This is a genomic window from Metapseudomonas cellulosilytica (assembly GCF_049334135.1).
Taxonomy (GTDB): Bacteria; Pseudomonadota; Gammaproteobacteria; order Pseudomonadales; family Pseudomonadaceae; genus Metapseudomonas.
Map to the genome: position 1 here is coordinate 1 of NZ_JBHZGN010000009.1, position 57,671 is coordinate 57,671.

At 64.1% G+C, this 57,671-nt stretch carries 46 protein-coding genes and 1 tRNA gene (1 of these 47 running past the window's edge); 23 read left to right on the forward strand and 24 right to left on the reverse strand.

The genetic code is table 11. From position 1 onward, the window contains the following. The 4 genes from ACFW0H_RS13090 to mhpB all read right to left on the reverse strand — a co-directional run. The coding region (locus ACFW0H_RS13090) for an acetaldehyde dehydrogenase (acetylating) (protein ID WP_422914335.1) at window positions 1–733 on the reverse strand (733 nt) is incomplete at its 3' end. A gap of 19 nt (window positions 734–752) precedes the next feature. Continuing rightward, window positions 753–1,547, reverse strand: coding sequence for a 2-keto-4-pentenoate hydratase (gene mhpD / locus ACFW0H_RS13095; RefSeq protein ID WP_422914336.1), 795 nt, complete (start codon window positions 1,545–1,547; stop codon window positions 753–755). A gap of 15 nt (window positions 1,548–1,562) precedes the next feature. Continuing rightward, window positions 1,563–2,420 carry an alpha/beta fold hydrolase gene (locus ACFW0H_RS13100; RefSeq protein WP_422914337.1) on the reverse strand — a complete coding sequence of 286 codons (858 nt, stop codon included), beginning with the start codon at window positions 2,418–2,420 and terminating at the stop codon, window positions 1,563–1,565. A gap of 1 nt (window position 2,421) precedes the next feature. Then, window positions 2,422–3,381 (reverse strand): 3-carboxyethylcatechol 2,3-dioxygenase, encoded by a 960-nt coding sequence (mhpB, locus tag ACFW0H_RS13105; RefSeq protein ID WP_422914338.1) that lies wholly within the window; start codon window positions 3,379–3,381, stop codon window positions 2,422–2,424. Between the two features lie 533 nt (window positions 3,382–3,914). On the opposite strand from mhpB, the gene ACFW0H_RS13110 reads away from it, so the two are divergent. The 10 genes from ACFW0H_RS13110 to ACFW0H_RS13155 all read left to right on the forward strand — a co-directional run bounded on the left by ACFW0H_RS13110 (window position 3,915) and on the right by ACFW0H_RS13155 (window position 16,243). After that, the gene (locus tag ACFW0H_RS13110) at window positions 3,915–4,922 is read left to right on the forward strand and encodes an MBL fold metallo-hydrolase (protein ID WP_422914339.1); all 1,008 of its coding nucleotides are present in this window, start codon (window positions 3,915–3,917) and stop codon (window positions 4,920–4,922) included. A 335-nt stretch (window positions 4,923–5,257) separates the two neighbouring features. Continuing rightward, on the forward strand, window positions 5,258–5,968 hold the full coding sequence (locus ACFW0H_RS13115) for a TetR/AcrR family transcriptional regulator (protein WP_422914340.1): 711 nt from the start codon (window positions 5,258–5,260) through the stop codon (window positions 5,966–5,968). A 204-nt stretch (window positions 5,969–6,172) separates the two neighbouring features. Then, the gene (locus ACFW0H_RS13120; RefSeq protein WP_422914341.1) at window positions 6,173–7,306 is read left to right on the forward strand and encodes an extracellular solute-binding protein; all 1,134 of its coding nucleotides are present in this window, start codon (window positions 6,173–6,175) and stop codon (window positions 7,304–7,306) included. A 424-nt stretch (window positions 7,307–7,730) separates the two neighbouring features. Next, window positions 7,731–9,218: a flavin monoamine oxidase family protein gene (locus tag ACFW0H_RS13125; protein ID WP_422914342.1), complete on the forward strand. Its 1,488-nt coding sequence runs from the start codon at window positions 7,731–7,733 to the stop codon at window positions 9,216–9,218. After that, window positions 9,218–9,895, forward strand: a complete 678-nt coding sequence (locus ACFW0H_RS13130; RefSeq protein WP_422914343.1) for a c-type cytochrome — start codon at window positions 9,218–9,220, stop codon at window positions 9,893–9,895. The genes ACFW0H_RS13125 and ACFW0H_RS13130 overlap by 1 nt, the downstream gene beginning before the upstream one ends. 186 nt (window positions 9,896–10,081) lie before the next feature. After that, complete coding sequence (locus tag ACFW0H_RS13135; RefSeq protein ID WP_422914344.1) at window positions 10,082–10,378, forward strand: hypothetical protein; 297 nt, start codon at window positions 10,082–10,084, stop codon at window positions 10,376–10,378. Between the two features lie 17 nt (window positions 10,379–10,395). Then, the gene (locus ACFW0H_RS13140; protein WP_422914345.1) at window positions 10,396–11,895 is read left to right on the forward strand and encodes a flavin-containing monooxygenase; all 1,500 of its coding nucleotides are present in this window, start codon (window positions 10,396–10,398) and stop codon (window positions 11,893–11,895) included. Window positions 11,896–12,000: 105 nt separating this feature from the next. Beyond that, entirely contained in the window at window positions 12,001–13,638 is a 1,638-nt protein-coding gene (locus ACFW0H_RS13145; RefSeq protein ID WP_422914346.1) for a 3-(methylthio)propionyl-CoA ligase, read from the forward strand. Window positions 13,639–13,647: 9 nt separating this feature from the next. Continuing rightward, window positions 13,648–14,601: an alpha/beta hydrolase gene (locus ACFW0H_RS13150; RefSeq protein WP_422914347.1), complete on the forward strand. Its 954-nt coding sequence runs from the start codon at window positions 13,648–13,650 to the stop codon at window positions 14,599–14,601. Between the two features lie 61 nt (window positions 14,602–14,662). Beyond that, a complete protein-coding gene (locus ACFW0H_RS13155; RefSeq protein WP_422914348.1) occupies window positions 14,663–16,243 on the forward strand; it encodes a GMC family oxidoreductase in 1,581 nt (526 codons plus the stop codon). A 451-nt stretch (window positions 16,244–16,694) separates the two neighbouring features. On the opposite strand, the gene ACFW0H_RS13160 is transcribed toward ACFW0H_RS13155, so the two are convergent. From ACFW0H_RS13160 to ACFW0H_RS13205, 10 genes are all read right to left on the reverse strand, one after another. Further along, window positions 16,695–18,119 (reverse strand): coniferyl aldehyde dehydrogenase, encoded by a 1,425-nt coding sequence (locus ACFW0H_RS13160; protein WP_422914349.1) that lies wholly within the window; start codon window positions 18,117–18,119, stop codon window positions 16,695–16,697. Between the two features lie 31 nt (window positions 18,120–18,150). Continuing rightward, window positions 18,151–18,801, reverse strand: a complete 651-nt coding sequence (locus ACFW0H_RS13165) for a hypothetical protein (protein ID WP_422914350.1) — start codon at window positions 18,799–18,801, stop codon at window positions 18,151–18,153. Between the two features lie 36 nt (window positions 18,802–18,837). Continuing rightward, window positions 18,838–19,491, reverse strand: coding sequence for a c-type cytochrome (locus tag ACFW0H_RS13170; protein ID WP_422914351.1), 654 nt, complete (start codon window positions 19,489–19,491; stop codon window positions 18,838–18,840). A 9-nt stretch (window positions 19,492–19,500) separates the two neighbouring features. Further along, window positions 19,501–20,994, reverse strand: a complete 1,494-nt coding sequence (locus ACFW0H_RS13175; protein WP_422914352.1) for a flavin monoamine oxidase family protein — start codon at window positions 20,992–20,994, stop codon at window positions 19,501–19,503. Between the two features lie 87 nt (window positions 20,995–21,081). After that, entirely contained in the window at window positions 21,082–21,798 is a 717-nt protein-coding gene (locus ACFW0H_RS13180; RefSeq protein ID WP_422914353.1) for a hypothetical protein, read from the reverse strand. A gap of 74 nt (window positions 21,799–21,872) precedes the next feature. Further along, window positions 21,873–23,240: an NAD(P)/FAD-dependent oxidoreductase gene (locus tag ACFW0H_RS13185; protein WP_422914354.1), complete on the reverse strand. Its 1,368-nt coding sequence runs from the start codon at window positions 23,238–23,240 to the stop codon at window positions 21,873–21,875. A 354-nt stretch (window positions 23,241–23,594) separates the two neighbouring features. Then, the gene (locus tag ACFW0H_RS13190) at window positions 23,595–24,560 is read right to left on the reverse strand and encodes a WD40/YVTN/BNR-like repeat-containing protein (RefSeq protein WP_422914355.1); all 966 of its coding nucleotides are present in this window, start codon (window positions 24,558–24,560) and stop codon (window positions 23,595–23,597) included. Window positions 24,561–24,570: 10 nt separating this feature from the next. Further along, window positions 24,571–26,985 carry an efflux RND transporter permease subunit gene (locus tag ACFW0H_RS13195; protein WP_422914356.1) on the reverse strand — a complete coding sequence of 805 codons (2,415 nt, stop codon included), beginning with the start codon at window positions 26,983–26,985 and terminating at the stop codon, window positions 24,571–24,573. A gap of 8 nt (window positions 26,986–26,993) precedes the next feature. Next, window positions 26,994–28,640, reverse strand: a complete 1,647-nt coding sequence (locus ACFW0H_RS13200; RefSeq protein WP_422914357.1) for a DUF1302 domain-containing protein — start codon at window positions 28,638–28,640, stop codon at window positions 26,994–26,996. 23 nt (window positions 28,641–28,663) lie between these two features. Beyond that, a complete protein-coding gene (locus ACFW0H_RS13205) occupies window positions 28,664–30,088 on the reverse strand; it encodes a DUF1329 domain-containing protein (protein ID WP_422914358.1) in 1,425 nt (474 codons plus the stop codon). 463 nt (window positions 30,089–30,551) lie between these two features. On the opposite strand from ACFW0H_RS13205, the gene ACFW0H_RS13210 reads away from it, so the two are divergent. Continuing rightward, window positions 30,552–31,151: a TetR/AcrR family transcriptional regulator gene (locus ACFW0H_RS13210; protein ID WP_422914359.1), complete on the forward strand. Its 600-nt coding sequence runs from the start codon at window positions 30,552–30,554 to the stop codon at window positions 31,149–31,151. A gap of 199 nt (window positions 31,152–31,350) precedes the next feature. Further along, window positions 31,351–33,531: a putative bifunctional diguanylate cyclase/phosphodiesterase gene (locus tag ACFW0H_RS13215; protein WP_422914360.1), complete on the forward strand. Its 2,181-nt coding sequence runs from the start codon at window positions 31,351–31,353 to the stop codon at window positions 33,529–33,531. Between the two features lie 96 nt (window positions 33,532–33,627). Here the strand turns inward: ACFW0H_RS13215 and ACFW0H_RS13220 are convergent, their stop codons facing one another. From ACFW0H_RS13220 to ACFW0H_RS13230, 3 genes are read right to left on the reverse strand one after another with little or no spacing between them, the layout of a single operon-like run. Then, a complete protein-coding gene (locus ACFW0H_RS13220; protein ID WP_422914361.1) occupies window positions 33,628–35,040 on the reverse strand; it encodes an efflux transporter outer membrane subunit in 1,413 nt (470 codons plus the stop codon). 5 nt (window positions 35,041–35,045) lie between these two features. Further along, on the reverse strand, window positions 35,046–38,177 hold the full coding sequence (locus ACFW0H_RS13225; RefSeq protein ID WP_422914362.1) for a multidrug efflux RND transporter permease subunit: 3,132 nt from the start codon (window positions 38,175–38,177) through the stop codon (window positions 35,046–35,048). 27 nt (window positions 38,178–38,204) lie between these two features. Further along, the gene (locus ACFW0H_RS13230; RefSeq protein WP_422914363.1) at window positions 38,205–39,353 is read right to left on the reverse strand and encodes a MexC family multidrug efflux RND transporter periplasmic adaptor subunit; all 1,149 of its coding nucleotides are present in this window, start codon (window positions 39,351–39,353) and stop codon (window positions 38,205–38,207) included. A 167-nt stretch (window positions 39,354–39,520) separates the two neighbouring features. Between ACFW0H_RS13230 and ACFW0H_RS13235 the strand changes: the two genes are divergently transcribed. After that, window positions 39,521–40,072: a TetR/AcrR family transcriptional regulator gene (locus tag ACFW0H_RS13235; RefSeq protein WP_422914509.1), complete on the forward strand. Its 552-nt coding sequence runs from the start codon at window positions 39,521–39,523 to the stop codon at window positions 40,070–40,072. A 189-nt stretch (window positions 40,073–40,261) separates the two neighbouring features. Here ACFW0H_RS13235 and ACFW0H_RS13240 read toward each other — a convergent pair whose 3' ends face one another. Continuing rightward, the gene (locus ACFW0H_RS13240) at window positions 40,262–42,373 is read right to left on the reverse strand and encodes a 3-hydroxyacyl-CoA dehydrogenase NAD-binding domain-containing protein (protein WP_422914364.1); all 2,112 of its coding nucleotides are present in this window, start codon (window positions 42,371–42,373) and stop codon (window positions 40,262–40,264) included. 64 nt (window positions 42,374–42,437) lie between these two features. Next, window positions 42,438–42,584 carry a hypothetical protein gene (locus ACFW0H_RS13245; RefSeq protein ID WP_422914365.1) on the reverse strand — a complete coding sequence of 49 codons (147 nt, stop codon included), beginning with the start codon at window positions 42,582–42,584 and terminating at the stop codon, window positions 42,438–42,440. 237 nt (window positions 42,585–42,821) lie between these two features. Between ACFW0H_RS13245 and qhpR the strand changes: the two genes are divergently transcribed. Both qhpR and ACFW0H_RS13255 read left to right on the forward strand, forming a co-directional pair. Then, window positions 42,822–43,880 carry an AraC-like transcriptional regulator QhpR gene (gene qhpR, locus ACFW0H_RS13250; RefSeq protein WP_422914366.1) on the forward strand — a complete coding sequence of 353 codons (1,059 nt, stop codon included), beginning with the start codon at window positions 42,822–42,824 and terminating at the stop codon, window positions 43,878–43,880. Window positions 43,881–43,886: 6 nt separating this feature from the next. Then, on the forward strand, window positions 43,887–44,942 hold the full coding sequence (locus ACFW0H_RS13255; protein WP_422914367.1) for an AraC family transcriptional regulator: 1,056 nt from the start codon (window positions 43,887–43,889) through the stop codon (window positions 44,940–44,942). 380 nt (window positions 44,943–45,322) lie between these two features. On the opposite strand, the gene ACFW0H_RS13260 is transcribed toward ACFW0H_RS13255, so the two are convergent. Beyond that, entirely contained in the window at window positions 45,323–46,183 is an 861-nt protein-coding gene (locus ACFW0H_RS13260) for a LysR family transcriptional regulator (protein WP_422914368.1), read from the reverse strand. A gap of 582 nt (window positions 46,184–46,765) precedes the next feature. Between ACFW0H_RS13260 and ACFW0H_RS13265 the strand changes: the two genes are divergently transcribed. Together ACFW0H_RS13265 and ACFW0H_RS13270 are read left to right on the forward strand one after the other, a co-directional pair. Beyond that, entirely contained in the window at window positions 46,766–48,280 is a 1,515-nt protein-coding gene (locus tag ACFW0H_RS13265) for an FAD-dependent oxidoreductase (protein WP_422914369.1), read from the forward strand. A 40-nt stretch (window positions 48,281–48,320) separates the two neighbouring features. Then, on the forward strand, window positions 48,321–49,202 hold the full coding sequence (locus ACFW0H_RS13270; protein WP_422914370.1) for a patatin-like phospholipase family protein: 882 nt from the start codon (window positions 48,321–48,323) through the stop codon (window positions 49,200–49,202). Window positions 49,203–49,517: 315 nt separating this feature from the next. Here ACFW0H_RS13270 and ACFW0H_RS13280 read toward each other — a convergent pair. Beyond that, a tRNA-Ser gene (locus ACFW0H_RS13280) sits at window positions 49,518–49,607 on the reverse strand. Between the two features lie 279 nt (window positions 49,608–49,886). On the opposite strand from ACFW0H_RS13280, the gene ACFW0H_RS13285 reads away from it, so the two are divergent. The 3 genes from ACFW0H_RS13285 (at window position 49,887) to ACFW0H_RS13295 (ending at window position 52,524) form a co-directional block, all read left to right on the forward strand. Beyond that, the gene (locus tag ACFW0H_RS13285; protein WP_422914371.1) at window positions 49,887–50,576 is read left to right on the forward strand and encodes a crotonase/enoyl-CoA hydratase family protein; all 690 of its coding nucleotides are present in this window, start codon (window positions 49,887–49,889) and stop codon (window positions 50,574–50,576) included. Window positions 50,577–50,616: 40 nt separating this feature from the next. Beyond that, on the forward strand, window positions 50,617–51,216 hold the full coding sequence (locus ACFW0H_RS13290; RefSeq protein ID WP_422914372.1) for a hypothetical protein: 600 nt from the start codon (window positions 50,617–50,619) through the stop codon (window positions 51,214–51,216). A gap of 336 nt (window positions 51,217–51,552) precedes the next feature. Beyond that, window positions 51,553–52,524: a magnesium and cobalt transport protein CorA gene (locus tag ACFW0H_RS13295; RefSeq protein WP_422914373.1), complete on the forward strand. Its 972-nt coding sequence runs from the start codon at window positions 51,553–51,555 to the stop codon at window positions 52,522–52,524. A gap of 99 nt (window positions 52,525–52,623) precedes the next feature. Here the strand turns inward: ACFW0H_RS13295 and ACFW0H_RS13300 are convergent, their stop codons facing one another. Then, complete coding sequence (locus tag ACFW0H_RS13300) at window positions 52,624–53,343, reverse strand: amidotransferase (RefSeq protein WP_422914374.1); 720 nt, start codon at window positions 53,341–53,343, stop codon at window positions 52,624–52,626. 338 nt (window positions 53,344–53,681) lie between these two features. Between ACFW0H_RS13300 and ACFW0H_RS13305 the strand changes: the two genes are divergently transcribed. The 3 genes from ACFW0H_RS13305 (at window position 53,682) to ACFW0H_RS13315 (ending at window position 54,626) form a co-directional block, all read left to right on the forward strand. After that, window positions 53,682–53,903: a hypothetical protein gene (locus ACFW0H_RS13305; RefSeq protein ID WP_422914375.1), complete on the forward strand. Its 222-nt coding sequence runs from the start codon at window positions 53,682–53,684 to the stop codon at window positions 53,901–53,903. A 23-nt stretch (window positions 53,904–53,926) separates the two neighbouring features. Further along, window positions 53,927–54,187 carry a hypothetical protein gene (locus tag ACFW0H_RS13310; protein ID WP_422914376.1) on the forward strand — a complete coding sequence of 87 codons (261 nt, stop codon included), beginning with the start codon at window positions 53,927–53,929 and terminating at the stop codon, window positions 54,185–54,187. A 67-nt stretch (window positions 54,188–54,254) separates the two neighbouring features. Further along, the gene (locus ACFW0H_RS13315; protein ID WP_422914377.1) at window positions 54,255–54,626 is read left to right on the forward strand and encodes a glutathione S-transferase N-terminal domain-containing protein; all 372 of its coding nucleotides are present in this window, start codon (window positions 54,255–54,257) and stop codon (window positions 54,624–54,626) included. Between the two features lie 67 nt (window positions 54,627–54,693). Here ACFW0H_RS13315 and ACFW0H_RS13320 read toward each other — a convergent pair whose 3' ends face one another. Further along, window positions 54,694–56,838 carry a 3-hydroxyacyl-CoA dehydrogenase NAD-binding domain-containing protein gene (locus tag ACFW0H_RS13320; protein WP_422914378.1) on the reverse strand — a complete coding sequence of 715 codons (2,145 nt, stop codon included), beginning with the start codon at window positions 56,836–56,838 and terminating at the stop codon, window positions 54,694–54,696. Between the two features lie 14 nt (window positions 56,839–56,852). Further along, window positions 56,853–57,671, reverse strand: the 3' portion of a protein-coding gene (locus ACFW0H_RS13325; protein ID WP_422914379.1) for an acetyl-CoA C-acetyltransferase. The gene runs 387 nt beyond the window's last position; the window shows 819 of its 1,206 coding nt (coding positions 388–1,206); its start codon lies off the right edge, out of view; it ends in the stop codon at window positions 56,853–56,855.

Consider the following 57,671-nt stretch of genomic DNA (forward strand, 5'->3'; position numbering starts at 1 on the left):
GCTTGAGGCGGTAGCCGGGCACATAGGCCTGCACGGCAGCGGCCATCTCGACGATCGAGGCTTCGACCTGGGCCGGGTCGGCGGCCTCGCTGAGCACGAACACGCTGTCACGCATCATCAGCGGCGGTTCGGCCGGGTTCATGATGATGATCGCCTTGCCTTTGGCCGCCCCACCGATCACCTCAATGGCTTTCGAGGTGGTTTCGGTGAACTCGTCGATATTGGCACGGGTGCCGGGGCCGGCGGATTTGCTGGCGATGGAGGCGATGATCTCGGCGTAGTGCACCTTGGCCACGCGGGACACGGCGGCGACCATCGGGATGGTGGCCTGGCCGCCGCAGGTGACCATGTTGACGTTGGTCGCACTGAGGTGCTGCTCCAGATTGACCACCGGCACGCAATACGGGCCGATGGCGGCCGGGGTCAGGTCGATCACACGCAGACCGGGCTTGTGGCCCCGCAGCAAGGCGTCATTCTTCACGTGCGCCGACGCACTGGTGGCATCGAAGACGAAGTCGATCTCGTTAAAGACCGGCAGGCGGGTCAGGCCCTCGACGCCTTCATGGGTAGTGGCCACGCCCAGTCGTGCGGCGCGAGCCAGACCGTCGGACGCCGGATCGATACCGACCATGGCGCCCATTTCCAGATGCTGCGCGTTGCGCAGCACCTTGATCATCAGGTCGGTGCCGATGTTGCCGGAACCGATGATGGCGACTTTACGTTTCTTGCTCATGGAAAAGTTCTCTCTGCTATCACTCGGCACTGAACTGCACGGCCACCTGGCCGATGCCGTCGATCACCGCTTCGAAGCGGTCCCCCGCCGCCACCGGCGCCATGGGGCCGAGGGCACCGGTGAGGATCAGGTCGCCGGCCTTGAGCGGCTCGCCCAGGCGCGCCATGGTGCGGGCCAGCCAGACGGCGGCATTCAGCGGGTGGCCGAGGCATTCGGCGCCGCTGCCGCTGGACACCAGCTCGCCATTGCGGGTCATGCGCATGGCCGCCTGGCGCAGGTCCAGGCCGTCCAGGCGGCGGGCCGGGCCGCCGAGCACGAAGCAGCCGCTGGAGGCGTTGTCGGCCACGGTGTCGACGAAGCGGATATTCCAGCCGGCGATGCGGCTGCCGACGATCTCCAGCGCCGGCAGCACGTAGGCTACGGCGCTCATCAGCTCGGCCAGGGTGGTGTCGGCGCGCGGCAGGTCGCGGTCGAGGATCAGGGCGATCTCCGCCTCGATCTTCGGTTGCAGCACGCGGTTCACCGGCACTACCTCGTTGTCGCCGTAGCTCATGTCGGCAAACAGGGTGCCGAAGTCCGGCTGGTCGACGCCGAGCTGCGCCTGCACCTTGGGGTTGGTCAGGCCGATCTTGCGGCCCACTACCCGGCGCCCCGCCGCCACACCGTGGGCGACGTTCAGGCGCTGGATGGCGTAGGCGGCCTCATCGCTGCCTTCGCCGATGCGCTCACGCAGCGGGGCAATGGCCGCGCCACTCGCCTCGGCGCCGCGCAAGGCCGCGGCCAGTTGTTCCAGGGAATCTCGGGAAAGGGTCATCGCACACCTCGGGACTCAGTGGGTGAGGAAATCCAGCACCAGGCGGTTGAACGTGTCGGCGTGCTCCCACTGCGCCCAGTGGCCGCAGTTGTTGAACACGTGGAGTTGGGAGTTGGGAATGCCCGCCACCAGGCGCAGGCCGGTGTCCATGGGCACGAAGCGGTCATTGCGGCCCCAGATCACCAGCGTCTCGGCCCTGATCTCGGCCAGGCGCGGGCCGAAGTCGGGGAACTGTTTGGGGTTGGCGGCCAGGCTCGCGACAAAGTTTTCCAGGTGGTCGCGGCGCGCCAGCATGTTGTCCAGGCGGGCCTGGAACAGCTCCTCGGTGAGGTCGCGGGGGTCGAAGACGAAGATGTTCATCATCGCCTTCAGGTTCTCGAGGGTCGGCGCGCGGTACAGGCCCTGGAGCAGCTTGATGCCCTCGGTGGGCATCGGCACGAAGGGGCTGGCGCCGCCGGTGCCGCCGCCCATCAGCACCAGCTTGCCGACCCGCTCCGGCCAGGAGAGGGCGAAGGCCACCGCGCTGTGACCACCCATGGAGTTGCCGAGGATATGCACCCGGCCGAGGTCGAGCTGGTCGACGAGCCCCTTGAGGATGCGCGCGTTGAGGTCGGAGCGCGAACCGGCGCAGACGATGGAGTCGCTTTTGCTCCAGCCCGGACAGTCCAGCAGGATCACGCGCAAACCGGCGTCCACCAAGGGTTGGATGTTGCGGTTGAAGTTGGCCCAGCCGCTGGCGCCGGGGCCGGAGCCGTGGAGCATGACCACGGTCTCGCTGCCCTGCCCGCAGTCGTTGTAGTGGATGTTCAGCTCCAGCTCGCCTTCACGGATACGGGCAAAACAGCTGGTGGCGGCGTCGGTCAGTGCGGTCATCTCAGGACTCCTGCGCAATGGATTGGGGCTTGGCGCTGAGCGCGCCGAAGCCGGCGATCCACTCGGGGATCGGCCGGTAATAGCGGCCTTGGGCCGCATAGGGGCCGAAGGCGGACAGCGCAGCGAAGGCCGCCACCCAGGTTTTCACCTCGTGGGTGGACTTGCCGGCGATGGCCGAGAGTTCGGCGTTGCCGAGGCCATCCAGCTCGGCCAGGCGGCCGCTGGCGAGGATGTCGAGAAACTGCTGATCCCACTCGGGATTCAGCGGGTGGAGGCTGTGCGGGTCCTCGACGAAGCAGCGCGCTGCATTGATCACCCGCTGCTGGCGTGCTTCGCGCTCATCGGCCGGCAGATGGCGACCACTGCCCTTCAGGCGATCGGCCATCAGGCCCTCGACCCGAGCCAGTTCCGGCACCGGCGGCTGGTGCGACAGGCCACCGGAACCGAGGAACAGCAAGCGCTTGCCGGTCGAGCGGGCGAAGCGGCCGATGGCCTCGCCGAGCAGGCGGGCACGCTGGAAGCCAGGCAGCGGAGTCGCCACCGAGTTGATGAAGACCGGAATCACGGGGTAGCACTGCAAACCGCCGAGCAGCTCCTGCATCGGCTGGGCAAATCCGTGGTCGACCTGCATGCGGTAGGACACCGCCGCATCCACGCCGTCGGCCAACACCGCCTCGGCGCATTGCTCGGCCAGCCCCTGCGGCACGCTGATCACTCCGGCCGCGGTGCCGAAGTCACCGATGGCGTGCGCCGCCATGCCGATGCAGAAGGACGGCATCACGTCGTAGAAAAAGCCGTTGTAATGGTCCGGCGAAAACAGGATCACCAACTCCGGCGCAAAGCGTTCGATCCGCTCACGCGCCGCGGCAATTACCGCATCGACTTCGGCGAGCACCTCCGGTGCTGGGTCGACATAACCGACCAGGGGGGTGTGCGACAGGCACTGCAGCAAGGCGCTCATCGCTGTGCTACCCACATCGATTGCGCGGTCGGGCGCAGAAAAGCTGAATGGAGTGAAGGGTTCATGCGGGACGGGCTCCGTAACTGCGTCGGCAGCGCCAGCTACGCCCTCCATTGAGAAGGCGCCGGGGTATGGGTGCCCCCTCGAAAACCGAGGCTGACCGGACGAAGGATATGGAGCGAAATTTCGGCAGGCGCTCCCGCGACTTACGCCGTTATCCCGAAAACGCACGAATGTGTGAGGCGGCCGTCTGCTCTGTCATTGCCGGGCGATCCCCCCGTAATGCCTGCCCCTGGGATGGACCAGGACGAGAGACGGAAACCACTCAATCCGCCCATCACCCACCTTTCCGGGGGAGAAGGCACCCGGGGAACAGGCCCATGCGACGCAGTGCCGAGCCATCTGTCAATGACGGCTCATCATTTAAAATAACAATCGTTGCGCATAAAAAGAGGCATTGCTAGGCTCGCCTCTATCTAGTGATCATTCCCCGGCGATCCCACCTGACAGGTCCGCAGCGCCAATGAATGTTCATGCGAATCGCCACAGGATTCCTGATCGGCCAGCAGCAACGACCAGGCGTCGAATCGACAAGAAGGATTCTCGATATGTCCCCCAGTGCAAGCGACTCCCGCCCAGACGTGCGTATCCAGCGGGCCGATTTCGGCCGCGTCTCGGTATTCTTCGGCGAGAAGAGCGGGAAATACCCTGATGGCAACCAGGTCCTCATCCGGGGCTCGGACACGCGCGCAGCATTCGACACACCCATCGTCTCGAACTTCATCGGAGCCGAGTTCGACTCCACCGAACTCGTGGTCATGGGCCATGTGCACGAAGATCACATGGCAGGCCTGCACCGTATTCCCAGCGCCAGTGTGTACGTACACGATGCTGATCTGCAGGCCGCTCGCAGCTGGAGCGGCATGCTCTCAGCCTTCGGCATGGCGGACAAGGAGCGCGCCGCTGAGATGCTGGACAAGCTTCAGCGTGAGTTCTTCTACGCCCCCCGCCCCGATGCCCAGGGCTATCAGGATGGCATGTCCTGGGACCTTGGCCGCTCAAAGATCCGCGCGTTCCACATGCCCGGCCACACCGCCGGCCACTCGGTGCTGCTCGTCGAACCCGAAGGCCTGCTCTTCATTGGTGACATCGATCTGACCAGCTTCGGGCCCTACTACGGGGATGCCTGTTCAAGCCTTCAGGATTTCCGTCAGAGCCTGAGAAGATTGCCGGATATCCCGGCAAAGGTATGGGTCACGTCCCACCATCGGGGCATCTATACCGACCGCGAGCGATTCCTCACCGACCTTGCCGCGTTCACGGCCAAGATCGACGACCGCGAGCGCAGACTGCTGGCGTTGCTGCGCGAATCGCCGAAAACGCTGGAGCAGTTGGTCGAGCAACGGCTGCTGTATCCCCAAGGCGTTGCGGGCCCATGGGTGGACGATGCCGAGGCCCGGACGATTCTGCAGCACCTGGCCGAACTCCTGGCCGATGGGCGAGTGCGGATGGACGAGGACGGCGTCTATAGGCCCCTGTGACCGGTGCCGCTTCCACGATGCCCCCCTGGCTTGCCGGGAAGACAGGGCCGGACCGGCGGCGAGCGCTGGACTAATTAACACAACATAAGTTGTTTTAATTAGTCTCGATTGCTAGGCTCCTGCCTAGCCGACTGCAAGCACCCCGCGTGCCACGCCATCAGTGATGCACTGGGGCGGAAATCATCTTCCCGGCTGCGGTCCCGAAACAGCTCGCCAACCGATGGCACACGGGATGCTTTATCAGAACATTTTCCCTATGCTGGGCCGCGCCTCGGCCGTCGCGACCAAGGGGCAACCATTTTTTTCAACTGACCTGACGATCTTCTCGAGCACCTATGCCTGACTCCAAAGCCCGCCGTACCACCGGCCCCCAGCACGCGCGCGATAGCGAGTCCGAACCCGTCGCACGTCGAGGCCGACCTGTCGGTGATCACAATGCCAAGCGAGCCGAGCTGCTGGCGGCGGCGATCGCGGTGATCGCTCAGGAAGGTTATGCCGGCGCCTCGATGCGCAAGGTAGCGCAGCACGCCGGGTGCACCACGGGCGCGGTAACCTATTACTTCGCCAACAAGGAAGAAATGGTCAGCGAGGTCGCCCAGAACCTGTTCGACAGGGTCGACGCGCTCCTGGAAATCAATCGCGAGCAGCTCGACTTCAAGTCACTCATCCAACAGTGGCTGGAATGGATCAGTTCCGATGCGCCGGACAACTGGCTGGCGTGGCTCCAATTGCTCACCCACGCTCGTCACGAGCCGGCGTTCGCCAGCGTCATCAAGCAACGCTACGCCCGGTTTCGCGAGGTCTTCACCTCGGTCCTGGAGGATGGGCAGCGCCAGGGCAAGATCCGCGACGATATCGCCGCCGACCTGCTGGCCGACCAGGTGAGCGCCATCAGCGATGGCTGGCTGATGATGCTGCCGATCGAACCCGAGCGTTTCAGCGCGGAACGTGGGCTGGCCCTGCTCGATGCGCTGATCACCCTGATTTCCCCACCGAAGGCATCCAAGCGCTCGTCCAAGGCCAAGGCCAAGGCCACCGCACAGTAACCTGCCCACCGACGGGCTCCGCGCGGGGCCCGACTTTCCCCCTCCTCTCCTGCGGCCCCTTCCCCCTCCATTCGCCTCGCGACCGAGCGTCTTACGCTGCCTGCGCATGCCCGCAGCTTTTTCCTTTGCACGAAATCGAAACTCATGTATTTTGCGTAACGCATGAAATAATAAATAAAACACAACCATGTAGTGAGGGCGAGGATGGACCTGGGAACCAAGGCGCTATCGCTGTCCATGGGGACACGACTGCTTCGTCGCGAACGTCGAGGGACGCCGACCTGCATCACGTTCCTGATGGGTATCTGGCTGACGGTCATGGCGACTCAAGCCGCCGCGGAGAACGTCGTGAAAGTGCACAACTGGGCGGATTACATCGACCCGGACGTGCTGCGTGATTTCGAGCGCGATACCGGTATCAGGGTCGAGTACAGCCAGTTCGCGACTGCGGCAGAACTGGAGGCGGACCTGGCCTCCGGCAAGCGCTTCGACGTCATCGTCCCCACTGATTTCCAGCTTGAGCGCCTGATCAAGGAGCAGCAGCTTCTCGAGCTTGACGTGGCTGATCTGCCGAACCGAGCCGAGGTGAGCGACGAGTTGCTGGCCAAGCTGTCCTCCAAGAGCCGGGCCGACCAGTACGTCACGCCCTACATGTGGGGCACCGTGGGCCTTGTCATCCACGAGCGTGCAGCGTCTCAGGCACTACAGGGGCCAGTCGCCAACAGTTGGAGCATCCTCTTCGACCCGTCCAGTGCAGGCAAGCTGAAAGCCTGTGGCGCGGTCTTGCACAACGAGCCGGAACAGACCCTTTCCCTGTACCTGAACTACCGCGGCAGGAACCTCCGCACCCAGAGCGCCCGTGGCATCGAGCAGGCGACTCGCGAAATCGGCGATCTGGGGATGCCCCTTGGCCCGAAGAACTTCACCGACCTCGTTACCCAGCTTTCCGAAGGCCGGATATGCGCGGCCATAACCTGGAACGGCATCGCTGCCATGGCCAACGACAAGGGCGAGCTCCGTTACAGCATTCCCCTTGAGGGCGGGCTGATGTTCATCGACAGCCTGGCGATTCCCCGCAATGCCCCGAACCGCGAAGCGGCCTACCGCTTCATCGACTACATGCTGCAACCCGGCATTGCTGCGCGAAACGCCAGGGCTACCCACTTCATCCCCAGCTTCGACCTGGATCTCGAACGCAATCGGCGACTGCTTCCCGACCTGGCCATCCCGAGCCAGGAGGAACGCAGGCGGCTGTTCTTCCTGGAGCGGCAGTCCGATTCCCAGAAGCGCGCGATAGACGCCGCCTGGTCCCGACTGAACGCGGACAAGCCGGAGTAAACATCCACGTTCGTAGAGCGTGGACTTGCGCTAGCCCCCCCCTTGAAGGGGGCGAATCCTCCCCCATGCACAAGGCCGCCCCCTTTCGCCTGGCCTGGACCGTAGGGTGCGCTGCGCGCACCGATTCCGGGATCGGCTTCGGCACCACCTCAAACCACCGGTGCGCACGGCACACCCTACCGGATCGGCTTCATCCTGCTAGCTCGGGCATTCGAATCGTCACAGGCAGAGCCCGTGAGGAAAGACTCCCCGCGCTGGTCGGCCGTAACCACTGCCTATTCAAGCAACGCGGCTGCGGACCACCGCAGCCGCGAAGGCCTCTTCCCTCTTCCCGCCATTCTTCGCTTTGCATCGCCTCCGTTGTGGAGTACTTTACGTAACGTCAGTTATTTTAATTAAAACAATAGAGTTGACCGAGGCGAAGATGGATTCAGATAGCAATGAGTTGTCGTGTTCTGCGCGCCAGCGCCGCCGGCTTCTGCAGGCGATTGGAAGCGCGACCCTGGTGGGAGGAATAGCGCTCAGCGGACGAGCCACGGCCCAGGTACTTCGGGCGGGACAGGAAGACGTCCTGGACGTGGTCATCATCGGCGCAGGGCTGGCCGGCCTCACGGCGGCGCGGGACCTGCAACGAGCGGGCTGCGAGTCCTTCGTGGTACTCGAGGCCCGAGACCGCGTGGGTGGACGCACCTACAACCACGACCTGGGCAACGGCGTCGTCTCGGAAGCCGGCGGCCAATGGATAGGCCCTGGCCAGACGGCTATCTTCGACCTGGCCCGCGAGCTTGAGGTCGACACCTTCCCCACCTACTACCAGGGCAAGAACGTGTATCTGGTGGGTGGCGCCACGTATGAGGAAGACCTCACCAGCGGCCAGGGCGCCAGCAACCCGATCACAGAAAAGCTCAATGAGTTGGCGCGGGGCGTCCCCAGCAAGGAGCCCTGGACGGCGGCGGATGCAGCGGCCATCGACAAACTCTCGGTGGGCCAGTGGCTGGTGCAGCAGGGGGTCGACAATCAGGCCAGGCTGAGCTTCGATGCGTCCATCGGACTGACCACCGGCACGCCGCCTTCGAACCTGGCGTTGCTGCACTACCTCTCCCTCATTAACTCCGCTGACTGCAGCATGGAGAGGCTCGAGGGGTTCAAGGGCGGCGCCCAGGAAACCCGCTTTGTCGGCGGCTCCCAGATTCTCAGTATCAGGATGGCGAAGGCCCTGGACGACAGGCTCAGGCTGTCGTGCCCGGTGCGCAGGATTGTCGGCTGGGACCACGACGTCGTCGAACTCCATACCGACCAGGGCATCATCCGCGCCCGCCAGGTCATCGCCGCGCTGCACCCGGCGCTGTGCAACCAGATCGTTTTCGACCCGCCGCTTCCCGATGGACGTGCGCAGCTGCAACGCCTCTGGCCTTCCCACGCCCCCATGCGCAAGACCGTGCATGTCTTCCCGCGTCCGTTCTGGCGGGAACAGGGCCTGAACGGCCAGATCACGCAAGCCGACGGGCCGCTGATCCTCTCCTACGACAACTCGCCCCCGGATGGCAGCGTCGGCGTCCTCAGCGCCTTCGTCAGAAGCGGCCAGCTGCCCCACGACCCCAAGCGCGCCGAGAGCACCCTGTCGGCCATCTACGCGCAGGCACTGGGCGACGAAGCGCTGCACCCTACCCAGTTCCACGACCATGACTGGGGCAAGGTCGATCCCTGGACCCTGACCTGCGTCGGCTCCATCCCGCCGGGCTTCCTGACCAAATGGGGCCAGTACCTGAAGTCTCCGGTCGGTCGCCTGATCTGGTCCGGCACTGAAACGGCCGATCTCTGGGCCAGTAGCATGGACGGCGCCGTGCGCTCCGGCCACCGGGCAGCACTCGAGGCGCTCCAGGCGCTGGTAAAAGCCGGGAGGAGCGCATGATGAAACGAGCCCTTCTTATCGGTGCCGCTGTCATCGCGGCGGGACTGACGACAGCAGCAGCCATTGTCGGTCCGGAGTTGCTGGCTGGATATCGGTTCATGGACGCCCTGGACCGGTACTACGTCGGCTACGAGGCCAATGGTGGTGCCTGGCCGCAGATCCAGGACTCCTGTGCGCTCTGCCATGGCGTCAACGGCCAGCCCCGGGATGCGCAGTACGCAGCCCTTGCCGGTCAGCCGACGTCCTATATCGAAGCCCAGTTACACGCCTTCGCCGAAGGCCGTCGTCACAGCGCGCAGATGGGGCCACTGGCGGCGAACCTGAGCGACGCCCGGATCAAGTCCCTGGCGGACTACTTCTCCCGCCAGACACCAGATACGACTGAGGCACCCGAGCGGGACGACGCCCTGGCAAAGCGTGGGCAGGCAGTCGTCGCGGCCAAGGGATGTATTGCGTGCCATGGCGAGAATCTATCCGGCGGCCCCCTCGGCCCCCGCATCGCCGGACAGGGCGCGGGCTACCTGGCGGACCAGTTGCAGGCCTTCAAACAAGGCCAGCGCCAGGACCCCAGCCAGGCCATGAACGCCATGGCCAGCTCGCTATCGGATGAGGAGCTCAAGGCCACGGTCCACTACCTCTCCGGCCTGGCCCCAGCGCAGTCCCGCAGCGCCCACTGACCCACTGGCGAGCAGGGACGCTCGCCATCGCCCACCCGACCAACACCCTCTGAAAACCACCCACGCCCCTGCGACCGCAGGTCGGCTGAATTTTGCGTAACGATCTTTTTCCATAACAACTGTTGCGCAAATGTTTTCAGCGGATTACAGTCCTGCAAAACAACAAAAGCTTCAGGAGCTCAGCTCATGAAAGACTCCACAAGCCGCCCCGGTCCCAGCGACGGTTTCGCCGTCTTTACGGACGTTCCCGGTGGCTCACCCTCCCCCCTTGCTTGCCGCCGAACCATCCGGTTTCGACACACCGATGAGCAGCACAGTCAGCGCCTGAACTCGGCAGGGAGCAGAACCAACCTGAACCTGGTTGTGTCCGCTCGCGACTTGCCCCTGCCAGGCATTCCCCATTCGGCTCTTCAGGAGTCGTCATTGATGGGGCTCATCGCTTCTGAAGCCGATTCCATCAATCAATTGCCCTGCTTGTTCTGACAGGCACTGAGATATTCATGAGCAATCATCATTACGACACTTTGATTATTGGCGCAGGCCTGTCCGGAATTGGCACTGCCTGCCATATAACCGAAGAGTTTCCGGGAAGAAGCCTTGCCATCCTGGAGCGCCGCAATTGCATCGGTGGGACGTGGGATCTTTTCCGTTACCCGGGAATCCGCTCTGACTCGGACATGCTCAGCTACGGCTACAAGTTCCGCCTCTGGGACAGTTCCAAGATTCTCGCCGATGGCGCATCACTCCGCCGTTATATCCAGGACACAGCGGCAGAATATGGAATCGCCGATAAAGTCCATTACGGCCTCAAGACCACCAGCGCAAACTGGTCAAGCCAACAGCGCCTATGGCAAGTGACTGCCCTGCATGAACCCAGCGGCAAAATAAAACACTACAGTTGCAATTACCTTGTGTGCTGCACCGGCTATTACAACCACGATGAGGGTTTCCTCCCCAAGTTCCCGGGCGAAGAGAACTTCAAAGGCATCAGGATTCACCCGCAACACTGGCCTGAAGACCTGTACTACAAGGGCAAGAAAGTTGTAGTGATCGGTAGCGGTGCCACCGCAGCCACGCTGATTCCGGCCATGGCGGACACCGCCGGGCATATCACCATGCTGCAACGCTCCCCTTCCTATGTTTACTCATTGCCATCGGTCGACAAGCTGACCACCGCATTGGCCCGCATCATGCCGGCAAGCTGGGCGAAAGGGTTGGCACGCAAGCGCAATATCCTGATGTACCGCGCCGCCTACATTGCGTGCCGGCAATGGCCGAGGCTGATGCGCACAATCATCCTCTCCCATGTCCGCAAGCAAGTCGGCCCGAATGTCGACATGCGTCATTTCACCCCCAAGTACATGCCCTGGGACGAGCGTCTTTGCGCCGTACCCGATGGCGACCTGTTCAAGTCTCTGCGCAGCGGGAAAGCGTCCGTTGAGACCGACCACATCGAGCGTTTCACGGATAAGGGAATTCTCTTGAAGTCCGGCAAGGAACTGGAGGCCGACATCATTATCGCGGCGACCGGACTCAAGCTGCAGATACTGGGTGGAATGACGCTGTCGATCGATGGCACCCCGTATCCGGTAGGCGAACAAATGACCTACAAGGGTGTATTGCTGGAAAACCTGCCTAACCTGGCGTGGATATTCGGCTACACGAACATCTCCTGGACACTGAAAGTCGGCCTCGCAGCCAAGTATCTTTGCCGGTTGTTCAGGCATATGGAGAAGAACAACTTCGAAGTCGTCACGCCATACGATCACGAACACAATGCACTGAATGACGGAATCATGAATTCCATGAAGTCCGGATACATTCAACGCGATCAACACTTCCTCCCGCGCCAGGGTAAATCCTACCCCTGGCATGTGTTCATGCATTACGGCCGAGACAAGAAGATGCTGTTGAAAGACGCAGTCGAAGACAGCCGCCTGAAGTTTCTGCCTGCCAGGCAGGATGCATACAAAGCACAACCCTCGCGAGTTGCCGGTTGAATAACCGGCTTTCGCGAAAGCGCACGCCACCACGCCATTAACTGCCGGCCCGAGACAGGGCAAGTCTGGCAATAAGTACCCATGAAAATAAAAGGCGAAAACACCATGCACGGCCAAATGATGACGCTGCCGCTGATCGTCTCTTCCCTGCTGGAACATGCAGAGCGCTATCACGGCGACACCGAGATCGTCTCCCGCACGGTCGAAGGTACGCTTCACCGTTATACCTATGCCCAAGCGCATCTGCGTGCCAGGAAAGCGGCCAATGCCCTGAAGAAGCTCGGCGTTCAACAGGGCGACCGCGTCGGCACCCTGGCGTGGAACGGCTATCGCCATTTCGAGTTGTACTACGCAATCTCCGGCATGGGGGCGATCACCCACACCATCAATCCGCGCCTGTTCCCGGAACAGATCAGCTGGATCGTGAACGACGCCGAAAACTGCGTCGTGTTCTTCGACCTGAGCTTTGCATCGCTGGTCGAGTCCATCGCCGCGCACTGCCCGAGCCTGAAGTACTGGGTCGCCATGACCAGCCGTGTGCACATGCCGGCCCTGAGTATCCCGAACCTGCTCTGCTATGAAGATCTGCTGGCTGAAGAGTCAGACGACTTCGCCTGGCCGCAACTCGATGAGAATTCAGCCGCCGCCCTTTGCTACACCTCGGGGACCACGGGCAACCCCAAAGGCGTGCTCTACTCCCACCGCTCCACCCTGCTGCACGCCCTGTCCAGTTCGCTTCCGGACGCCCTGGCCCTCTCCGGCCGAGACGTGGTCGCACCCGTGGTGCCCATGTTCCATGTCAATGCCTGGGGGCTTCCGTACTCGGCGCCGCTAGTGGGCGCCAAGCTGGTGTTTCCGGGCGCCGCCCTGGATGGCGAAAGCGTCTTCGAGCTGTTCGAGAGCGAGGGCGTCACCTTCTCTGCCGGTGTACCGACCGTATGGCTGGCCGTACTGCAGTACATGCAGAAGAACGGCACGAAGCTTTCGAGCGTCAAGCGCATGGTTGTCGGTGGCGCGGCCTGCCCGCCGGCCCTGATGAAGAGCTTCGAAAAGGAATTCGGCATCAAGATCCAACATGCCTGGGGCATGACGGAAATGTCGCCAATGGGCACCGTCAGTACACTCAAGGCATCGCACCTCAAGCTGAGCGACGAAGCGCGCTTCGCCATCGACGTCAAGCAGGGCCGTCCACCTTTCGGTATCGACTTGAAGATCGTCGACGACGACGGCAATCCCCTGCCCCGCGATGGCAAGACCTCAGGCGCGCTGCTGGTTCGTGGCCACTGGGTGATCAACCAGTACTTCCGCAAGGGCGACAGCGCACTGGTGGACGGCTGGTTCCCCACTGGCGATGTGGCCACCCTGGACCAGGACGGTTTCATGCAAATCACCGACCGCGCCAAGGACGTGATCAAGTCCGGCGGCGAGTGGATCAGCTCCATCGAACTGGAAAACATCGCCATGGCTCATCCGGCGGTCGCCGAAGCCGCTGCGCTGGGCATCGCCCATCCGAAATGGGATGAGCGGCCATTGCTGGTGGTCGTGAAGAAAACGGACCAGGGCGTCAGCCGCGAGGAAATCCTGGCCCAGTATCCAGGCAAGGTCGCCAGATTCTGCATTCCCGATGACGTGGTGTTCGTCAACGAAATTCCACACACCGCTACCGGCAAGATCAGCAAGGTGCAATTGCGTGAACAGCTGCGCGAGTACCGCTGGCCGACCGCCAACCCGGCCCAGGCCTGAGGTGGCACCATGACGACCCACGCGCAAGCCTTCACTCGCGTCATCCATCCCACTCGGGGCCGTTGGGCAAGCGAACTGCTCAACCTGCTGCTGCGCATCTCGGTGAAGTCGCGGCATGGATTGCACATCGACATTCCGAAACTGCGTGAAAAATTCCGCCAGCTGAATCGCCAGGCCCCTCGTGCCCTGGCTGACGTGCAACGCGAAAGCGTGGATTGCAACGGCGTTGCTGCCCAGTGGCTGTCGCCCAAGGGTTGCCGCCAGAACCGGGTACTGCTCTATATCCATGGCGGCGCATTTGTGGCTTACACGCCCGATGTGTACGCCGCCATGGTGGCGTCCTGGTGCCGCCCTCTGAAGACCCGGGCGCTCCTGCTGGATTACCGCCTGGCCCCCGAACACCCCTATCCCACTGCGCTGCAAGAGTGCCTCGCCGCCTACCAGTGGTTGCTGGATCAGGGCATCAAGGCCAAGGACATCGTCATCGCTGGCGATTCCGCTGGTGGCAACCTGGTCATGGCCACGCTGCAGCACCTCAAGGCTGGCGACCAGCCGCTGCCTAGCTGCGCGGTGCTGCTCTCGCCTTTCCTAGACTTCACCCTCAGTGGCGCAAGCGCGCTGGGAAATGCGCCGCACGACCCGATCTTCAACCTGGCCTTCGCAGTTGGGATACGTGGTTTCTACGCACCCGCCGAAACCTATTCGCAACCGTCGGTATCGCCCCTGTTCGGGGACTTCAGTGGCCTTCCACCGTTGCTGTTCCAGGTGGGCAGCACGGAGATGCTGCTGGATGACTCCGTGCGGGCCGCAGCCTTGGCCGACGCCGCCGGCGTGCCAGTGCGGCTGGAGATCTGGAAGCGGCTTCCCCATGTCTTCCAGATGATCGCTGCCCTGCCCCAGGCCCGTGCAGCCGCCAAGCGCATCCTGAGCTTCGTCAACGACCACACGGACTGGGATGGCTAACGGGTCGGCAATCAAGCTGCCCACCTCCTTCCTGGCCCCCCCCTATTCGAGACCCGCAAAGATGGAATTCGACTACATCATCGTTGGCGCCGGCTCTGCCGGCTGCGTCCTGGCCAACCGGCTGAGCGCCAATCCCGAAACCCGCGTCTGCCTGCTGGAAGCCGGCCCGGAGGACAGCTCGCCACTGATCCACATCCCGGTCGGCATGGCGGCGATCCTGCCGACGCGCCACGTCAACTGGGCTTTCCACACCGTCGCGCAACCGGGGCTGGGCGGGCGCATCGGCTACCAGCCGCGCGGCAAGGTGCTGGGCGGCAGCAGCTCGATCAACGGCATGATCTATATCCGTGGTCACCAGAGTGACTTCGATGATTGGCAGGCGCTGGGCAACGAAGGTTGGTCCTTCGCCGATGTACTGCCCTACTTCCGCAAGAGCGAGATGCACCACAGCGGCAATAGCGAATTCCATGGCGGAGATGGCGAGCTGTACGTCAGCCGCGCCCATCGCCACGCCGCTACCGAGGCTTTTGTCGAAGCCGCGATCAACGCTGGCCACCGCTTCAACCCCGACTTCAATGGCGTGCAACAGGAGGGGGTCGGTTACTACGATGTGACTATCCGCGACGGCCGCCGCTGGAGCACCGCCACGGCCTTCCTCAAACCGATCCGTGAGCGCAGCAACCTCACCGTGCTCACCGGCGCCCACGCCGAGCGCGTCCTGCTCAACGGCAAGCAGGCCGTCGGCGTGCAGGTCCTGGTCAAGGGCGTGCACATGCAACTGAAGGCGCGCAAGGAGGTCCTGCTGGCCGCTGGTGCCTTCGGCAGCCCGCACCTGCTGATGCTCTCCGGCATAGGTCCGGAGTCGGAACTCAAGCCCCAGGGCATTGCCGTGCAGCATGAACTGCCGGGCGTCGGCCAGAACCTGCAGGATCACCCGGACGTCGTGCTTTGCTACAAGAGCAGCGACACCTCGCTGCTGGGCTTTTCCGTCACTGGCAGTCCGAAAATGAGCAAGGCCCTGTTCGAGTACCTGCGCCGTCGGCGTGGCCCGCTGGCGAGCAACTGCGCCGAAGGTGGCGGCTTCCTCAGGACCGATGCGAACCTGGCGCGCCCGGATATCCAGTTGCACTCGGTGATCGGCACGGTCGACGACCACAACCGCAAGCTGCATTGGGGCCATGGGTTCAGCTGCCACGTCTGCGTGCTGCGGCCCAAGAGCATCGGCAGCGTCGGCCTGGCCTCCGCCGATCCGAGCGCGGCACCGCGTATCGACCCGAACTTCCTGAGCCACGACGATGATGTGCAAACCCTGCTCAAGGGCTATCGGATGGCCCGCGAGATCGTCAACCAGGCCCCCATGGCACGCTTCGGCCTCAAGGACTTCTACAGCGAGGACCTGCACAGCGACGAGCAGCTGATCGAGCTGCTGCGCCAGCGTACCGACTCCATCTACCACCCGGTCGGTACCTGCAAGATGGGCCAGGACGAAATGGCTGTTGTCGACAGTCAACTGCGCGTGCGGGGTATCGAAGGGCTACGGGTGATCGACGCCTCGATCATGCCGACCCTGGTCGGCGGCAACACCAACGCAGCGTCCATCATGATCGCCGAACGCGGCGCCGAGTGGGTTGCCTCGGCTTGAGGCGAGTGAGCATCCACGCTCCCGGAGCGTGGATGTTCCACATTGGCTCGCGACACATCCCACCGTAGGGTGGACATCGCTCTTCATGTCCACCATCGAGCCCGATCCCAGCTCCGCTGGTGCGCGCGGCGCACCCTACCGAAAACGCCCATCCTCCTTGCGCCCCCTCCATATCTCCGAAGGTCGTCACAGCCCGTTGTAGGAAGGCATCACGTCGGGGCACGCACGCCCCGCCGTAGTGACAAGGATGGGTCGGGCGGCGTTCCGCGAGCGGAGCGAAACCCATGCTGGCGTGCACGGGATTCGATGGGTTTCGTACCTCAACCCATCCTACGGTCAGAGGCACACCCAGGTAACGCCCATTCTCCTTGAGCACACGTCGCTCAGCCTCAAAAAAAAAGCGCCCCGAAGGGCGCCAAAAGCGGAATCGTGAGCGGATACAGACGGAGAATCAGCGCAGCAGCAGACGCAGCAGGCCCTGGGTCAACCGGCCGTAGGGCGGCTTGAGCAGGAAGCTGCCATTGAAGCGGGCCTGATAGAAGATCGGCCGCATCTTGCTGAAGGTCTGGAAGCCCTCTTCGGCGTGGTAATGCCCCAGCCCCGAGTTGCCTACCCCACCGAACGGCAGGTTTTCCTGCAGCACGTGCAGCATCACGCTGTTGACCGATACACCGCCGGAAAGCGTCTGCCTCAGCACCTGCTGGACACGCCCCGAATCCTCATCGAAGAGGTACAGCGCCAACGGCCGCTCATGGGCGTTGATGTAGTCCACGGTCTCTTCCAGCTGGCGATAGCTGAGCACCGGCAGCAAGGGGCCGAAGATCTCTTCCTGCATGATCTGCATGTCGTCGCGCACGTTGAACACCAGGTGCGGGGCCAGCTTGCCGGCGCGGCGCGCTTCCTCCGCATCAGCCAGCGCCACCACCCGCGCGCCCTTCTCGCGGGCATCGGCCAGCAGGGCCTCGACGCGCGTCAGTTGGCGGGCGTTGATCATGCAGCTGTAGTCGGGGTTGGCCCCCAGCGGCTTCGGGTAGTAGCGGGCGACGGCAGCCTTGGCGTGCTCGATGAAACCGGCCTCACTGCCTTCGGGCAGGAACAGGTAGTCCGGCGCCACGCAGGTCTGCCCGGAGTTCAGGCACTTGCCCCAGAGAATGGTCTCGGCGGCGCGCTGCAAGGAATACCCCGGCGCCACCAGGGTCGGCGACTTGCCGCCCAGCTCCAGGGTCACCGGCGTAAGGTTCTCGCTGCAGTTGCGCATGATCTGCCGGCCAACTTCCGGAGACCCGGTGAAGATCAGATGATCGAACGGCAGGCGGGAGAACTGGTCGTTGATGCCGGGCCACGGCTGAATCACCGCCACCAGGTCCTGGCTGAAACGCTGGCCGAGCAGGCGCGCCAACAGCGCCCCATAACGGCTGGAGTCGCTGGCGATCTTGATCATGGCGCGGTTGCCGGCGGCCAGCGCCCCGCAAAGCGGCCCCAGGGTCAGGTACAGCGGATAGTTCCAGGGCGCGGCGATACCGATCACCCCGAGCGGCTGCGCGAGGAGCGCGGCACGTCCGGGCTGGAACCAGATCCCGACGCCGCGCCGTTGCGGCTTCATCCATCGCTTCAGGCACTTGAGCGCATGGTTGATTTCGCTGACCAGGCCAAAGATGTCCAGCAGCTTGCTCTCATGCACGGAGCGGTGACCGAAGTCGGCGGCAATGGCCGCGGCGATCTCATCGGCGTTGTCCAGCACCAGTGCCTTGAGGGCCTGCAGGTTGGCGCGGCGATCCTGATACGACGGATAACGTTCACGGGCGAAGGCCGCACGCTGACGGGTGAAGAGCTGGCGCATCTGTTCGACGGCCGGCCCGACTTGTTCGATCGACATGGGAATATCTCCGGGGGCTCGGGCCAGGGCGTCAGCGCGCGCGAACGACTTGCGCCTTCGCGCGTTCGAAGGCGAGGTAGGAGTAGTACATCTGCATCATCATGAAGGCCCAGGTTGACAGCGCGAGCGTCAGGAACACCATTTTCGTATCGTCACCGGGAATCGGGAAAAAGTCGTAGATGCAGGCGACGGCCAGCCCGAGCACCGCGGCCACGGTCAGACCCAGCGCGTGCAGCTTCTCGCCCATGCTCGCCAGTTTGCAGATGAAATAGGCGAGGTATACCGAGTAGGCCGTCCACATGATCACGTAGAAGTAAGGCAGCGGCTTGACCATGAAGTCGGCCTTGATCAGAACGAAGGTTCCCGCAAAGGTGACCGCGAAGATGGCAGCGTCCTTGAACACCGATGGCTTGAAGTCATGGGTGACGGCCATCAGGCCGAGGACCGCGACGATGGGAATACCGAAGCCCCGGGAAAACGCATCGCAAAAGAAGGAGATGCTGTAGGAAACCTTCGACTCCGTCAGGAGATAGATCAGGAAGTTGGTTGCGGAGAACCCCACGATCAGGCACTCGAGGCCCAGTAAGAAGTTGCGTCTGCGGAGAAATTTGACCCCGAAAGTCGCTCCCGAGATCACCAGCAGGACGCACGTCAGCAACGCAAGAATATCTCTGAGTTCCATGGCAATAGTCTCAATCAGGTCGTGAAATCCGCTACGTCACTTCGCCGACGGGGCGAGTGCAGCGAGGTAGTGGGAGAGCGCCTTGCGATCGTCCGGAGACAGGCTCCCGGTAACCGCTTTCATCGCACCGGTGGGGTCGACTCGCCGGCCCTCGGCAAAGGCATCCAGCTGCGCCCGGAGGTAGTCAGCCCCCTGCCCGGCCAGGCGCGGGAACTGCGCTTGCCCCATCAGTGCCGCGCCATGACAGGCCGTGCATCCCCCGGCTGCCACCAGCTTCTCGCCTTTCGCCCGCAAGCCGGGATCGGGCTGGAACCCGTGGTTCTCGCTGGCCGGCTGCCGGGCAAAGTAGTCCGCCAGACGTTTGATCTCGTCTTCGCTCAGGCTCTTTGCCAACGGTCCCATGTTCGGGTAGGTCCGCTGCCCATGGGCGAAGCTGTGGAGCTGCGCCGTCAGGTAGGCCGCTGGCTGCCCCGCCAGGCTCGGATAACGCTGGTGCTGCGAGCTGCCCTTGGCGCCGTGGCAGCCCGTGCAGGCATCGGCCACCTGCGGCCAGGGTCCTTCGGCCTCATAGGCCTTGGTGGTGGTTTCGATATGGTCCTGCAGGTAGTAGAGGCCGACGAGGTCGCGCCCGAACAGGGCCGCCAGAATGGCGAGCAGAACGCCTGTGCCCAGCAGTAGTTTCTTCTTCATTGCCGCCCCCTATGCCCGACGCAAGGAACTGAGCGCATGCAGGGCGCTCTGGTGACCCGAGCGCACGGCGCCGTCCATATAGCCCGCCCAGATCTCGGCGGTCTCCGTACCCGACCAGAAGAGGTTGCCGCAGGGCGGTCGCAGGGACTCGCCATGGGTGGTCCAGAAACCCGGCGGAATCGCGGAGACGCAGGTGATGCTCCAGGGATCGGCCTGCCCCCAGTCGTGGTCGTAATAGGCAATGGGGCTCAATGCCTCCTCGCCCAGGGATCGCGCGTAGATTTCCGTCAGGACACGCTGCGCGGCCTGGTGGTCGGAGGGCACCTGGGCGTTGACGATGAAGGCGTTGATGACGCCGATTTCCCCACCCGGCGGCGAGTTGTCCCAAGCCCAGAGCACGGGCCCCTTGACCTGGATGGTGTGTCCGTTCAAGCCGTGCTCGCGCCAGAACGGCCGCTTGTAGACCATCGCGGTCTTGCGGGCCGGACTGTGGGCCGGCCAGGCGCGCTGCAGGGCCGCGCGGCCCTCGGGCAGCGGCGGATCGAAACGGACCTGGTTGCACAGGGCCGGGTGGATGGCCACGATCACGCGGCGAGCGCGGATTTCACCCTCGTCTGTGTGCAGCGTGACGACTTTGCGGTCCCAGCCGGAAATCTCGCGGACCGGGCACGACAGGCGCACCTTGTCGCCGAGCTGCGCTGCCATCTTGGTGCACAGGATCTGCGAACCACCGACCAGGCGGGTGCCCTGGGCACTGTCCTTGATCGAGTCGAGCTTCATGTAGTCGCAGCTCGCCGAATTGACCATCGACAGGAAATGCAGAAACCCCATCTTGGCCGGCGGCACGCCGCAGGTGAGCGTGAAGCTGGTATCCCAGCCCGAACGGTCCTCGGGCTTGATGTTCTGCTGCGCCAGCCAGTCGCCTGCCGAGAGCTTGTCCAGTTCGGCGGCCCTCGGGGATTTCCAGGGCGCGCCGGAGGGCACGTCGCGGGACAGCTCGCTGAGCTTGGCGGCGACAGTCTCATCGGTGCCGAAGGTGCCCTTCAGGTCGATCGCCAGGCGCCCTCTCTCGCCACCCAGGATCACGGTCTTGCCCTCGCAGTAGGTCGGGAAGGTCCCCACCTCCAGCTCGCGGGCGAGATCCGCCACGGCCGTCTGGCCGGGCCCGATCCACTGGCCGCCCACTTCGGAGATGTAGCCCGAACCCAGGTCGTGATTGAGCACCCTGCCCCCGACCCGGTCCCGCGCCTCCAGCACCACGAAGGATTCGCAGCCCGCCTGTTGCAAGTCGCGAGCCGCGGTCAGCCCGGCGATCCCCGCGCCAATGATGGCGAGGTCGAGGATGCCATCCTCCTGACCACGAGCGGTTTCCGGGCTTTCGCTGGCGCTCGCCAGTCCCACGCGCAGGCCGAGGCCGCCCACGGCCGCCGAGGCGCCGGCAAGCTTCAGCAGTAGCCGCCGATTCAGTTCGAACGTTGAAGTTGAGGTGGGCTTGTCAGCCATACAGGGAGCCTCACGCAATTGTTGTTTGTATTCGTCACTCACCGGTGGACGGCAGTGCGGCATCGGGAAAACAGCAAGCGGGCTGGCTCAGGCGCCGAGCGGGCTGAGGGCCAACCTGCGCCGCAATTGCACGCCGAACATGACCATCCACAGGGGGAAGATCAGCACGACGACAACCAGCAGGGCGGCAGTGAACGCCTCCAGCTCCTGGAACAACCCAGCGATGAAGTAGAGCCCGAAGCACCAGCCGACGAGCTTCAGCGGCAACAGGATCGACGCCCCCCAGCCCGCGTTCTTCAGGTGGCCACCAACCACCAGGCCCCAGAACAGGACAACGGGGCCTTCGCACCACCACAGGCCGCGCTGACTGCCGACCGCGATGGTCGTCCAGGCGGTCTCGGCGGCGGCCTTCGCGGCCTCCCCGCCTACCGCGTGGAGTGCCGCGAGCGGATTCAGCACGGACAATTGCAGCCCCGCACCGACCACCCCCAGCACGACATAGGTGGTGATGGCCAGCGCGGCCATATCACCCAGGGCGCCCGCTTCTTTGCGAAAGCGGCTCCAGAGGTAGCCACCGATCGCCAGCAACGGCAGGTAGAAGCCCAGGACGTCGGCGAACATCGACAGTCGAAAGTATTCCCTCGCCTCGGCAGGCAAGGTCAGCATCGACGCCCCTTGCAGCGTCACCGCCATGTCGCCGTGGGTCACCATGAGCATGAAGCCCACGTTCAGGTAGGCGAAGATGCCGCCGAGGATCGCGGCCCAGGCCGTTACGCGTACGGCCTCGTTCGAGCAGGTATTCATAGGATCTCCAGGGATTGGAAACAGAGGGTCGAAGCCGAGGCCATGGCCACGGCGGTGACCATCGGCGTTAGCGGTCAGTCAATGGCGGCGCTACGCACCTTGCGGTTCACATAACGGTCCAAACCGTTCGCCCCCATCAGCGCAGCCTTGATGGCGCACCACTGCAGCGGCTCGGGGAGCGTGGAAGGCGTCTTGTGGCGCAACGCCGCCAGCAGCGGGTGTTCGATGCCGCCGATCCGCTCGGCCAACAGGTGGCCGACGAGGGACTGAGTGCCGACCCCGTGCCCCGAGCAGCCGGCGGTATAGAGGATGTTCTGCTGGGCCCCGGTTGCCCCCACCACCGGCAAGGCGTCGTAGGCCAGGCTGATGTAGCCGCTCCAGCACGCGCGGATGGCAATGCCCCGCAAGGTTGGGAAACGGTCGTTCAGGGCCTGCACCAATGCGCCATAGGCCGCCGTGTCCGGCTGGTTCGGCGTGCGCGAGCCATAGGCATAGCCAAGCTGCTTGGTCGTGACCAGGAGCGTGTCGCGCGCCGTCAGGCGGTGGCTTTCCATGGTCCAGTGCGGCGTCACGATGCCCTCTCGGCTCGACCAGCCGAGGGAGGCCAGTTGCGCCCTGGACAGCGGTTCGGTTTCGATCGCGGAGACCCGCAACGGCGCCACCTTGTCCCGCAGCAGGCCGAGCTGCGGCGTATAGGCATTGGTGGCGAGCACCATGAACGGCGCGCTGGCCGTGCCCCGCGCGGTCTTGCAGGTGATGGTCGGGCCTTCGCTGTAGGACTGCAGGGCGGTCTGCTCGTACAGCCTCACACCGGCCTGGAGTGCCGCGCGCCGCAACCCCATCACGTACTTGCCGGGGTCCAGCGTGCCGCCATGCTGCAGGCAGCCAAACAGGAAGGCCGGCGGAATGCCCCGCGCCCGCAACTCTGCGGAATCCAGGAAGCGCGTGATGGAGCCCAGCTTCGCGCCCAGCTCCATGTCGTGCCGCAGCTTCTTCTCCTGGGAGGGATGCACCGCCGCACGGATGATCCCGCTCGGATTGTAGTCACAGTCGATGGCGAGTTCGCGGAGCCTTCTTTCGACATAGGCAACGCCCTGGTCGTAGAAGGAGACGATCTTCTTCGCCTGCTCGAGACCTATGCGCTTGAGGAAGAACTCGAACTCGACGCCCATGCTGCCGGCGAGATAGCCCGCATTGCGGCCACTGGCACCAAAGCCGGCGAACTCCTGTTCGAGGACGATGACTTCCGCCCCCAAGGATCTGAGTTCCAGTGCGGTGGACAGACCGGCGAAGCCGGCACCGATCACGATCACGTCGGCGCTGACATCACCCTCCAGCTCCGGCTGCAGATCGTCCGGACGCTCCACCCACCCACCGAGGAGGCGAAACCGAGCCGCTCCAGGGGTGCCCTTGATTGTTTCGCTGAGATTAGTCGCAGACATGGACGTCTCTCCTCTCAACCCGGAATCCGGCCGGTGGCGGTTGTGCCACGCAACTGGGCCATCAACTCGCCGCACTGGGCGGTCCCCGCACAGCCGCCACTGGAGCGGTCGCGTCTCTTGGAGCCATTCATGGACAACCTCCTGGGATTCTTTTGTTGTTTTGTCGAACTCTACTGCCGCACTCTATTTTACGCAACATCTGTTATGTAATTAATCCGCACGTTCTGAATACGGCCTGGTCCGCTGATTCACGGAGAAAAAAGAAGGGGTCGGTTGACCCCTTAAAAAGTCGCAGCAACAACGCTGTGCCAGCGGGCGGAGCGACGCCGATCCGTCAGTCCTCCCGCCGAGGCGTCATGGCGCCAGCAGCGGGACCACGCCCCGCCGGGAAAACAGCAGCGGAGCATCCTGGTCAACGAACAGCGCAGCCGTAAGCGAAACACCTTCGGCGGTGCGCTGCTCCTCGAACGTGCGGCCGCCGTCCCGGCTGCTCACCATCAGGCCATCCAGTCCGACCGCGACCACCTGCTGGCCCGACACGGCGATCGACGTGATCGAGCTCTTGCTCTCAAGGGCGACACGCTGCCACGTCGTGCCGTCTGCCGAGCCGTGCAGCAGGGTGCCGCGTTGGCCGCCCACCAGCAGGCTGCCGTCGGCCAGCACCGCCCCGCTCCACAGCGTGCCCTCGTAGCCGGTGGCCAGGTAACGCCAGGTCTTGCCACGATCATCGGAGCGCAGCAGCTGGCCCCGCTCGGCGGTCGCATAAACGCTGCCGTGACCATCGGCAAACAGGCCCATCAGATTGAGGTCGGCCCGGCTGTACCCTGGCGGGGCCTGCAAGGTCCGCTCATTCCAGGTCTTGCCACCGTCCTCGGTGGTCAGCACCAGGGACCAGAGCCCCACCGCGACGCCACGCCGCGCATCGAAGAAATGCACGGCGAACAGCGGCCGGTCTTCCTCGCTGGACAGGCGTTGGATGTCCCAGGTTTCGCCGCCATCGCCCGTGGCCAGGATCGCGCCCCACTGGCCGACCGCCCAGCCATGGCTGGCGTCGGCGAAGCTCACCCCGGTGAGTGGTGTGGACAGCGGCATGGAGCGCGCCTGGCGGAAGCTCCGCCCCTGGTCGTCCGACAGCAGGACCATGCCGTGGTCACCGACGGCCACCACCCGGTCCATCGCCCGGCTGGCGTCCAGCAGCATGGCCTGGGCGGCGTTGCTCGCGGAGGGCGCCGCTACCGGCTGCAACGCGGCGGCCTGTACGGAAGCCAGGGGCATCAGGGCGGCCAGCGCGGCGCCCAGGAGTGTGTTCAGGTATCCCATGCTTCTCTCCTCAGTGCGCCAGCGCGCCGATCATGCGCACCGGGCGCTTGCGCGGGAACGCGCGCTCCAGCCACACGGCGAAGGCCGGCAGCACCGTCATGGCCATGACCATGTTGACCATGAACATGAAGGCCAGCAGCTTGCCCATGTCGGCCTGGAACTTGAGGTCGGAGAAGGCCCAGGTGGCCACGCCGACTGCCAGGGTGATGGCGGTGAAGATGGTCGCCACGCCCACTTCCAGCAGCGAATGCTCCACCGCCTTGACGATGGGCTGGCCGTGGGCCTGGTGCAGCTGGATGCGGTTGTAGATGTAGAAGGCGTAATCGACGCCAATCCCCACGGCCAGGACCATCACCGGCAAGGTCGCGATGGTCAGGCCGATCTGCAGCTCCTTCATGAACCAGTAGCCGATGAAGGTACCGATGGTCAGCGGCAGGCAGCACACCAGTACCGCCCGCAGGTCGCGATAGACGACGAACACCAGCAGCGCGATGGCGGCATAGACGTAGAGCAGCATCGGTGTTTCGCTCTTCTCCACTTCCTCGTTGATGGCCGCGATAACCCCGGCGTTGCCCGAGGCCAGCCGCACGGCGATACCCGGCATGGGGTACTCGCTGCGGAACGCCTTGGCGGCCTCGATCACCCGGTTGATGGTGGTGGCCTTGTGGTCCGCCAGGTACAGGTGCACGGCGGTCATGCTGCAATCGCCGCGCATCAGCCCCGGGATGCGCGCCACTTCGGCCGCCAGCGAGGAGTAGTTCATCGGATCGATGGGCACCGCGCTCATCTTCGGGTTGCCCTCGTTGTAGCCCTCGTTGAACTGGCGCATCGCGGTGGAGAAAGAAGCGACCGACAGCACGCCGGGCACACTCTCCATCGCCCAGACGAAGCGATCCTGGTACTGCCCCAGGGCGATGTCCTCACAGGCCGCTGCAGCCCCCTCGCCCGCCGCCTCTGGCCGGACGTCGAAGACCACGCTGAGCCAGTCCAGGCCGATGTCGTAGTTGCCGGCGATGGCCACCGCATCACGATTGAAGCGCGAATCCTCGCGCAACTCCGGCGCCCCTGCCTGCAGCGTGCCGACGACCCGGTCATGGCTTTGCCAGACCGCCGCGGCGAACACCAGCCCGGCCGCAATCAGTACCAAGCGGGCATTGCGCCACTCGGCAAGACAGGCCAGGCCGTGCAGCCAGCGGGTGCGGCGCTCACGGGACTTCTCCTCGGCGGCGGCGTAGCGGCCGTCGACCTTCAGCATCGAGGCCACCAGCGGCAGCATCACCAGGTTGGTGATGATCTTGTAGGCCACGCCGAGGGACGCAGTGATGGCCAGTTCGCGCACCATGGGAATGGGGATCAGCACCAGGGTCACGAAGGAAACGAAGGCCGTCACCAACGCCAGGGTGCCGGGAATCAGCAGGCCGATGAAACTTGAGCGTGCCGCCGCCTCGACGCTCTTGCCGATGGCGATTTCGCGGACGATGAAGTTGATCTGCTGCACGCCGTGGGATACGCCGATGGCGAACACCAGGAAGGGCACCAGCACGGCGAGGGGATCGAGGCCGTAACCCAGCAGGCGCAAACTGCCGAACTGCCAGACCAGCGAACTCAGTGAACAACCCAGGGCCAGCAGGGTGAAGCGCAGCGAGTGGCAGTACCAGTAGACCGCCGCCGCCGTCAGCAGCAAGGCCAGCAGGCAGAACTCCAGCACCGCCGAGGCGCCATCGGCGATATCGCCGATCTGCTTGGCGAAACCGATGATCTGGATTTCGAACCCGGCGTCCTCGAACTGCTGGCGAATCTGCTTTTCCAGCACCCTGTTGTAGGCCACGTAGTCCAGGCGCTCGCCCTTGGCGTCGTACTCGTTGAGCTCGGCGGTGATCATCGCGCTGCTCTGGTCGCGGGACACCAGGGTACCGATGAAACCGCCCTGGGCGGTGGAGTCGGCGATGCGCGCGATGATGCCGTCATCCAGGCGTTCGGGCGTCACCGTGCCCGGCACCAGCGGATCGGCGCGGAAGCCTTCCTCGGTGATCTCGTTGACGAAGGCGTTGGGCGTCCACAGGGAACGCACGCTGCTGCGCGAGATGCTGGGCAGGAAGATGACCGCCTGCGTGACGTCGTACAGACGCTTGAGCCCCGCCTCGGTCCAGATGTTGCCCTGGCGGGCCTTGACCACGATGGTCAGGCGATTCGCCCCGAGGAGGTCGTTGCGGTACTGCTCGAAGGTTTCCACATACTCGTGGCCGATGGGCAACTGCTTCTCGAAGCCGGCATCCATGTGCAGTTGGACGGCGAACCAGGCCATGGCCAGGGTGAAGAGCGCAAGGACCGCCAGCACCAGCCGGCGATGCCCGAACAACAGTTCCTCGATGCGTGGCAGGACGCCACGCACCGGGGTTTCCGACAGCTTTACAGAACTGTTCACGACAGGCCTCACAGAGTGCGCGAAATCACGACGCCAACGTAGTCACGGTCACGCAGCAGCTGGTCGTAGGGCGTGTCGCCGCCCATGAACTTCGCGTAGTTGAAGTTGACCTGCCAACTCGCGGGGTTACGCACGAAGTTGAGGTACAGGTTCATGCTGCTGGCGTCCTCGGTGAAGGTGGCGGACAGGTTCGGCGTCCTTCCGCCCAGGGAGCGCGAATAGAAGATTCCCGGCGTGACCTGCCAGCCCGGAAGCAGCGTGCCGTCGTAGGTGAGGCTGAAATCGAGATTGATGCCCGAGGAGGTCTTGTCGCCGTGGGCGGTCGGCGGGGTGGCCGGGTCCAACTGCCAGGTGTTCCCGCCCGCCGCGATCGGCTCACCGTTGAATTCGTCATGCAGGCCCGGGTAATGGATCACCACCAGCTCACTCAGCAAGGTACCCGTGCTGGCGCCGGTGAAGTCGAGCAGATCAGGCGAATTGGACGGCGTCAGGCTGTAGAGGCCGGTCAGGTGCCACTGGAATTTCTTCTCGTCCTTCCAGCATTTGCCACCGTTGTTCGCACAGAGATCGATCACGGGGTTGAGGGGGACCGCATCTTCAGGCCGGTAGGACAGCTCGGTGCCGACGGCCCAGTCGCCGATCGGCATGTTGGCGCTGACGCCGTAGAGCATGCGGTCTTCCGGATAGACCCACTCCTGCGCCAGGGCGAAGGTGTTGGGATCGAGCAGTTGCAGGGTCAGCGACGGCAGCTTGTCGTGATAACGCATCACGTAGAGGCCGTAGTTGATGTCGCTGTCCTCCGGTTGCCAGCGCAGCGAGACACCCCACTGGCCGCTGTCGCGGGCGTCCTTGTCGTTGAACCCGTAGGCCTCCATGCCCTCGCCCAGCGCGTGGGTGAACGACCAGTAGCTGCCCACCGGCGGCAGCTCGCTCTTGTTCCAGCCCCACTGGTAGTAAGCTTCGACGTTCAGGCCGGAACCCAGGCCCGACGCCACGCTGAGCATCGGCGCCGGCAGCACGGCTTCCTTGAGCTGGACGCCGGGGCGCGAGAGGGCCTGGATGTCGTAGGCATTGGTGTTATTGATGCCGCCCAGCACGAACAGGCTCTCGCCCCAGTTGATGACCTGGTTGCCGAGCCGTGCGCGGACCCGCTGGTCGCCGACATCGAAGCCCTTGCTCACCCACAGGTCGAGCAGGCGCGCCTTGAATTCGAGGTCGTCGTGGGCATCATCGGTCAGCCCGTCGCTGCCAACGCCCGGTGGCGTGTTGAACGACAGCGTGCCGGTGGTCTCGGTCGCGGCGAAGTCGCGAATCCAGTTGCCACGGGCCATGAAGGTGAAGTCCTCGGGCAGCTTCAGCAACAGCTCGTGAGTGCCCTTGATGTAATTGGTGAAAAGGTCTCCCCTGTCGTAGTTCAAGTCGCCCTGGTCACCAATGCCTGAGGTTTGCGCCAGACAGCCACTGGGCACGTTGTGCCCGGTGGCGCCGGCGTTGATCAGGTTGCAGGCACGCGACTCGGTGCGCAGTCCCATGCCCACGGCGATGGTGGAGTCGAACGAACCGCGGATGTTTTCGGTTTCGAAGGTGAACCCCATCGCCAGGGGGGTCACGCACGCAATAGCAAGGCCTGAAGCTTTTGTGATTGTTGTTTTCATGTTGGCTCTCGAGTAGCGGAGGTTCAGCGTTCGCTGATGGCACGCAGGTTGTCGGAGGTGTAGAAGTCACGCTTCAGGCGGGGATTGCCGGCATTCTCGGTGAGCCAACGGTGATCGTTCTTGCCCACACCGACGGAGGTCATGTCGTAGAGGTAGCGACCGTCCACCAGGTTGTACTGTGCCTGGGCCTCCATATCGCAGGTGCCGGTCTCGTACACGGGGATGGTGTAGCCCTCGCGGACCTTCCAGATCTGACCCTGCTTGTCGTAGTCCACCGCCATCAGGCCGTTCCAGCTGTCCTCATCGATGTAGAACAGGCGCTTCGGTGCCTGGTGACGCATGCCCTGGCGAACGTTGGCCTCGACGACCCAGACACGGTGCAACTCGTAACGGCGATATTCCGGTGCCATGGAATCCGGCTTGGCCACGTCCTCGATCTTGGCGGAAGCGTCGTAGGCGCCGAAGGCGTTGTAGGGAACCAGCAGCTCCTGCTTGCCCACCAGTTTCCAGTCGAAGCGGTCCATGGGCCCGAAGAACACGTTCGATTCGTCGATGGTGTACTGGTTGTCGAGGCCGATCTGCGGGGCATCGTAGGAGTAGGACGGCATCCGCCGCACGCGACGCTGGCCGGGGAAGTAGTAGAAGGTGGTCGCCTGTTCGCCGGCCTTGGTGGTGATGACGCCGGACTGACCAGCCAGGGCGGCGGGCTCCTGGTAGGCGAAGTAGGTCGAGCTTTCCAGGCGATCGAAGGAAGAGAACAGCGCGCTGCCCTTCTCGCCCCAGGGCGTGTAAATAAACCAGTCGGTGGAAGTCCGCAGCCAGTCCCCGCCGCCCTTGCGCGGCGAAAGCCCGGATACCGTCTTGGACATGTCGAAGCCCACACCGCGGTAGCGCATCTTCATGTTCCACATCACCTCGGCGCCGGTAGTCGGCATGGGGAACGGCACCCCGGGAACATGGGCCTCCTGCAGGGCCAGGCCATCGCCATCGAGGCTGGCGAAGCCGACGTTCTTCTTGGTGTTCTCGGCCACGAAGTCCGGCGCAGCACAGCTACGACGGGTCGGATAGACATCCATGCGATAGCCCGGGATCTTCTTGAACAGTTCCAGCTGGCCGGGGGACAGCTTGCTCGCGTACTGCGCGACGTTGTTCGCATCGATGCTGTACAGCGGCTTGTCGTCCTTGAACTTCCAGTGCTGGCCACGCACCTGGCCGTAGCTCCAGCCGTTGTCCTGCGGACCGGGCGGTGCCCAGGCCGGGATCGTCCCATCGGCGCTGGCAGCGACCTCCCCTCCCAACGGCGTCAGTGTGGTGCCCAGCCGGGAAGCGTCTCTCTCCGCAGCCTGAGCCGAACAGATTGCAGCCGATACCGCCAGCGCCACCATCAGTTGCCTGACTCCACCAGCGGCGGAATTGCCGATATCCGAGCGCTCAATCACGTCTTTCATTGGAAGGTCCTCATGGGGCTTTGACCGGCCACCCGGGCTTCCTGGAAGGGAGCATCGGGCTGTGCCAGACTTCTGATCATTCGACTTGGTCATTTGACCAAGTCATTCGATCAACAGCAAACCATATGCCAACCCTTAAATATTACTTTTTATCCTTTACTATCAATCACTTAGTATTTTCATAACAATTGATACGTGATACCTGAACACCCACCGACGCACCATTCTGCTCCTACCATCCGCACCAATATGGGAATTTACGAAACGATTGTTACTTTATTTCTTCCAACTGTGGGAACACCGGTGCTAATGGGGTCCTGGGCGGATGGTCCCGCCGTGAAAAGGCGCCATTTGCGGATACATATCGCACCATGACGCCCCGACGGGGCATCGGGTAGCATCCGCCGGCGCTGAACCCCAGCCAGGACAAAAAGCGGCATAGCGACAGGAACGGAGAGTTTTTATGGCCAGAGTGGGCGCTGATCTGCGCAGACAGGATTTCGTGAAGGCGACGGTCAAGGTGATTGCCGAACATGGCGTGGCCAATGCCACCACACGGCGCATCGCCGCCGCCGCAGATTGTCCCCTCGCCTCGCTTCACTACGTGTTTCGCACCAAGGACGAGCTCTTCTACGCCGTCTACGAATCGCTCTTCACCTTGCCCCAGCAGTCCCTCGACCAGGTACCGGCAGGCCTCACCCCGTCAGAGACGGCGGCCGAAATGCTGCGTCAAGTGGTCAACTGGTTCTCAACCAATCCGGACCTGGCCCGGGCGCAATCCGAGCTCTTCTTCTGGACCATTCGCAACCAGCCGGAGATGGCGACCAAGATCTATTCGGTAGGCGTCGAGGCAACTGAACAGGCCCTTGGGCGCACCATCGGTAACCGCCTCGACCCGGCGGCGCTCAAGGCCACCAGCCGCACGCTCATCCTGCTGTTCGACGGCCTGCTGGTGGCCTGGACCGCCCACGGCGACCTCGAGCGCCTGAAGGCGGAAACCGAGACAGCCTGCCAAGCGCTGGCCTTGCTGGTAAGCAGCCACTCCCCCGCGCCCGGGTCATAGACAGGCGCCGGGCGCGCCCCTGCTTTACGTCGCCGCGCCGGAGAGCGCGCTGCGCGCACCGATTCCGGGATCGGCTCCGGCACTACTACACTGATTGCTGGACCCAACCTACCTTCCCTCCACGGGCAAGGTGTCCTTCGGCAGTACGTCAGGCGATCTCGCTTCGAACCCGCGCCAGCCCGGAGGGAGGAGTCGCGAAATGACCGTTCGTCAGCCACGCGCAATCCATGATCCCTTGCCCGATCCGGAACTCGACGGCTACCTCAGGCTGGCAGCGATCGCCTGCCAGGCACCAATCGCCCTGCTCGGCTTCGTCGATGCCGAGCGGGAATGGTTCGTGGCCCGGTACGGACTGGAATGTGGCGAGATACCACGGCCTCTGTCGCTGAGTGCCGCCGTGGCGGAAGCCGGGCAACTGCTCCATGTGCCCGATGCCCGTGCCAGTGAGCGGTTGCGCCACTGTCGCCTGGTGGAAGGTACGCCCCGCGTCAGGTGTTTCGCGGGCATCCCGATCGAGGTGCCGGAGCAGAGCATGGTCGGCGTCCTCTCGGTCGCTGATACCCAAACCCGACACCTCGATGCTTCAGGGATGGAGGCCCTGCGGCTTCTGGCTGACCAGATCACGACCCTGCTCCGCCAGCGCAACCGCGTGCGCGGTCTGCTGGATGCTGCCGCCAGCCGGGAGTCCAGTGCCCTCGAGGATCTGCGGGAAAGCCAGCGCACCCTGCAGACGCTGGTGAGTAATCTGCCGGGGGTGGCCTACCGCTGCCGCAACGATCCTTCCTGGCAACCCGAATTCGTCAGCGAGGGCTGTCTTCAGCTCACCGGATATGCCGCCTCCGATCTCATCAACGGCAGGGTGAAGATCCTGGACATCGTTTACCCGGAAGACCTTCCCGATCTCCAGCGCAAGCTCTCCAGGGCCTTACGGACCGGGACGCCGTTCCAGTCTACCTACCGTATCCGCACCGCAACGGGCGAGATCCGCTGGGTCTGGGACAAGGCCTGCGCCGTCTACTCTGCCGAAGGGCAGATCATTGCGCTGGAAGGCTTCTTCACCGACATCACCGAGCGCAAGCAGGCCGAGGAGTGCATCCGGCGCATGGCCTATTTCGATGAACTGACCGGCCTGCCCAATCGGCTTTCCATGAGGAGCGCCCTGAGTACGGCCATTGCCACGTCGGGAGACGCCCACACGCCCTTCGCCCTGCTGCACGTCGAAGTCGACAACGTCCGGGAAATCAATGAAACCCTGGGTTACCACGAAGGGGACCGGCTATTGCAGGAAGTCGCGATAAAGCTGCGGGATACGGTGGACACCGGCAAGACGGTCGCCCGCATTGCCGATTCGTCGTTCTCGGTCCTGCTTCCAGACATGGATGCCAGTCATGCCGTGCACACCGCTCGCAAGGTCATGCAGGCACTGAGTACACCCTTCGAACTGGACACGCTGCTGGTATCGGCTGACTGCAGCACCGGAATCACCCTGTTCCCTGGACATGGCAGCGACCCCGATGCGTTGTTGCGCCGGGCGAATGTGGCCCGTTATGGCGCCAGTCGCAGTGCAGAAAAACTGGCGGTCTACGCGGGCTCGCTCGATAGCGACAACGCCCAGCGGCTGATCCTGATGACCGACCTGCGCCGAGCCATCGACAGGGACGAGTTGCTCCTGCTGTTCCAACCCAAGCTGCGGGTGCACTCCAGACGCGTGAGCGGTGTGGAAGCGCTGATACGCTGGAAGCATCCTGAACGAGGCCTGATGAGCCCGGGCCAGTTCATTGGTTTCGCCGAGAGCACAGGCCTGATCACGCGGCTGACCTATTGGGTACTGGCGGCAGCCGTTCGCGAAAGCCATGCGTGGCATGGTTCGGGCCAGGCTGTACCGATCGCCATCAATCTGTCGCCCCATGACATTCGGGACCCGCAGCTGTTCGAGCAGATCTCGAGCGCCCTGGAGACCTGGGGTGGCTCCCCGGACTGGATTCAGTTCGAGCTGACCGAAAGCTGCATCATGGAAGACCTGTCGGCCGCCCAGCGTGTGCTCAAGCAACTGCGTGAAGCAGGCTTCAAACTGTTCATCGACGACTTTGGAACCGGCTACTCATCCCTCTCCTACCTCAGGAAACTCCCGGTCGACTACATCAAGATCGACCAGTCGTTCGTGACGGATCTCGACAGCGACAGGGAGTCGGCGGCCATCGTCGAATCCATCATCAAGCTTGCCCACAGCCTGGGCATCGAAGTGGTCGCTGAAGGGGTCGAGTCGATTGCGACGATGGAAATGCTGTCTGACTGGGGGTGCGAGGAAGCCCAGGGCTATTGCATCAGCAAGCCGATCTCCGGACGCGACTTCCAGGCATGGAGCAAGGCCTATGCGTGAGAAACAGCCGACTTCATCCGCGCGCTGACGGCAAAAAGAAGGGGCCGGTCGTCGGCCGACGACGGGGCCCCTTTAAAGGTCGCAAACCCGCTAGCGTTACAGCGCCGCCGTCCCGGTCCAGCCGCCGCCGAGGGCGCGGAACAGGTCGACGAGGGCGACCTGTCGCTCGGTGCTGATCTCGATCAGCGCCAGCTCGTTGATGAAGCTGCTGCGCTGGGCATCCAGGTAACGCAAGTGGCTGTCCACCCCGCCCTCGTAACGGGCCCTGGCCAGCTTCAGCGTCTCCCTGCTGGTGCCCGCCAGCGAGCGCCGGGCGGCTTCCTCGCGACGGAGCGTGTCGGTGGCCGCCAGGGCATCCGCCACCTCGCGGAAGGCGGTCTGGATGCTGCCTTCGTAAACAGCCACGGCAGAGTCCTTGCGCACCTCTGCCAGGTCCAGCCCGGCCCGGTTGCGGCCGGCATCGAACAGCGGCAGCGTCAGATTGGGCACGAAGTTCCAGGCGCGCGAACCGCCTTCGAACAACCCGGACATTTCCGCGCTGGAAGTACCGAAGCTGCCGGTCAAGGTAATGCGCGGGAAGAATGCCGCGCGCGCCGCGCCAATATCGGCATTGCGCGCCTTCAGGCGATGCTCGGCGGCGAGAATGTCGGGGCGTCGTGCTATCAGTTTCGAGGCGGTGCCGGGGGCGATGTCCTGCAACACCCGCAGCCGCTCCGGCGACACCGCCGGAATCGTCGCAGCGGCATCCGGTGTGCCCAGCAGCAGCACCAGGGCGTTGAACCCCTGCTGCTTCTGCCGCTGGTTGCGCTCCAGCTCGGCGCGAGACTGTTCCACCAGCCCCAGGGCTTCCTGGTAGTCCAGCGCGGTAGCGGCACCGGCGTTGCGGCGCTGCTCAATCAGTACGAAGGACTCCTCGCGGCTGGCCAAGGTGCGATGGGTCAGCTCCAGGCGCTGCTGCGCACCGCTATAGATCAGGTAGGCCTGACTGACTTCGGCCACCAGCGCGATCCGCGCGCTGCGTCCGGCCTCCTCGGTTGCCAGGTACTGTTCCAGCGCCGAATCGGTGAGGCTCTTCACCCGGCCGAACAGGTCCAGTTCGTACTCGGGCAACGCCAGTCCAACCTGGTAGTTGCTGCTGACCTCCGCCGCACCATTGGTGGACAGGTCCGCCGGCAGGTGCTGGCGATTGCCCGAGGCGCCAGCGGCGAGGCCGGGTACCCGGTCGGCGCGCTGGATGCGGTACTGCGCGCGGGCCTGCTCGATGTCCAGCAGCGTCTGGCGCAGGGAGCGGTTGTTGTCCAGGGCGATCCCCACCAGACGGCGCAGCTCGGCGTCAACGATGAAGCCGTGCCAGTCGAGGCCGCCGACCTCGGCGCCGGACTGGTCGCTGGCGGTGCTCCAGTCCTGGGCCACGGGCGCCTCGGGGCGCTCGTAGGTCGGCGCCAGGGAACAGCCGCCGAGGGACAGGGCGAACACCAGCGCCGAAACGGTAAAAGCGGATTTGCGCACGATGATCACTCCAGAACCTGGGCCGGTTGTTCGACCTGAGCGGGTTTGCGCCGCAATAGCGACAGCACCCAGACAAAGCAGATGGGCACGAAGATCACCCCCAGCAGGGTGGCGCCGAGCATGCCGCCGATCACGCCGGTGCCGATGGCGCGCTGGCTGGCGGCGCCGGCACCGGTGGCCAGCACCAGCGGCACCACGCCGAGGATGAAGGCCAGCGAGGTCATCACGATGGGGCGGAAGCGCAGGCGCGCGGCCTCGATGGCGGCCTCGTGCAGGCTGCGCCCCTGCTCCCAGAGCTCCTTGGCGAACTCGACGATGAGGATCGCGTTCTTCGCCGCCAGACCGATGATGGTGATCAGGCCGACCTTGAAATACACGTCATTCGGCAGTCCGGCGACCATCACCGCCAGCACTGCGCCCAACGCACCGATGGGCACGATCAGCATCACCGTGAGCGGAATCGACCAGCTCTCGTAGAGCGCCACCAGCACCAGGAACACCACCAGAATGGCGAGCGCGAAGAGCTGCGATGCCTGGCCGCTGGCGACCTTTTCCTGGTACGACAGACCGGTCCACTCGTAGCTGATGCCGGCGGGCAGCTGGGCGGCCAGACGCTCCATTTCGGCCATGGCCTCGCCTGTGCTCACGCCGTACATGGCATCGCCGGAGATACGGATCGAGGGGTAGCCGTTGTAACGCACGATCTGCACCGGCCCCTCTTCCCAATGGGTGCTGACGAAGGCACTCAGCGGCACCATCTCGCCGCCGGCGTTGGGTACGTAGAGCTTGAGAACGCTTTCCGGCGTCATCCGCGCGCCCTGCTCCGCCTGTACCACCACGCGTTGCTGGCGGCCGCCATTGGTGAAGTCGTTGATCACCGCCGAACCGAACGCGGTGGACAGCGCGCTGTTGATCGACTCGAAGCTCACCCCCAGGGTGCGCGCCTTATCGCGATCGATCTCCAGCCGCAGCTGCGGGGCTTCCGCCAGACCCTCCATCATCGCGTAGAGGATCTTCGGGTTGCCGTTGGCCTGGCCAAGCAATTGGTCACGGGCGGCCAGCAGGGCCTCGCGACCCAGACCGCCACGGTCCTGCAGGCGCAGGGAGAAGCCGCCGGAGTTACCCAGGCCGTCGATGGGCGGCGGCGTCACCGCCATGACGGTGCCGTCGCCGGGCACGGCGAAGTGCTGGTTCACCGCCAGGGCCTCCGCCTCGGCGGATTGATCCGCGCCGCGAAGGGACCAGTCCTTGAAGGTGGGGAAAGCCAGAGCGGCGTTCTCGCCCATACCGGAGAAGCTGAAACCCATCACCAGGAACGAATTCTCGACCGCCTCGCGGGACCGCAGGAAGCGCTCAAGCTCCTGGGCGGTGGCGTCGGTACGGGCGCGGGTGGCTCCCGGCGGCAGCTGCATGTCGACGATGTTGTAGCCCTGGTCTTCCACCGGTACGAAGGACTCCGGCAGGCGCAGGTAGAAGAAGCCCAGCAATGCGATGATGCCGACGTACACCAGCATGAAGCGTCCGGCACGCTGTACCAGGCCGTTGTTCAGCACGGTGTAGCGTTCGGTCAGGCGGTCGAAGCCACAGTTGAAAGCACCGAAGAACCCGCGCTTCTCGTGGTGCCCATGGGAAATCGGCTTGAGCAGCGTGGCGCACAGCGCCGGGGTGAAGGTCAGCGCGAGGAAGCCGGAGAACAGGATGGACACCGCCAGTGATAGCGAGAACTGCTGGTAGATGACGCCCACGGAGCCGGCCATGAAGGCCAGCGGCAGGAATACCGCCGAGAGCACCAGGGTGATGCCGATGATGGCGCCGGAGACCTGGCCCATGGCCTTGACCGTGGCGGCCGCCGGGGACAGCCCCTCCTCCGCCATGATCCGCTCGACGTTCTCGACGACCACGATGGCGTCGTCTACCAGGATGCCGATGGCCAGCACCATGCCGAACATGGTCATCATGTTCACCGAGAAGCCCAGCAGGTACATGATCGCCAGCGTGCCCAGCAGGCACACCGGCACGACGATGGACGGAATCAGCGTGTAGCGGACGTTCTGCAGGAACAGGAACATCACCAGGAACACCAGCACCATGGCTTCGAGCAGCGTATGGATCACCTTCTCGATGGCCACGTCGACGAAACGCGAAGTGTCGTAGGGAACGGAGTATTCCACGCCGCTGGGGAAGCTCACCGACAGCTCGGCCAGGCGCTGCTTGACCGCTTCGGCGGTCTGGATGGCGTTGGCGCCAGGGGACAGCTGGATGGCGGCTGCCACCGCCGGCTTGCCGTTCAGGCGGGAGGAGAAGTTGTAGCTTTCGCTGCCGATTTCGAGCCGCGCGACGTCGGCGAGTTTCACCGTGGAGCCATCGGCGTTGGCGCGCAGGACGATGCGGCCGAACTCTTCCGGGCTGTCCAGGGTGCCTTTCACCGCCAGGGTCGCGGTCAGCTCCTGCTGGATATTGCCGGGCGAGCTGCCGAAGCTGCCGGCCGGCACCTGCACGTTCTGCCCGGCAATGGCGTTGCTCACGTCATCGATGGACAGGCCGTAGCCCACCAGCTTCTGTGGGTCGATCCACACGCGCATGGCGGCTTCGGACGAGAAGAACTGCAGCTTGCCGACGCCGGGCACCCGGCGCAGCTCGTTGTTGATGTTGCGCGCGGCAAAGTCGCCCAGCGCGGTAGTGTCGGCGTGCTCGCTCCCCTCCTTGTAGCTCAAGGCGTAGATCAGCAGGAAGCCGGCACTGGTCTGCTCCACCTGGATGCCCTGGGCCAGCACGGGCTGCGGCATGCGCGCCTCGGCCTTCTTCAGGCGGTTCTGCACGTCCACCTGGGCCAGTTGCGGGTCGGTGCCCGGCTGGAACGTGACCACGATTTCGGCGATGCCGTTGGAGTTGTTGGTGGACTCGAAATACAGCAGGTCCTTGGCGCCATTGAGCGACTCCTCGATCACGCTGGTCACGGAATCCACCAGCACCTTGGCCGAAGCGCCCGGATAGGTTGCCGATATGGTGATCTGCGGCGGCGCCACATTGGGGTACTGGGCCACCGGCAACAGCGGGATGACCAGCAGGCCGGCCAGGGAGATGAACAGCGCCACCACCCAGGCGAAGTTAGGGCGCGTGATGAAGAACTTGGACATTGAACGATCCTCGCGGCGTACCCGCTGTTACTGACGTGCCGCCTGTTGCTCTTGCGCCTGATGCGCGACCACCTGGGTGCCTGGCTGCAGGCCGGCCATACCGCTGACGATGACCTGATCGCCCGCCTTCAGCCCTTCACGGATCTGCCAACGGGAATCCTGCATCACGCCGGTCTTCACCCCGCGCGCCTCGGCACGGCCATCCGAGCCGATCACCAGCACATGGGCGGCGCCATCGGGGCCACGCTGCACCGCACGCTGGGGCACCAGGATTGCCTGCTGGTCGAGCCCCTGGGGTGCACGCACGCGCACGTACATACCCGGCAGCAGGAGGCCGTCCGGGTTGGCGAACTTGCCACGCAGGGCAACCTGGCCGGTGCCCGGGTCCACCGTCACATCGGTGAACATCAGGGAACCCTTGGTCTCGTATTGAGTACCTTCGACGCGAATCGATAGCGGACTGCCGTCGCCGGCGGAGAGATTGCCGTCCTTCAGCGCTTCACGCAGGCGCAATACATCCGCCGCCGACTGGGTGAAGTCGACATAGACCGGGTCCAGTTGCTGGATACGCACCAGCAGGGTGGCATCGCCCTGCCCCACCAGCGCGCCCTCGGTCACCAGCGCGCGGCCGATGCGACCGGAAATCGGTGCACGGACCGAGGCATAACCCAGGTTCAGGCGCGCGGTTTCCAGGTCAGCCTGGGCCGTACGGGTTACCGCCTGGGCAGTGCGCAAATCAGCAACGGCACTGTCGTAGACCTGCTGGCTTACCGCCTCGACCTTCACCAGTCGTTCGTACCGCTTCACTCGCGCCTGAGCCTCGGTCAGCACGGCCTGGGCGCGGGCCAGTTCGCCTTCGGCGCGGGAGACCGCGGCCTTGAGCGGCGCCGGATCGATCTGGAACAGCAGGTCGCCAGCTTTCACGTCGGCGCCCTCCTCGAAGCGTTTCTCCAGCACGATGCCCGCCACCCGGGCGCGAACCTCGGCGACCCGCACCGGTTCGACCCGGCCCGGCAATTCCGACGTCAGCATCAGCGGTTCGACAACCGCCGCCACCACGGAAACCGGGCGCGGCATCTCGACGGCAGCCTCTGGTGCATCCGTCGGGCCACAGCCGGCCAATGCCATCGACGCCACCAGGGCACCCACTATTCCCATCACTCGTAAATCGCCCATGACTCACCCACGGATTGCTATAAACGGCGCATATGATCCCCACAAAAACCTAATGAGTCAATCTTGTCTCAATTGACTCATACGTGATTGAATTCGCCATCTCCTTTTGAAGCGAGAAGGTTTTCTGCACAATGCGCGCTTTCCAGAAATCGATCCGAGACCCGCTGATGTCGCTGACCGCCCATGACGAACGACTCCTCAAAGCCCTGGCCGTGGCCATCGTCGAGCGCCCACGGGCGACACTGAAGGAGCTGGCGGAATCGGCAGGCGTGAGCAAGGCGACGCTGCACCGCTTCTGCGGCACCCGCGACAACCTGGTGGAGATGCTGGAGAAACATGGCGAGACGGTGCTCAACCAGATCATCGTCGCCGCTGACCTGGAACAGGCCGAGCCACTCGATGCGCTACGTCGCCTGATCGGCGAACACCTGAAACACCGCGAGGTGCTGGTCTTTCTGATGTTCCAGTACAGCCCAGACTTCCTGACCCCGGAGGGAGGCGGCGCGCGCTGGCAGACCTATATGCATGCCCTGGACGCCTTCTTCCTGCGCGGCCAGCAACAAGGCGTGTTTCGCATCGACATCGCCGCCGCGGTCTTCACCGAACTCTTCACCATGATGATCTACGGCATGGTCGACGCTGAGCGTCGGGGGCGAGTGGCCAGTTCCAACTCCTCCAATGTGCTGGAGCAGATGTTCCTGCACGGCGCCGCCGTTTGAGCACTGGCCAGTCCGCATTTCCGAGCTGATCTCCAGCCCCACAGGGCCAACCCTCGAAGCAGGCTACTGAACTGGGTCGTAGGATGGGTGGAGCGGAGCGATACCCATGCGGACGGGGCTGATGGGTATCGCTCCGCTCGCGGAACGCCGCCCGACCCATCGAACTGACCGGCATCGGAAGCGGGATTCTCAGATCTGCTCGATGCGAGGGTGACCGGCGGCCACCAGGCGCTCCAGCAGCGGAGCCGGCTGGAACCACATCTCGCCGTATTCACCCAGTGCTTGGCGGTAGTGGCGGATGCCGGCCAGCACCTTGTCCAGCCCCAGCTGCTCGGCGTGATGCATGGGACCGCCCAGGTGAGCGGGAAAACCGTAGCCGTTGATCCAGACCAGGTCGATATCACCGGCACGCAAGGCGATGCCTTCATCCAGCAACTGGATGCCTTCATTGATCAGTACGAACAGGCAGCGCTCGAGGATTTGCCGGTCGTCCATCGGGGCCCGGGGAATCCGAAGCTCGTCCGCGAGACGCTCGGCCAAGGCGATCACCTCGGCGTCATCCTTGCGGTTTCGACCCTCATAGAGGTAGAAGCCTCTCCCGGTCTTTTGGCCGTATCTGCCCATGGCGTACAGCTCGTCGCCCAGCCGGCAGTAGCTCTGGTCGTGGGCGATGGCCGCGCGGTTGGAATCACGCACCAGGAAGTTCACATCGACGCCGGCCAGATCCAGCATGCTGAACACGCCCATGTTCAGATCAAGACCAGTGAGTACGCCGTCCACCTGGGCCGGTGTAGCGCCCTCCAATACCAGGCGATGGGCTTCGCGGGCGTAGGGTTCGAGCATGCGGTTGCCGATGAAGCCGAAACAGACGCCGGAGATCACCGGCAGCTTGCCGACACGCCTGGCGATATTCATCGTGGTCGCCAGCACGTCAGGCACGGTGGCCTTGCCGCGCACGACTTCCAGCAGGCGCATGACGTTGGCCGGACTGAAGAAGTGCAGGCCAATCACATCTTGCGGACGCGAAACCGTCGCCGCGAGGGCGTCGACATCGAGCGACGAGGTGTTGGTGGCCAGGATGGCGCCCGGCTTGCACACCTGATCCAGGGTGCGGAACACCTCCTGCTTGACCTCCAGCTTCTCGAACACCGCCTCGATCACCAGATCGGCGTCATACAGGTCGGCATAGTCGAGGGTGCCGAACAGCAGATCCATACGCTGCTGCACCTGCTCGATGGACAACTTTCCACGCTTGACGCTGCTCTCGTAGTGGCTGCGGATCTGCGTCAGGCCACGGTCCAGCGCACTGCCGCTCCGTTCGAGCAGCGCCACGGGAATGCCCGCATTGGCGAAGTTCATGGCAATGCCGCCGCCCATGGTGCCAGCGCTAACAACGGCCACCTTGCTGATCCGGCGCAGTGGAATGTCTGCACTGACACCGGGAATCCGCGCCGACTCGCGCTCAGCGAAGAACACGTGGCGCAGCGCCTTCGACTGGCGGGAGGCCTCGGCCTCCTTGAACAGCGCCAGTTCGCGTGCGAGGCCTTCCTCCAAAGGCAGCAGGCAGGCGGCTTCCAGCGCGCAGAGCACCAGGCGCGGTGCCAGGCGGCTCTTCCAGCGCGGCTCATGCTCGGCGCGATAACGGGCGAGGAAATCGTCCGGCAAACCCTCGGTCGGCTCCGGCCAGGCCTGTGCCGGACGCGCCGGCGCGGAGCAGTCGATCAACTCATGGGCGTAAGCGCGCGCCTCATCCAGCAGCGCCTCGGCGCTGGGCGCTATGCGGTCGAGGATGCCCAGCAGACGAGCCCGTTCGGCGTCGATGTGTTCACCCGAAAGAATCAGATTCAACGCCGATTCGGCGCCAATCAGCCTCGGCAGGCGCTGGGTGCCACCGGCGCCCGGCAGCAGGCCCAGGTTGATTTCCGACAGGCCCAGCCGGGCCCCCGGCTCAGCGATCCGGTAGCCGCACGCCAGCGCCAGCTCCAGCCCACCGCCAAGAGCCAGTTTGCCAATGGCAGCGATCATGGGTTTATGGATTTCTGTCAGTCGCACCAGTGTGCTGGGCAAGTCCGGCTCGGCGAAGGAAGCATCGGTGCCGAACTCTCTGATATCCGCGCCCGCACTGAACAGGCCATGCTCGCCGTAGAGGATGATGGCCTGCACTCGATGGTCCATGGCAGCGCGCTCGCATGCCTCGGCAAGCGCGCTGCGTAGAGACTGGCCAAGCGCGTTGACCGGCTCACGATCAAGGCCGATTAGGGCCACACCGTCTTCAAGGCGGTAGTGGATCAGGTCGCTCATTGAAAATCCTCGGGTTGCCAGGCAGTCAGGAGGCGCGCCGGGAGGACGCATCACCGCTGGCTGCTCAGAAATGCCTGAACACATCGGCGATACTGGCGATCGGCAACGCCATGCGAGGGCCGGCGAGGGTGACCAGGATCGGCGCATTGATCGAATGGACTGCAGCGGCGGCCAGGAGCCCGACCAGGCAAGCGAGCAGGAATCGGCGCATGGGAACCTCCGTCATCCGGCTGGCGCCGAATGCAGTGCCTTGTTGTTATGGGTGCCTTGAGTCTGAGCGCCGTCCGACACAAAAGCTTTGCAGTTCGCGCCACAAAATCGGCAAATCATGACATTCTGGCGGCATGGAACAGCGGCGCGGGACCTTGGTGTAGGATCGCTGCGCAAAAGGCAGCCATTGGCTTTCCGCTGGTTCCAACCTTCGCCATGAATCATTCGGGCATTCGCAATGACGTCTTTTGTCCGCGGCATCGCCCTGTTGGGTTTCGACGAGTTCGCCATCAGCCAGGGCCTCGATTCGCACGCCGTCCTGACCGAAGCCGGACTCCCCGCCGATGTCCTGGACGGGCTGATCTCCGGGGTGAGGTTCAACACCCTGCTTGAGCTGTGCGCAAGGCGTTCGGGGAATCCGCTGTTCGGGCTGCAGTTCGGCCTGCAGCAGGGCTCCCAGGCGCTGGGCGGGCTGCTCTACCTGATCCAGAGCGCCAGCACGGCGGGCGACGCGCTGCAGGCGCTGACGCAGTACTTTCATGTCCACAGCAGTGGCGCCGAACTCCATCTCGAACAACAGGGTGGCCAGGCACGGCTCCTCTATGAGGTGATCGACCGTGATGCCACCTCGGCGCGGCAGACCGTGGAACTGGCCATGGGCATCGGCGCCCAGCTCATGCAAAGCCTGCTGGGCCAGCTCTGGAAGCCGAGCGCGCTGTGGCTGCGGCACCCTGCGGCAAACGAGCCCGGCACCTACCGGCGCCTGCTGGGTGTCACGCCGCGCTTCGATAGCCCGGTCAACGCCTGGGTCTTCGATGCGGCACTGCTGGAAACGCCCCTCAGCGCTACCGATGAAAGGTTCCAGCAGTTGGCACGGCGTCATCTGGACGAGCTGGCCCGGATGACCGTGCAGGAACTGCCGGCCTACGTGCAGAAACTGTTGCGCCAGCGGCTGCCCGAGGGCCACATCACCATCGAGCAGGTCGCCGGGCACATGCAGCTCAGCCCGCGCACCCTGCAGCGCTACCTCCAGGCCGAGGGCACCGGCTTTCAGGAGCTGCTGGACAAGACGCGCCAGGCGATGGCCACGCGCTACATCTGCGACTCGTCCATCAGACTGACGCAGCTTGCCGAGCTGCTGGGCTATGCCGATCTCAGCGCGTTCTCCCGGGCCTTTACCCGCTGGAACGGCGTCAGTCCGCAGAAATGGAAACAGCACTATCAGCAGACCCAGCGGCTGGCCGAGTCCGTCGCCGCCCCCGCGCCCCCTCGTCGGCCGCGCGCGACCGGACGGTAATGGAACATGGCACTCAATCCGTTCGTTCGCGCCCTCGGTCTTGTCGGCTTCGATGCATTCGCCAGCGGCCAGGGCCTCAATCCGGCGGACATGCTTCGGCGCGCGTCGCTGCCACAGGACTGCCTGCGCCGACAGGACGGCATCCTCCCCTATCGCCGCTACTGCGAGCTGCTGGAACTCTGTGCGGCGCAATCGGGTAATGCCTCATTCGGCCTGCAGTACGGCCTGTTCCAGGGCATCGATGTATTCGGCGAGCTGTTCTATCTGATTCGCAATGCCGGCACCGTCGGTGATGCGCTGGCCGAGTTGCGCGCGAACTATTCCCTGTACAACGGCGCCGCCGAGGTCGCCTTCGACCTTGAAGGAGGCGTCGCCCGCCTCGGCTACCGCATCAACGCGTGCGATATGCCCGGATTAGGCCAGGCGGAAGAACTGGCCTGCAGCGTCGGCGTGCAGTTGCTGCGGGCCCTGGCCGGTGCTGGCTGGCAGCCGGCAACGGTCCGGCTCCGGCACCCGCCGCTGGGCGATGAGGCGACCTATCGCCGGGCACTCGGCGTGCGACCGGTCTTCGCCGCCCCTTGCACCGAACTGGAATTCGACGCCTCGGTGCTTTCACTGCCCCTGGGTGAGGCCGATGCACGGCTGCACCAGCTGATCACCGAACACATCGCGAGAATGGAGCGGCTGTCGGCCGACGAACTGCCCAGCTACGTCCGGCAGCTGCTGCGCAACCTGCTGCCCTGCGGCCGCGCCACCCTTGAGAAGGTCGCCGACTGCATGGCCGTCAATCCGCGCACGCTGCAACGCCGGCTGGAACAGGAAGGCACATCCTTCCAGCACTTGCTGGATGAAACCCGTCAGGGACTGGCTCGCCACTACCTCGACGACCCGTCCCTCAGCATCGCGCAGATAGCAGGACTGCTCGGCTACTCGGACGCCAGCGGATTCAGCCGGGCATTCAACCGCTGGTTCAATGTCAGCCCCCTGAAATGGCAAAAGACTCACTGTTCAAACAGGCAACCACGCCTGCTGCGCAGCCGCCACCCGGCCCTCCAGAGCTAGGGCATTGGAAGGTGGATGTGAAGAGCGACATCCACCCTACGCGGGGCACTGCGAACGTGGGGCTTTTGTAGGGTGGATCACGCTTCATCCACCACCAGCAGTTCCACCACCGCGCACCGCACCGGCCAACCTGGTGCAGGCGGTGCCGATGGACTTTGCCTTCTGGGTCGACCACGGCGAGGACCTGGAGCAGCGCTTCATCGCCTGAGCAGCCAAAGGGGCAGTAACGGCCTGGCGACTCATGCAGGCCAGCCGAGGCTGCTGCGTTGCGCCAGCCTTGGCGAACCGGCAATCGTTACGTCTGTAGCGGTAGGACGGAAGCCATTTACGTCCGACGCTGGCATCGATCCCGTTCCGCGGAGCCACGCTGGCGACGCATGTCACGCATGCTGCTGCAGAATCTCCCTGGTAACCTCACGCACGATCTGCAGCACAAGCCCCAGCGTTTCAGGCTGTGGGTCGGCCGGATACACCAGATACGCCGGCAGCCGGAAGTCCGGCGCGTCAGGATGGCGATGCAACTGCCCTGCGGTGAGCGCATGCTTGACCAGGCGTAGGGGGAAATACCCGGCGCCGCCGGCAGCCAGGATGTGGGTCAGGCCCAGCCAGCCGATATTGGTGCTCAACCCGGCGCCGAGGAAATCGGGAAACGCGGCACTGTGCTTGCGGGCGAACTCGGGCCCCCAGTCGATGTACACATAGTTTTCACCGGGCGGGCTGGAGTTGTCGTCGCGGGTAGTCACGTACACCAGCTGCTCTTCCAGCAGCGGTTCGACCACCAACCCCGGCCGGCTTTGGGGTGTGTACATCACCCCGACGTTTGTGCGCCCCTCGACCAGCCCCTGAATGAGTTCATCTTCGAAGGCCATCTCGGCGCGTACGGCGATGTCGGGTACCGCCTTGCGGATTCGCGGCAGACAGGCAAACAGCAGATCGTCCCAGAGTCCGAATCGTCCGCCGATGGTCACGGACGCCCGAAAGCCCAAGGCCACGCCGATGTCCTGGCGCGCGCGTTCCACAGTGCGCACGAGCGTGGTCGCGAAGGGGTGAAAGGAGAGGCCGGCTGGGGTGAGCGTCGTGCCGGCCTTGTTGCGCACGAACAGGCTGCAGCCGAGTTGTTCCTCCAGTGCGGCGATTCTGGCACTGACCGTCGATTGGGTGACGAACAGCCGCGAGGCGGCATTGCGGAAGTTTCCCGCCGCGATGACCGTGAGAAAGGTTCGGGCAAGTTCGGTATCCATAAGCGGCAACCCCTCGATCGGTGATCAGGCCGGAACACCCGCGCGCAGAGTCGGGTGAGGCAGTCATCTGGCATTCAGGCATGCCCAGTGCCCGTTCAGGCAACACTGCCGCCATTCGCCAAATGGATTCGATATCACCGATATTTACGGCCGATTTTTATCGTTATTCAAATTCAAATGGGCGGCGTAACGTCGGAGGTGACATCCGGAAATGGCTCCTGCCGAGGAGGTCAACATGCATTTGCTAGGCTCAGATGATCGACAATCCCTGCGCAGCATTGCGTTGGTGCTGATGGGTTTCCTGATGGTCGTTGGCGCATTGATCGTTGTTGCAGTAGTGCTTGGTTGAGCGCACGGGAATTGCCGAAATCTGTCCAGATGACCGCCCTGTATGGGCCGATGCCGTGGGATTCCACGAAACAGGCTGGTTAGCCGCCTGCTACGCCTGGTGTTCTCCAATGTCGTCGCGCGGGGTGCGCGAAGTGCCCCACGGCGACCTTTCCGGGTCCGGCGCCTCCCAGCCGCGCTCCGTGCAGAACGGTTGCAACCCAGGCGGATTTTCCACACCCAAGGAGTCACATCATGGCTCACTCCGATACCCTCCCCGCCGGTCCCGACCTGACCAAGGGCGTGCCCTTGTCCAGTGTGCCGGCCACTGGCGTGCTCGCCGGGCACGTCGAAGGCAACCCGGTCCTGCTGGTGCGAATGGACGATGGCCTCCATGCGGTCAGCGGTCTCTGTACCCACTACGGTGCGCCACTGGCCGATGGCCTGGTGGTCGATGACGAAATTCGCTGCCCGTGGCACCACGCGTGTTTCAGTCTGCGTACCGGTGCCGCCCTGCGGGCGCCCGCCTTCGCGGCGCTGACGACTTGGCGTGTGGAGATCGTCGGCGAGACCGTGTTCGTGCGTGACGCGGAAAAAACCGAGCAGCCGATGCGAGCAAGTACCCTCCCCAACCAGCCCGGCCGAATCCTGATCATAGGTGGCGGCGCCGCGGGGTTCGCAGCGGCCGAGCGTCTGCGTGACCTGGGCTATTCCGGCGCGTTGTCGATGCTGAGCGCCGATGCGTCGGCACCCTATGACCGGCCCAATCTGTCCAAGGACTACCTGGCCGGAACCGCGCCGGAAGACTGGATTCCACTGCGGGGCCCGAAGTTCTATGCCAATCGGCAGATCGACCTGCGCCTCGGCTGCGACGTCACCGCGATCGATACCGGCGCACGAGAAGTGCTGACCGGATCGGGCGAACGGCTGGCCTATGACGTCCTGCTCATCGCTACCGGTGCGGCACCGCGGCGGCTGCCCATCCCGGGGTTCGACCTTCCCAACGTGTTCATGCTGCGCTCGCTGGCCGATGCCCGGTCGATCATCGAGGCGTGCCAGGGCGCGACGTCGGTGGCCCTGATCGGCGCCGGCTTTATCGGCATGGAGGCAGCGGCAGCGCTGCGGGCGCGTGGACTCCAGGTGCATGTGGTGGCACCCGAGGATGTGCCGCTGGAGCGTGCGCTGGGTCGGGAAGTGGGCGGCTTCCTCGCTGGCCTGCACCAGGAGCAGGGAGTGGCGTTCCACCTTCGCTCGGAGGCCAAAGGCTTCGATGGCAAGACACTCACCCTCGCTGACGACACTCGGATTGCTGCGGATCTGCTGATCGTCGGCGCAGGTGTCGCGCCGCGCACGGAGCTCGCAGCCACAGCCGGACTGGCAGTGCAGGACGGCATCCTCGTCGACCCGTGCCTGCAGACCTCGGTGGCTGGCCACTTCGCCGCCGGTGATGTCGCACGCTATCGGTACGGCGCGGACCTGATCCGGGTCGAGCACTGGGTCCATGCGCAGCGACAGGGCCAGGCTGCCGCAGCCAATATGCTGGGCGCCGGACGGGCATTCACGGATGTGCCGTACTTCTGGACTCACCACTACGGGCTGGATCTTCGCTACACCGGATACGCCCACGGCTGGGACGAAGTCCGCATCGACGGCGCGTTGGCGAAACGGGACTTCACGGCGCGCTACTTCCGCGCGGGAGAACTCGTCGCGGCAGCCTCGGTCGGGCGTGATCTGGAGAACCTGACCATCGAGGCGACGCTGCAGGGTTGACCGCGCCCCTGCGGCGGTGGACTGGTCCGGGGCGGTTTACATGAATCAGGCTGGAGCACGGAAAACGGCCTTCGTGCTGGCCGGCGGCGGCAGTCTCGGCGCCGTGCAGGTTGGCATGCTCAAGACACTGACCCGAGCGCACATCACGCCCGATCTGATCGTCGGTGCCTCGGTGGGGGCGATCAACGGCGCCTATTTTGCCGCGTCCCCCGACGCACGCGGCATCGCGCGCCTCGAGCGGATCTGGCTGGAGTTGCGCCGCTCGGATATCTTCCCGTTCTCGGCGTTCGGCACGATCCTCGGCCTGCTCGGTCAACGCGACCACCTCGCCCTCCCCCAGCACTTGCGCGCGCTCATCGAGTCGCAACTCCCCTACCGGCGCCTGGAGGATGCGGCAGTGCCCTGTCACGTAGTCGCCACGGACGTGCTCGACGGCACGGAGGTCATCCTGTCTACGGGCGAGGCTACGACGGCGCTGCTCGCCAGCACGGCCATCCCGGCCATTTTCCCAGCGGTCACCATTGCGGGTCGGTCGTTGATGGATGGCGGCATCGCCAACAACACCCCGATTTCCGTGGCAATCGCCCTCGGAGCCACTCGGGTCGTCATCCTGCCGACCGGAACACCATGCATCCTGCGCACACCGCCACGGAGCGCGCTGGCTATTGCGATGCATGCACTCAACCTGCTCGCCATGCGCCAGTTGCTGGCAGACGTCGAGCGCTTCGCCGAGCGGTGTGAACTGCTGGTCGTGCCGCCGCTATGCCCGCTGTCCGTCAACTCCTATGACTTCTCGCACACCAGGGAGCTCATCCGTCGGGCGGAGACCGTCACCGGCCACTGGCTGGAGGATGGCACGCAGGGCAAGGATCCTCGTTGGGTCCTGGCCCCGCATCACCATCGTGGGGGTGAATCGACTTGACTGGATCGAGAAGCAGAGCAAGTGCCTAAGCCAGGCGCTGTCGTGCTATGTCCCGGTCGAATGGGTGGCGCGTCAGCTGGGGCACACCGACACCACCATGGTGAAGAAGCACTACGGGCGTTGGATTCCCGCGGATACCCGGAGCATGGCGGGGATGGTGTCGCAGATGATGGGATTCAGACCCGAATCGTCCTAGGGCGTCCTAGAGCGGACTATGAGTACGATTTGGTCCTAATTTGGTCCTAAACCGGTATCCCAGAAAGCAAAAACCCCTGACTTCACTAGGAATATCAGGGGTTTGCTTGAATCGGAAAGTGGCGGTGAGGGAGGGATTCGAACCCTCGATACGGTTTCCCGTATACACACTTTCCAGGCGTGCTCCTTCAACCGCTCGGACACCTCACCGGAATCTCTTCGAGGCGTTGGCCCCGTCGAGGTGCGCTAATTTAGTGGAGTGTTTTCTGGAATGCAAACACTTTTTTCATAAATTTCATGCGTTTATGAAAAAAACTTCGCATGCCCGTTTCCCCTTGTCCTGTCAAGTAGCCTTCAAGGGCTCCGGGAAGGCTTTCCGCCGCGGACTGCGGGCGGCGGCGCGAAGGCTGACTCATCGGTCAGTCTCAATCCTTTACCTCCACGGTAGCGCTGGGTAACGTCAACCCACTTCTTAACAAGGAACCCGCCATGAGTGAGCTGATCTCCTACCAACTCGAAGACGGCATCGCCACCCTGACCCTATGCAACGGCAAGGTGAACGCCATCTCCCCGGATGTGATCGCCGCCTTCAACGTTGCGCTGGATCGCGCGGAGCAGGATCGCGCCATCGTGATCATCACCGGTCAGCCGGGCATTCTCTCCGGCGGATACGACCTCAAGGTGATGACCTCCGGCCCGGAAAATGCCATTGCCCTGGTCGCCGCCGGTTCCACCCTGGCCCGCCGCATGCTGGCGCACCCCTACCCCATCATTGTTGCCTGCCCGGGCCATGCGGTGGCCAAGGGCGCGTTCATCCTGCTGTCCGCGGACTACCGCATAGGTGTCGAAGGTCCGTTCAGCATCGGCCTGAACGAGGTGCAGATCGGCATGACCATGCATCACGTAGGCATCGAGCTGGCCCGTGATCGCCTGCGCAAGTCCGCCTTCCACCGTTCGGTGATCAATGGCGAGATGTTCAATCCGCAGGACGCCCTGGATGCTGGCTTCCTCGACAAGGTGGTTCCGCTCGAGCAACTGCCGGAAGCCGCACGCACCACCGCCCTGCAGTTGAAGAAGATCAACATGACCGCGCACCGCAACACCAAGCTCAAAGTACGCAAGGCGCTCCTGGAAACCCTGGACGCGGCCATCGAGATCGACAAGCAGCAACTGGTCTGAGCCCTGCCCACGAAAAAGCCCCGCTCTGCGGGGCTTTTCATTGGACCTTGATTTACATGCCGCCGTTGTCATCTCCAGGTTCGGCACCGGCGTCTCCGCCGCGGTCGTCGCCAACGTCGTGATCAGGGCCATCATCGGCTCCCTGGCCGACGCCATGGGCCTCCCCTACGTCGTGGTCGGCACCGTCGTCCGCACCATGGCCGACCCCATGGGCTTCGCCCACATCATGGCCAGGCCCATCGTCGGCGCCGCGACCGCTATGGCCGCTGCCGGAGCCGCTGTGGCCGCCTTCGCCGCTATGCCCGCTACCGTGTCCACCGCCATCACCTCCATGGCCGCTACCACCGCCGCCACTGCCGCTGCCGCCGTGTCCACCCCCACCACCACTGCCGCCGCCTCCGCCACTACCACCACCTCCACCGCTGCCGCCGCCCCCACCGCCGTCTCCACCCTCCTTGGCGTAAGCACTCGGCAAACTGGAAAGGTCGCCCGGCAACAGGCTGCAAGACAGGCTGAAGACCGCACAGATTGCCATCGCCAGTACGCACTTCTTCAACACCATGACAGGCCTCCGCTCGTTCTTCTCGAGGATCACCCTTTAAACGCTAGCGCCTGTAACAAGATACTTCACAAAGCCTGACAGGTGGCGAAATGACAGGTAAACAGCGCCAAACTGCTGACAACTATCTCGACCACGGTTTCCGGGGAGCGCAGCCAGGCGCTGTGGGCACGCTCGGTCGCGGATCGAGGCGACGGCATGAGAACAGCGCCACGGAGCCACGGGTCGAGCGGTAGCGCCGATAGGGGCAGCTGAAGGCTTCGGTCATCCTTGTACCGATCGAGGTGCGGGAACAATTTAGAGCAGGTGCTCTAGCCACACCATTGCAGAACCTCGTCCATCGGCAAGACTCAGATAACCAGGCGCGATACTCTCTGCGCCATGTTTCCAATCACCGGATGAAGGAATCGCTGAACCATGGGTCGAGTCGTTGCCGCCGCTGTATACGCCAAAGGCCGGAGAGTCACCGACATAACCCTCGATGAAGGCCTGCAGTGGGCCAGCAAGCCTGGCCATTTCGTCTGGATCGGCCTGCATGACCCGGGCACGGAGGAGCTGAGCAACCTGCAACGGCAGTTCGACCTGCACGAACTCGCCCTGGAAGACGCGCTCACCCGCCACACGCGGCCCAAGCTGGAGACCTTCGGCGATGCCCTGTTCCTGGTGGTCTACTCGCCAATCGTGGTCGATGACGAGTTGCAGTTCATCGAGACCCAGCTGTTCGCCGGCAAGGGCTACATCATCAGTGCTCGCTATGGCGAGTCCGCGCCCTACTCCCGGGTTCGCCAGCGTTGTGAAGCGCGCCCGTTGCTACTCGAGCATGGCGAGGATTTCGTCCTCTACGCGCTGCTCAGCTTCGTGATGGAGAACTACCGCCCGCTGATGGACAGCTTCCATTCGGAACTGGAGGAAATCGAGCAGAACGTGCTGGATCGCCCACTGGGCCAGGCCGATGTCGAGCGCATCCACTGCCTGCGCCGCGACCTGCTCCGCCTGCGCCGCTACATCGGCCCCATGGGGGAAATCTGCGAAGAGCTGCAGCGCCTGGACTTCCCCTTCATCGACAAGCACATGCGCCCCTACTTCCGCGATATCTCTATCCACGTCAATCGGCTGCTGGAAGACCTGACCGGCCTGCGGGAGATGGCCGACCACGCCATCGAGATCGGCCTGTTGCTGGAGTCGTCGCGCCAGAGCGTAGTGCAGCGCAAGTTCGCCGCCTGGGCGGCCATTCTTGCTTTTCCGACAGCGATTGCGGGCATCTACGGCATGAACTTCCAGTACATGCCGGAGCTGGGCTGGCATTACGGCTACTTCGGCGTGCTGGGATTCGTCGCCACCGGTTGTACCGCGTTGTACGCGAGCTTCAAGCACTACGGCTGGCTGTGAATCTCGGCGGCCGATAGCCACCACACGGCGTTCCAACCGGTCGGGAGCGCCCATGAAAAAGCCCGCCAGATGGCGGGCTTTTCTGTTCCTGAGCAGGGATCAGGCGGCGCGGTCGCGGGCTATGAAACGCATCATCCACTCGGCGACAGCAGTGCCCTGGTGGTCGCGATCCAGGCTGCTCACACCCTGCTTGTAGATCTCGTCGCCGAGGAAATCCTGGCGCAGGTCCAATATCGCGCGCGAGTAGTCATGGACGAACTCCGGGTGACCCTGGAAGCACAGCACCTGGTCGCCGATGGCGTAGGCGGCATTCGGGCAGAAGTCGCTGGAGGCCAGGAGGGTGGCGCCTTTGGGCAGCTGAGTGACTTGGTCCTGATGGCTGATGAGCAGAGTCAGGTCATCCAGCGCGGGGGTCATCCATTCCGGCTTGTGCTTCAGTTGGTAACTGTGGCTACCCACGCCCCAACCCTGGGTGGCGCGCTCGGTGCGGCCGCCCAGCAAGAGGGCCAGCAGTTGGTGGCCGAAGCACACACCCAGCAGCTTGTCACCGGCCTCATAGCGCGCCAGCAGGAATTCCTTGAGCGTGGTGATCCATGGGTCGGCGCCGAAGGAATCGGCCTTGCTGCCGGTCACCAGGTAAGCGTCGAACTTCTCGCCTTCCGGTGGGTAATGCCCCTGCACCACGTTGTAGACACTGAACTCCGCCGCAATCGGCTGCTTGGCGAACAACTGCTCGAACATCAGGCCGTAGCCTTTGTACTGGTCGATCAGCTCGGGGCGGAGAATGTCGGTTTCGAGAATGCAGATGCGAAGTGGCATTAGCTCATGGTTCCTGAAATGCAGAGAGGCTCTATGTGGGGAAAATGTGCGTTTTATTTAACACAGTGCCGAGGTGATTGAAATACCGCCAGGTGCACCCCGTCATAGTCGGCGCCTAACGGCGTCATAGACGGCGCCGATATCCCCGCTCTCCAATGAATACTTAGGACGCCCTACCCCTCTAATTCGCGGCCTGCCGGAGCTCGTCAATAAAAATTGACGGCGCCCGGCGGAACTATTGGTGGCGTCGATAGTTACCATGCCCATTGCTCGTTTTTTCATCGAAACGTTTTTCGCGACTCTATGCCCACCCAAGCCCCCGGCCACGGAGTCACGACATGAGCAACCCCACCATCAAGCACGCACGCAACGGCGCCCTCGCCAGCCTCGGCCTGTATTTCGTCGTGGTGATGGTGGTCCTGGCCATCAGCTTCGGTTACGAGCGCGGCCGCATCGGTGTGAGTCCCACGGACGCCTCCATGAGCTTCTACCAGCAGCTCAGCCAGAGCATCCCGGTGTTGCTGGCAAGCGAGAAGAAACCCAGCGGAAGACAAGGCTGAATCCAGGACAGGCAACACCGATCATGAAACAGCACAAGAACCGACTCTATTTCCTCACCGCCCTGGCAGTCATGACCAACGGCTTTTCGCTGATTGGCAGTGCCCATGGCTCGGTGGGTGCGGTGGCCAAGAACATCGAGGCCATCCACAGCATCAGCCGCGGCATCGTCACTGAACTGGCCCTGCGGGGCCATTCCGGCAACCCGCCCGCCGGCCGCGACTTCCCGCTTCCAGCCGTGTTCGACATGAGCTCACTGGTGTGCTGCCGCGACCATCTGGCATGAAAGGCGGTCTCACCCGACAAGTTCCGGTAGACTGCCGCCCCCGTTTTTCAATCAAGGGTTTGCAGCAGTGTTCATCAAGGCATTACGAGTCGGCCTGGGCCAGTTGATCATCTTCCTCGACCTCATCACCCGCCCGCGCAAGCTGCGCCGCAGCCCCGAGGCGCAAGCCCGGGTCGCGGAAGAGGCCACCAGCCTCGCGCTCTACCAGTTCAACGCCTGCCCCTTCTGTGTGAAGACCCGCCGCGCCATGCACCGGCTTAACCTGCCGATCGCCCTGCGCGATGCGAAAAATGACGAGACCCATCGCGCCGCCCTGCTGGCCGGTGGCGGCAAGATCAAGGTGCCTTGCCTGCGCATCGAGGAAAACGGAGAAAGCCGCTGGATGTACGAATCCAACGACATCATCCGGTACCTGGAGAACCGCTTCGCCACGGCGTAAGTCCAGGCAGGGTGCAGCATGAAAAACCGGCTCGCGAGGAGCCGGTTTTTTCTTTCGGGTCGATGGATCAGAACAGCTCGCCCCTGGCCGCCTTGTCCAGCAGCAGCGCCGGCGGCTCGAAGCGCTCGCCGTATTGCTCGGCCAGGTAGCGGGCGCGGGCGACGAAGTCGCGCGGGCCGTACTGGTTGATGAACTGCAGCACGCCGCCGGTCCAGGCGGCGAAGCCGATGCCGAAGATCGAACCGATGTTGGCGTCGGCGACCGAGTGCAGCACGCCCTCCTCCACGCAGCGCACGGTCTCGATGGCCTGGATGAAGAGGATGCGATCGCGCACATCCTCCTGCGGTATCTGCCGGTCGGCCTTCTCGAAGCGCGCCTTGAGCTCCGACCAGAGGTGCTTCCTGCCGCCCGCCGGGTACTCGTAGAAGCCGCCGCCCGCCGCTTTGCCGGGCCGCTTGTATTCGTTGAGCATCAGGTCGATCACGGCGAAGGCCGGATGCTCCGGCATCGCCTTGCCCTCGGCCTTGAGGTCTTCGGCGGTCTGGTTGCGGATATGGGCCATCAGACTCATGGAGACTTCATCGGAGATCGCCAGGGGCCCTACCGGCATGCCGGCCTTGCGGGTCTCGTTCTCGATCATCGCCGCCGACACGCCCTCGCCCAGCATGGCGATGCCTTCGTTGGTGAAGGTGCCGAACACGCGGGAGGTGAAGAATCCACGGCTGTCGTTGACCACGATGGGCGTCTTCTTGATCTGCAGCACATAGTCGAAGCCACGGGCCAGGGTTTCGTCCGAGGTCTTCTCGCCGCGGATGATCTCCACCAGCGGCATGCGGTCCACTGGGCTGAAGAAGTGCAGGCCGATGAACTTCTCCGGTTTCGTCACTGCCTGGGCCAGGCCGGTGATGGGCAGGGTGGAGGTGTTGGACGCGATCACGGCGTCTGGCAGCGCGGCGGCCTCGGCGGCAGCGCTGACCTTGGCCTTCAGCTCGCGGTTCTCGAACACCGCTTCGATGATCAGGTCGCAGCCATCGAGGTCGGCATCACTGGCGGTGGCCTTGATGTGGCCGAGGATGGCGTCACGCTTCTCGACGGCCATGTGGCCACGGCTCACCAGTTGGTCCAGCAGGCCCTGGGTGTAGGCCTTGCCCTTCTCCGCCGCTTCCACCGACACGTCCTTGAGCACCACCTCGATGCCGGAGATGGCCGAAACGTAGGCAATGCCCGCGCCCATCATGCCGGCACCGAGCACGCCCACCTTCCTGGTCACGTAGGGCGCCGGGCCCTTGGGTCGCGAGCTGCCCGCGCTGATCTCATTCAACTGGAACCAGAAGGTGCCGATCAGGTTCTTCGCCACCTGGCCGGTGGTGAGCTCGGTGAAGTAACGCGCCTCGATCAACTGGGCCGTGTCGAAGTCCACCTGGGCACCTTCGACCGCGGCGCACATGATCTTCTCCGGCGCCGGGAAGCAGCCCTTGGTCTTGTCGCGCAGGACCGACGGGGCGATGGCCAGCATCTGCGCCACATTGGGGCTGGACGGAGTGCCACCGGGGATCTTGTAGCCGGGTGCGTCCCAGGGCTGCACCGACTTGGGATTGGCCAGGATCCAGGCACGGGCCTTGGCCAGCATCTCGTCCGGGGTCTGGGCGATGTCATGGATCAGGCCGGCCTTGAGGGCCTGATCCGGACGCACCTTGCGGCCTTCGGCGAGGTACGGCAGGGCTTTCTCGATGCCCAGCAGGCGCACCATGCGCACCACGCCGCCACCGCCCGGTAGCAGGCCGAGGGTCACTTCCGGCAGGCCGAGTTGCACGCTGTTGTCGTTCAGGGCGATGCGGTGATGGCAGGCCAGGCAGATTTCCCAACCGCCACCCAGGGCCGCACCATTGATGGCCGCCACCACGGGCTTGCCGAGGGTTTCCAGGCGGCGCAGCTGGCCCTTGATGCCCAGCACCATCTGGTAGAAGGCGTTGGCTTCGGCCTTGGTGACCCTGATCAGTTCGTTGAGGTCACCGCCGGCGAAGAAGGTCTTCTTGCCCGAGGTGACGATGACCCCGGCAATGCTGTCCTTCTCCGCCTCCAGGCGCTCGACGGCCTTGCCCATGGCTTGGCGGTATACCGCGTTCATGGTGTTGGCGCTCTGCCCTGGCATGTCCATGGTCAGGACGACGATATTGTCCTGGCCTTTCTCGTAACGGATGGCGTCTGTCATTTTTCTTCTCCGCCTCAAACCTTCTCGATGATCGTTGCGATACCCATGCCGCCACCGACGCACAAGGTCGCGAGGCCGTAGCGCAGGTTGCGCGCCTCCAGCTCGTCCAGCAGGGTGCCGAGGATGGCGCATCCGGTAGCCCCCAGCGGGTGGCCCAGGGCGATGGAGCCGCCGTTGACGTTGACCTTGTCCTCCGGCACGCCCATGTCCTTCATGAACTTCATCACCACCGAGGCGAAGGCTTCATTGACTTCGAACAGGTCGATGTCGGCCACGGTCAATCCGGCCTTGGCCAGGGCCTTGCGGGTGGCCGGCGCCGGGCCGGTGAGCATGATGGTCGGGTCGGTGCTGGTGACCGCCGTGGCGACGATGCGCGCGCGGGGTTTCAGCCCCAGCTCCTTGCCCTTGGCGGCGGAGCCGATGAGCATGGCGGCGGCACCGTCGACAATGCCGGAGCTGTTGCCCGGCGTGTGCACGTGCTCGATGCGTTCCAGCTGGCTGTACTTGCGCAGGGCGGTGGCGTCGAAGCCCATCTGCCCCATCATCTCGAAGCTGGCTTTCAAGGCGCCCAGGCCTTCCAGGGTGGAGTCGCCGCGGATGAACTCGTCATGGTCGAGCAGGACGATGCCGTTCTGGTCGGTGACCGGCACCAGGGACTTGGCGAAGGCGTCGCTGGCACGGGCGCGGGCGGCCTTCTGCTGGGAACGCAGGGCGAAGGCATCGACATCCTGGCGGCTGAAGCCTTCCAGGGTGGCGATCAGGTCGGCACCGATACCCTGGGGCACGAAGCTGGTGTGCAGGTTGGTTTCCGGGTCCATGGCCCAAGCGCCACC

What these genes read in the sequence shown, in the direction of transcription:
- ACFW0H_RS13200 (WP_422914357.1), bottom strand. Translation starts at nt 28,640, where the DNA reads ATGAAAACAACAATCACAAAAGCTTCAGGCCTTGCTATTGCGTGCGTG.
- ACFW0H_RS13215 (WP_422914360.1), top strand. Translation starts at nt 31,351, where the DNA reads ATGACCGTTCGTCAGCCACGCGCAATCCATGATCCCTTGCCCGATCCG.
- ACFW0H_RS13285 (WP_422914371.1), top strand. Translation starts at nt 49,887, where the DNA reads ATGAGTGAGCTGATCTCCTACCAACTCGAAGACGGCATCGCCACCCTG.
- ACFW0H_RS13235 (WP_422914509.1), top strand. Translation starts at nt 39,521, where the DNA reads ATGTCGCTGACCGCCCATGACGAACGACTCCTCAAAGCCCTGGCCGTG.
- ACFW0H_RS13125 (WP_422914342.1), top strand. Translation starts at nt 7,731, where the DNA reads ATGGATTCAGATAGCAATGAGTTGTCGTGTTCTGCGCGCCAGCGCCGC.
- ACFW0H_RS13150 (WP_422914347.1), top strand. Translation starts at nt 13,648, where the DNA reads ATGACGACCCACGCGCAAGCCTTCACTCGCGTCATCCATCCCACTCGG.
- ACFW0H_RS13115 (WP_422914340.1), top strand. Translation starts at nt 5,258, where the DNA reads ATGCCTGACTCCAAAGCCCGCCGTACCACCGGCCCCCAGCACGCGCGC.
- ACFW0H_RS13240 (WP_422914364.1), bottom strand. Translation starts at nt 42,373, where the DNA reads ATGAGCGACCTGATCCACTACCGCCTTGAAGACGGTGTGGCCCTAATC.
- ACFW0H_RS13300 (WP_422914374.1), bottom strand. Translation starts at nt 53,343, where the DNA reads ATGCCACTTCGCATCTGCATTCTCGAAACCGACATTCTCCGCCCCGAG.
- ACFW0H_RS13305 (WP_422914375.1), top strand. Translation starts at nt 53,682, where the DNA reads ATGAGCAACCCCACCATCAAGCACGCACGCAACGGCGCCCTCGCCAGC.
- qhpR (WP_422914366.1), top strand. Translation starts at nt 42,822, where the DNA reads ATGACGTCTTTTGTCCGCGGCATCGCCCTGTTGGGTTTCGACGAGTTC.
- ACFW0H_RS13310 (WP_422914376.1), top strand. Translation starts at nt 53,927, where the DNA reads ATGAAACAGCACAAGAACCGACTCTATTTCCTCACCGCCCTGGCAGTC.
- ACFW0H_RS13140 (WP_422914345.1), top strand. Translation starts at nt 10,396, where the DNA reads ATGAGCAATCATCATTACGACACTTTGATTATTGGCGCAGGCCTGTCC.
- ACFW0H_RS13130 (WP_422914343.1), top strand. Translation starts at nt 9,218, where the DNA reads ATGAAACGAGCCCTTCTTATCGGTGCCGCTGTCATCGCGGCGGGACTG.
- ACFW0H_RS13160 (WP_422914349.1), bottom strand. Translation starts at nt 18,119, where the DNA reads ATGTCGATCGAACAAGTCGGGCCGGCCGTCGAACAGATGCGCCAGCTC.
- ACFW0H_RS13245 (WP_422914365.1), bottom strand. Translation starts at nt 42,584, where the DNA reads ATGCGCCGATTCCTGCTCGCTTGCCTGGTCGGGCTCCTGGCCGCCGCT.
- mhpD (WP_422914336.1), bottom strand. Translation starts at nt 1,547, where the DNA reads ATGACCCTTTCCCGAGATTCCCTGGAACAACTGGCCGCGGCCTTGCGC.
- ACFW0H_RS13255 (WP_422914367.1), top strand. Translation starts at nt 43,887, where the DNA reads ATGGCACTCAATCCGTTCGTTCGCGCCCTCGGTCTTGTCGGCTTCGAT.
- ACFW0H_RS13110 (WP_422914339.1), top strand. Translation starts at nt 3,915, where the DNA reads ATGCGAATCGCCACAGGATTCCTGATCGGCCAGCAGCAACGACCAGGC.
- ACFW0H_RS13265 (WP_422914369.1), top strand. Translation starts at nt 46,766, where the DNA reads ATGGCTCACTCCGATACCCTCCCCGCCGGTCCCGACCTGACCAAGGGC.
- ACFW0H_RS13135 (WP_422914344.1), top strand. Translation starts at nt 10,082, where the DNA reads ATGAAAGACTCCACAAGCCGCCCCGGTCCCAGCGACGGTTTCGCCGTC.
- ACFW0H_RS13180 (WP_422914353.1), bottom strand. Translation starts at nt 21,798, where the DNA reads ATGAATACCTGCTCGAACGAGGCCGTACGCGTAACGGCCTGGGCCGCG.
- ACFW0H_RS13170 (WP_422914351.1), bottom strand. Translation starts at nt 19,491, where the DNA reads ATGAAGAAGAAACTACTGCTGGGCACAGGCGTTCTGCTCGCCATTCTG.
- ACFW0H_RS13295 (WP_422914373.1), top strand. Translation starts at nt 51,553, where the DNA reads ATGGGTCGAGTCGTTGCCGCCGCTGTATACGCCAAAGGCCGGAGAGTC.
- ACFW0H_RS13210 (WP_422914359.1), top strand. Translation starts at nt 30,552, where the DNA reads ATGGCCAGAGTGGGCGCTGATCTGCGCAGACAGGATTTCGTGAAGGCG.
- ACFW0H_RS13270 (WP_422914370.1), top strand. Translation starts at nt 48,321, where the DNA reads ATGAATCAGGCTGGAGCACGGAAAACGGCCTTCGTGCTGGCCGGCGGC.
- ACFW0H_RS13175 (WP_422914352.1), bottom strand. Translation starts at nt 20,994, where the DNA reads ATGGCTGACAAGCCCACCTCAACTTCAACGTTCGAACTGAATCGGCGG.
- ACFW0H_RS13320 (WP_422914378.1), bottom strand. Translation starts at nt 56,838, where the DNA reads ATGACAGACGCCATCCGTTACGAGAAAGGCCAGGACAATATCGTCGTC.
- ACFW0H_RS13145 (WP_422914346.1), top strand. Translation starts at nt 12,001, where the DNA reads ATGCACGGCCAAATGATGACGCTGCCGCTGATCGTCTCTTCCCTGCTG.
- ACFW0H_RS13230 (WP_422914363.1), bottom strand. Translation starts at nt 39,353, where the DNA reads ATGGGCGATTTACGAGTGATGGGAATAGTGGGTGCCCTGGTGGCGTCG.
- ACFW0H_RS13205 (WP_422914358.1), bottom strand. Translation starts at nt 30,088, where the DNA reads ATGAAAGACGTGATTGAGCGCTCGGATATCGGCAATTCCGCCGCTGGT.
- ACFW0H_RS13185 (WP_422914354.1), bottom strand. Translation starts at nt 23,240, where the DNA reads ATGTCTGCGACTAATCTCAGCGAAACAATCAAGGGCACCCCTGGAGCG.
- mhpB (WP_422914338.1), bottom strand. Translation starts at nt 3,381, where the DNA reads ATGAGCGCCTTGCTGCAGTGCCTGTCGCACACCCCCCTGGTCGGTTAT.
- ACFW0H_RS13165 (WP_422914350.1), bottom strand. Translation starts at nt 18,801, where the DNA reads ATGGAACTCAGAGATATTCTTGCGTTGCTGACGTGCGTCCTGCTGGTG.
- ACFW0H_RS13100 (WP_422914337.1), bottom strand. Translation starts at nt 2,420, where the DNA reads ATGACCGCACTGACCGACGCCGCCACCAGCTGTTTTGCCCGTATCCGT.
- ACFW0H_RS13260 (WP_422914368.1), bottom strand. Translation starts at nt 46,183, where the DNA reads ATGGATACCGAACTTGCCCGAACCTTTCTCACGGTCATCGCGGCGGGA.
- ACFW0H_RS13190 (WP_422914355.1), bottom strand. Translation starts at nt 24,560, where the DNA reads ATGGGATACCTGAACACACTCCTGGGCGCCGCGCTGGCCGCCCTGATG.
- ACFW0H_RS13225 (WP_422914362.1), bottom strand. Translation starts at nt 38,177, where the DNA reads ATGTCCAAGTTCTTCATCACGCGCCCTAACTTCGCCTGGGTGGTGGCG.
- ACFW0H_RS13120 (WP_422914341.1), top strand. Translation starts at nt 6,173, where the DNA reads ATGGACCTGGGAACCAAGGCGCTATCGCTGTCCATGGGGACACGACTG.
- ACFW0H_RS13155 (WP_422914348.1), top strand. Translation starts at nt 14,663, where the DNA reads ATGGAATTCGACTACATCATCGTTGGCGCCGGCTCTGCCGGCTGCGTC.